52 protein-coding genes, 14 tRNA genes and 1 rRNA gene (1 of these 67 running past the window's edge) are annotated in these 57,671 nt (G+C 42.5%); 48 read left to right on the forward strand and 19 right to left on the reverse strand.

What is annotated here, in order from left to right:
- The first annotated feature begins 4 nt into the window (after window positions 1-4).
- The 15 genes from rrf to E2K98_RS08260 all read left to right on the forward strand — a co-directional run bounded on the left by rrf (window position 5) and on the right by E2K98_RS08260 (window position 1,794).
- A 5S ribosomal RNA gene (gene rrf / locus E2K98_RS08190) occupies window positions 5-121 on the forward strand.
- 44 nt (window positions 122-165) lie between these two features.
- Window positions 166-240 (forward strand) — tRNA-Glu (locus E2K98_RS08195).
- Window positions 241-279: 39 nt separating this feature from the next.
- Window positions 280-355: transfer RNA gene (locus E2K98_RS08200), tRNA-Val, on the forward strand.
- 20 nt (window positions 356-375) lie between these two features.
- Window positions 376-451, forward strand: a tRNA-Thr gene (locus tag E2K98_RS08205).
- Window positions 452-530: 79 nt separating this feature from the next.
- Window positions 531-606 (forward strand) — tRNA-Lys (locus E2K98_RS08210).
- Between the two features lie 11 nt (window positions 607-617).
- Window positions 618-694: transfer RNA gene (locus tag E2K98_RS08215), tRNA-Arg, on the forward strand.
- A 6-nt stretch (window positions 695-700) separates the two neighbouring features.
- A tRNA-Pro gene (locus E2K98_RS08220) sits at window positions 701-777 on the forward strand.
- Window positions 778-813: 36 nt separating this feature from the next.
- Window positions 814-906, forward strand: a tRNA-Ser gene (locus E2K98_RS08225).
- Between the two features lie 46 nt (window positions 907-952).
- Window positions 953-1,026 (forward strand) — tRNA-Met (locus E2K98_RS08230).
- A 3-nt stretch (window positions 1,027-1,029) separates the two neighbouring features.
- A tRNA-Asp gene (locus E2K98_RS08235) sits at window positions 1,030-1,106 on the forward strand.
- A gap of 154 nt (window positions 1,107-1,260) precedes the next feature.
- A tRNA-Phe gene (locus tag E2K98_RS08240) sits at window positions 1,261-1,336 on the forward strand.
- A gap of 30 nt (window positions 1,337-1,366) precedes the next feature.
- Window positions 1,367-1,451, forward strand: a tRNA-Tyr gene (locus E2K98_RS08245).
- 13 nt (window positions 1,452-1,464) lie between these two features.
- Window positions 1,465-1,541 (forward strand) — tRNA-Ile (locus E2K98_RS08250).
- A gap of 43 nt (window positions 1,542-1,584) precedes the next feature.
- Window positions 1,585-1,659 (forward strand) — tRNA-Asn (locus E2K98_RS08255).
- 61 nt (window positions 1,660-1,720) lie between these two features.
- Window positions 1,721-1,794, forward strand: a tRNA-Arg gene (locus E2K98_RS08260).
- A gap of 116 nt (window positions 1,795-1,910) precedes the next feature.
- Here the strand turns inward: E2K98_RS08260 and E2K98_RS08265 are convergent.
- Both E2K98_RS08265 and E2K98_RS08270 read right to left on the reverse strand, forming a co-directional pair.
- Window positions 1,911-2,870, reverse strand: a complete 960-nt coding sequence (locus E2K98_RS08265; RefSeq protein WP_133333786.1) for a S8 family peptidase — start codon at window positions 2,868-2,870, stop codon at window positions 1,911-1,913.
- A gap of 266 nt (window positions 2,871-3,136) precedes the next feature.
- Window positions 3,137-3,475 carry a hypothetical protein gene (locus tag E2K98_RS08270; RefSeq protein WP_133333787.1) on the reverse strand — a complete coding sequence of 113 codons (339 nt, stop codon included), beginning with the start codon at window positions 3,473-3,475 and terminating at the stop codon, window positions 3,137-3,139.
- Between the two features lie 284 nt (window positions 3,476-3,759).
- Between E2K98_RS08270 and E2K98_RS08275 the strand changes: the two genes are divergently transcribed.
- Window positions 3,760-4,179 carry a VanZ family protein gene (locus E2K98_RS08275; RefSeq protein WP_133333788.1) on the forward strand — a complete coding sequence of 140 codons (420 nt, stop codon included), beginning with the start codon at window positions 3,760-3,762 and terminating at the stop codon, window positions 4,177-4,179.
- 138 nt (window positions 4,180-4,317) lie between these two features.
- Window positions 4,318-5,373, forward strand: a complete 1,056-nt coding sequence (locus tag E2K98_RS08280; RefSeq protein ID WP_133333789.1) for a DUF5776 domain-containing protein — start codon at window positions 4,318-4,320, stop codon at window positions 5,371-5,373.
- A gap of 63 nt (window positions 5,374-5,436) precedes the next feature.
- Here E2K98_RS08280 and E2K98_RS08285 read toward each other — a convergent pair whose 3' ends face one another.
- Window positions 5,437-5,997, reverse strand: a complete 561-nt coding sequence (locus E2K98_RS08285; RefSeq protein WP_133333790.1) for a DUF6241 domain-containing protein — start codon at window positions 5,995-5,997, stop codon at window positions 5,437-5,439.
- A 471-nt stretch (window positions 5,998-6,468) separates the two neighbouring features.
- Between E2K98_RS08285 and E2K98_RS08290 the strand changes: the two genes are divergently transcribed.
- Entirely contained in the window at window positions 6,469-7,023 is a 555-nt protein-coding gene (locus E2K98_RS08290) for a general stress protein (protein WP_133333791.1), read from the forward strand.
- A gap of 488 nt (window positions 7,024-7,511) precedes the next feature.
- On the opposite strand, the gene E2K98_RS08295 is transcribed toward E2K98_RS08290, so the two are convergent.
- Window positions 7,512-7,910: a VOC family protein gene (locus E2K98_RS08295; protein ID WP_133333792.1), complete on the reverse strand. Its 399-nt coding sequence runs from the start codon at window positions 7,908-7,910 to the stop codon at window positions 7,512-7,514.
- 296 nt (window positions 7,911-8,206) lie between these two features.
- Here E2K98_RS08295 and E2K98_RS08300 point away from each other — a divergent pair, with 296 nt between their 5' ends.
- The 4 genes from E2K98_RS08300 (at window position 8,207) to tkt (ending at window position 12,535) form a co-directional block, all read left to right on the forward strand.
- Window positions 8,207-8,650, forward strand: a complete 444-nt coding sequence (locus tag E2K98_RS08300) for a PTS sugar transporter subunit IIA (RefSeq protein WP_133334196.1) — start codon at window positions 8,207-8,209, stop codon at window positions 8,648-8,650.
- An 18-nt stretch (window positions 8,651-8,668) separates the two neighbouring features.
- Window positions 8,669-8,938, forward strand: coding sequence for a PTS sugar transporter subunit IIB (locus E2K98_RS08305; RefSeq protein WP_133333793.1), 270 nt, complete (start codon window positions 8,669-8,671; stop codon window positions 8,936-8,938).
- A gap of 19 nt (window positions 8,939-8,957) precedes the next feature.
- Entirely contained in the window at window positions 8,958-10,313 is a 1,356-nt protein-coding gene (locus tag E2K98_RS08310; protein WP_208025352.1) for a PTS ascorbate transporter subunit IIC, read from the forward strand.
- 221 nt (window positions 10,314-10,534) lie between these two features.
- The gene (gene tkt, locus E2K98_RS08315) at window positions 10,535-12,535 is read left to right on the forward strand and encodes a transketolase (protein ID WP_133333795.1); all 2,001 of its coding nucleotides are present in this window, start codon (window positions 10,535-10,537) and stop codon (window positions 12,533-12,535) included.
- 83 nt (window positions 12,536-12,618) lie between these two features.
- On the opposite strand, the gene E2K98_RS08320 is transcribed toward tkt, so the two are convergent.
- A complete protein-coding gene (locus E2K98_RS08320; protein ID WP_133333796.1) occupies window positions 12,619-12,996 on the reverse strand; it encodes a VOC family protein in 378 nt (125 codons plus the stop codon).
- Between the two features lie 316 nt (window positions 12,997-13,312).
- Between E2K98_RS08320 and E2K98_RS08325 the strand changes: the two genes are divergently transcribed.
- Window positions 13,313-14,080, forward strand: coding sequence for a TSUP family transporter (locus E2K98_RS08325; RefSeq protein WP_133333797.1), 768 nt, complete (start codon window positions 13,313-13,315; stop codon window positions 14,078-14,080).
- A 48-nt stretch (window positions 14,081-14,128) separates the two neighbouring features.
- Here the strand turns inward: E2K98_RS08325 and E2K98_RS08330 are convergent, their stop codons facing one another.
- The 5 genes from E2K98_RS08330 to E2K98_RS08350 form a co-directional block, all read right to left on the reverse strand.
- Window positions 14,129-14,311 (reverse strand): hypothetical protein, encoded by a 183-nt coding sequence (locus E2K98_RS08330; protein WP_026575729.1) that lies wholly within the window; start codon window positions 14,309-14,311, stop codon window positions 14,129-14,131.
- A gap of 95 nt (window positions 14,312-14,406) precedes the next feature.
- Window positions 14,407-14,844 carry a universal stress protein gene (locus E2K98_RS08335; RefSeq protein WP_133333798.1) on the reverse strand — a complete coding sequence of 146 codons (438 nt, stop codon included), beginning with the start codon at window positions 14,842-14,844 and terminating at the stop codon, window positions 14,407-14,409.
- Between the two features lie 359 nt (window positions 14,845-15,203).
- A complete protein-coding gene (locus tag E2K98_RS08340; RefSeq protein ID WP_133333799.1) occupies window positions 15,204-15,527 on the reverse strand; it encodes a BC1872 family protein in 324 nt (107 codons plus the stop codon).
- Between the two features lie 207 nt (window positions 15,528-15,734).
- On the reverse strand, window positions 15,735-15,932 hold the full coding sequence (locus E2K98_RS08345; RefSeq protein ID WP_133333800.1) for a YwbE family protein: 198 nt from the start codon (window positions 15,930-15,932) through the stop codon (window positions 15,735-15,737).
- Between the two features lie 6 nt (window positions 15,933-15,938).
- Window positions 15,939-16,133, reverse strand: coding sequence for a hypothetical protein (locus E2K98_RS08350; protein WP_133333801.1), 195 nt, complete (start codon window positions 16,131-16,133; stop codon window positions 15,939-15,941).
- A gap of 188 nt (window positions 16,134-16,321) precedes the next feature.
- On the opposite strand from E2K98_RS08350, the gene E2K98_RS08355 reads away from it, so the two are divergent.
- Window positions 16,322-17,125, forward strand: a complete 804-nt coding sequence (locus tag E2K98_RS08355) for a prohibitin family protein (RefSeq protein ID WP_133333802.1) — start codon at window positions 16,322-16,324, stop codon at window positions 17,123-17,125.
- Window positions 17,126-17,967: 842 nt separating this feature from the next.
- Here E2K98_RS08355 and E2K98_RS08360 read toward each other — a convergent pair.
- The gene (locus tag E2K98_RS08360; RefSeq protein WP_133333803.1) at window positions 17,968-18,792 is read right to left on the reverse strand and encodes an aldo/keto reductase; all 825 of its coding nucleotides are present in this window, start codon (window positions 18,790-18,792) and stop codon (window positions 17,968-17,970) included.
- Window positions 18,793-19,080: 288 nt separating this feature from the next.
- Between E2K98_RS08360 and E2K98_RS08365 the strand changes: the two genes are divergently transcribed.
- Window positions 19,081-19,566 (forward strand): CBO0543 family protein, encoded by a 486-nt coding sequence (locus tag E2K98_RS08365; RefSeq protein WP_133333804.1) that lies wholly within the window; start codon window positions 19,081-19,083, stop codon window positions 19,564-19,566.
- 94 nt (window positions 19,567-19,660) lie between these two features.
- Here E2K98_RS08365 and E2K98_RS08370 read toward each other — a convergent pair whose 3' ends face one another.
- On the reverse strand, window positions 19,661-20,170 hold the full coding sequence (locus E2K98_RS08370; protein WP_133333805.1) for a DoxX family protein: 510 nt from the start codon (window positions 20,168-20,170) through the stop codon (window positions 19,661-19,663).
- Window positions 20,171-20,444: 274 nt separating this feature from the next.
- Between E2K98_RS08370 and E2K98_RS08375 the strand changes: the two genes are divergently transcribed.
- Complete coding sequence (locus tag E2K98_RS08375) at window positions 20,445-22,715, forward strand: TOTE conflict system archaeo-eukaryotic primase domain-containing protein (protein ID WP_133333806.1); 2,271 nt, start codon at window positions 20,445-20,447, stop codon at window positions 22,713-22,715.
- Between the two features lie 58 nt (window positions 22,716-22,773).
- Here E2K98_RS08375 and E2K98_RS08380 read toward each other — a convergent pair whose 3' ends face one another.
- Window positions 22,774-23,283 carry a DoxX family protein gene (locus tag E2K98_RS08380; RefSeq protein WP_133333807.1) on the reverse strand — a complete coding sequence of 170 codons (510 nt, stop codon included), beginning with the start codon at window positions 23,281-23,283 and terminating at the stop codon, window positions 22,774-22,776.
- 221 nt (window positions 23,284-23,504) lie between these two features.
- A complete protein-coding gene (locus E2K98_RS08385) occupies window positions 23,505-24,281 on the reverse strand; it encodes an IclR family transcriptional regulator (RefSeq protein ID WP_208025340.1) in 777 nt (258 codons plus the stop codon).
- A gap of 263 nt (window positions 24,282-24,544) precedes the next feature.
- Between E2K98_RS08385 and E2K98_RS08390 the strand changes: the two genes are divergently transcribed.
- Window positions 24,545-25,708, forward strand: coding sequence for a Gfo/Idh/MocA family protein (locus tag E2K98_RS08390; protein ID WP_133333808.1), 1,164 nt, complete (start codon window positions 24,545-24,547; stop codon window positions 25,706-25,708).
- Window positions 25,709-25,791: 83 nt separating this feature from the next.
- On the opposite strand, the gene E2K98_RS08395 is transcribed toward E2K98_RS08390, so the two are convergent.
- Complete coding sequence (locus tag E2K98_RS08395) at window positions 25,792-26,409, reverse strand: TetR/AcrR family transcriptional regulator (RefSeq protein WP_133333809.1); 618 nt, start codon at window positions 26,407-26,409, stop codon at window positions 25,792-25,794.
- A 157-nt stretch (window positions 26,410-26,566) separates the two neighbouring features.
- Between E2K98_RS08395 and kynU the strand changes: the two genes are divergently transcribed.
- The 4 genes from kynU to kynB all read left to right on the forward strand — a co-directional run bounded on the left by kynU (window position 26,567) and on the right by kynB (window position 30,974).
- Window positions 26,567-27,841 (forward strand): kynureninase, encoded by a 1,275-nt coding sequence (kynU, locus tag E2K98_RS08400; RefSeq protein WP_133333810.1) that lies wholly within the window; start codon window positions 26,567-26,569, stop codon window positions 27,839-27,841.
- A 142-nt stretch (window positions 27,842-27,983) separates the two neighbouring features.
- Complete coding sequence (locus tag E2K98_RS08405) at window positions 27,984-29,375, forward strand: amino acid permease (RefSeq protein WP_133333811.1); 1,392 nt, start codon at window positions 27,984-27,986, stop codon at window positions 29,373-29,375.
- Between the two features lie 16 nt (window positions 29,376-29,391).
- Window positions 29,392-30,231: a tryptophan 2,3-dioxygenase gene (kynA, locus tag E2K98_RS08410; RefSeq protein WP_133333812.1), complete on the forward strand. Its 840-nt coding sequence runs from the start codon at window positions 29,392-29,394 to the stop codon at window positions 30,229-30,231.
- A gap of 119 nt (window positions 30,232-30,350) precedes the next feature.
- Entirely contained in the window at window positions 30,351-30,974 is a 624-nt protein-coding gene (gene kynB / locus E2K98_RS08415) for an arylformamidase (protein WP_133333813.1), read from the forward strand.
- Between the two features lie 52 nt (window positions 30,975-31,026).
- On the opposite strand, the gene E2K98_RS08420 is transcribed toward kynB, so the two are convergent.
- A complete protein-coding gene (locus tag E2K98_RS08420) occupies window positions 31,027-31,455 on the reverse strand; it encodes a MarR family winged helix-turn-helix transcriptional regulator (protein WP_133333814.1) in 429 nt (142 codons plus the stop codon).
- A 120-nt stretch (window positions 31,456-31,575) separates the two neighbouring features.
- Between E2K98_RS08420 and E2K98_RS08425 the strand changes: the two genes are divergently transcribed.
- Entirely contained in the window at window positions 31,576-32,172 is a 597-nt protein-coding gene (locus tag E2K98_RS08425) for an NAD(P)H-dependent oxidoreductase (protein ID WP_133333815.1), read from the forward strand.
- Between the two features lie 35 nt (window positions 32,173-32,207).
- On the opposite strand, the gene E2K98_RS08430 is transcribed toward E2K98_RS08425, so the two are convergent.
- From E2K98_RS08430 to E2K98_RS08440, 3 genes are all read right to left on the reverse strand, one after another.
- The gene (locus E2K98_RS08430) at window positions 32,208-34,424 is read right to left on the reverse strand and encodes a glycerophosphodiester phosphodiesterase family protein (RefSeq protein WP_133333816.1); all 2,217 of its coding nucleotides are present in this window, start codon (window positions 34,422-34,424) and stop codon (window positions 32,208-32,210) included.
- A 212-nt stretch (window positions 34,425-34,636) separates the two neighbouring features.
- A complete protein-coding gene (locus E2K98_RS08435) occupies window positions 34,637-36,301 on the reverse strand; it encodes an MFS transporter (RefSeq protein ID WP_133333817.1) in 1,665 nt (554 codons plus the stop codon).
- Between the two features lie 168 nt (window positions 36,302-36,469).
- Entirely contained in the window at window positions 36,470-38,602 is a 2,133-nt protein-coding gene (locus E2K98_RS08440; protein WP_165976214.1) for a helix-turn-helix domain-containing protein, read from the reverse strand.
- A gap of 146 nt (window positions 38,603-38,748) precedes the next feature.
- Here E2K98_RS08440 and E2K98_RS08445 point away from each other — a divergent pair, with 146 nt between their 5' ends.
- From E2K98_RS08445 to E2K98_RS08515, 16 genes are all read left to right on the forward strand, one after another.
- Window positions 38,749-39,930: a M20 family metallopeptidase gene (locus E2K98_RS08445; protein WP_133333819.1), complete on the forward strand. Its 1,182-nt coding sequence runs from the start codon at window positions 38,749-38,751 to the stop codon at window positions 39,928-39,930.
- Window positions 39,931-40,001: 71 nt separating this feature from the next.
- Entirely contained in the window at window positions 40,002-41,198 is a 1,197-nt protein-coding gene (locus tag E2K98_RS08450) for a hypothetical protein (protein ID WP_133333820.1), read from the forward strand.
- 407 nt (window positions 41,199-41,605) lie between these two features.
- Window positions 41,606-41,743: a hypothetical protein gene (locus E2K98_RS30845; protein ID WP_165976215.1), complete on the forward strand. Its 138-nt coding sequence runs from the start codon at window positions 41,606-41,608 to the stop codon at window positions 41,741-41,743.
- A gap of 246 nt (window positions 41,744-41,989) precedes the next feature.
- Window positions 41,990-43,678 (forward strand): PucR family transcriptional regulator, encoded by a 1,689-nt coding sequence (locus E2K98_RS08455; RefSeq protein ID WP_133333821.1) that lies wholly within the window; start codon window positions 41,990-41,992, stop codon window positions 43,676-43,678.
- A 173-nt stretch (window positions 43,679-43,851) separates the two neighbouring features.
- Window positions 43,852-44,856, forward strand: coding sequence for a hydroxyectoine utilization dehydratase EutB (gene eutB / locus E2K98_RS08460; protein WP_133333822.1), 1,005 nt, complete (start codon window positions 43,852-43,854; stop codon window positions 44,854-44,856).
- 252 nt (window positions 44,857-45,108) lie between these two features.
- Window positions 45,109-46,293: a M24 family metallopeptidase gene (locus E2K98_RS08465; protein ID WP_133333823.1), complete on the forward strand. Its 1,185-nt coding sequence runs from the start codon at window positions 45,109-45,111 to the stop codon at window positions 46,291-46,293.
- A gap of 25 nt (window positions 46,294-46,318) precedes the next feature.
- The gene (locus tag E2K98_RS08470; RefSeq protein WP_133333824.1) at window positions 46,319-47,323 is read left to right on the forward strand and encodes a cyclodeaminase; all 1,005 of its coding nucleotides are present in this window, start codon (window positions 46,319-46,321) and stop codon (window positions 47,321-47,323) included.
- A gap of 15 nt (window positions 47,324-47,338) precedes the next feature.
- A complete protein-coding gene (locus E2K98_RS08475; protein WP_133333825.1) occupies window positions 47,339-48,544 on the forward strand; it encodes a cystathionine gamma-synthase family protein in 1,206 nt (401 codons plus the stop codon).
- 29 nt (window positions 48,545-48,573) lie between these two features.
- Window positions 48,574-49,809, forward strand: a complete 1,236-nt coding sequence (locus E2K98_RS08480) for a M20 metallopeptidase family protein (RefSeq protein WP_133333826.1) — start codon at window positions 48,574-48,576, stop codon at window positions 49,807-49,809.
- Window positions 49,799-50,854, forward strand: a complete 1,056-nt coding sequence (locus E2K98_RS08485; RefSeq protein WP_133333827.1) for a homoserine dehydrogenase — start codon at window positions 49,799-49,801, stop codon at window positions 50,852-50,854. Before E2K98_RS08480 ends, E2K98_RS08485 begins: the two co-directional genes overlap by 11 nt.
- Window positions 50,855-50,879: 25 nt before the next feature.
- Entirely contained in the window at window positions 50,880-52,322 is a 1,443-nt protein-coding gene (locus E2K98_RS08490) for an aldehyde dehydrogenase family protein (RefSeq protein WP_133333828.1), read from the forward strand.
- Between the two features lie 41 nt (window positions 52,323-52,363).
- Window positions 52,364-53,539, forward strand: coding sequence for a M24 family metallopeptidase (locus E2K98_RS08495; protein ID WP_133333829.1), 1,176 nt, complete (start codon window positions 52,364-52,366; stop codon window positions 53,537-53,539).
- A gap of 62 nt (window positions 53,540-53,601) precedes the next feature.
- Entirely contained in the window at window positions 53,602-54,888 is a 1,287-nt protein-coding gene (locus E2K98_RS08500; protein ID WP_133333830.1) for an MFS transporter, read from the forward strand.
- Window positions 54,889-55,075: 187 nt separating this feature from the next.
- On the forward strand, window positions 55,076-56,524 hold the full coding sequence (locus tag E2K98_RS08505) for a UDP-glucose dehydrogenase family protein (RefSeq protein ID WP_133333831.1): 1,449 nt from the start codon (window positions 55,076-55,078) through the stop codon (window positions 56,522-56,524).
- The gene (locus E2K98_RS08510; protein ID WP_133333832.1) at window positions 56,517-57,536 is read left to right on the forward strand and encodes an SDR family NAD(P)-dependent oxidoreductase; all 1,020 of its coding nucleotides are present in this window, start codon (window positions 56,517-56,519) and stop codon (window positions 57,534-57,536) included. Before E2K98_RS08505 ends, E2K98_RS08510 begins: the two co-directional genes overlap by 8 nt.
- 5 nt (window positions 57,537-57,541) lie before the next feature.
- Window positions 57,542-57,671, forward strand: the beginning of a protein-coding gene (locus E2K98_RS08515) for a glycosyltransferase family 2 protein (RefSeq protein ID WP_235824762.1). The gene runs 710 nt beyond the window's last position; 130 of the gene's 840 nt are visible here — the first part of the coding sequence; it begins with the start codon at window positions 57,542-57,544; its stop codon lies beyond the right edge, outside the window.

The raw sequence follows: 57,671 nt of genomic DNA on the forward strand, positions 1-57,671 counted from the left end.
ATAGTCTGGCAATAATGGCGAGAAGGTCACACCCGTTCCCATACCGAACACGGAAGTTAAGCTTCTCAGCGCCGATGGTAGTTGGGGGCTGTCCCCCTGTGAGAGTAGGACGTTGCCAGGCTAAGCCCTTTATGGGGCTATTATTTTTGCTGATTTTTTAAAAAAGGCCCCTTGGTCAAGCGGTTAAGACACCGCCCTTTCACGGCGGTAACACGGGTTCGAATCCCGTAGGGGTCACCAAAGTTTTTATTACGACAGTAAAAAAAATGTCATTATAATGGAGGATTAGCTCAGCTGGGAGAGCATCTGCCTTACAAGCAGAGGGTCGGCGGTTCGATCCCGTCATCCTCCACCATAATATTTTTCTTTAAACCTGCCGGTTTAGCTCAATTGGTAGAGCAACTGACTTGTAATCAGTAGGTTGGGGGTTCAAGTCCTCTAGCCGGCACCATGCTTCTTACTTTCCTGAAAGACATCAGCGGAAGCATGCGAGAAATTCCGAAGGGATTTTAAGCAAAAGAATATTTTTAGAGCCATTAGCTCAGTTGGTAGAGCATCTGACTTTTAATCAGAGGGTCGAAGGTTCGAGTCCTTCATGGCTCACCATTTAGAACAATGCGCCCGTAGCTCAATTGGATAGAGCGTTTGACTACGGATCAAAAGGTTATGGGTTCGACTCCTTTCGGGCGCGCCATACTATCGGGAAGTAGCTCAGCTTGGTAGAGCACTTGGTTTGGGACCAAGGGGTCGCAGGTTCGAATCCTGTCTTCCCGACCAGTCCAATGCTTTAAACTATATACTTTTTATTTTTACGGAGGAATACCCAAGTCCGGCTGAAGGGATCGGTCTTGAAAACCGACAGGCGGGTTAAACCGCGCGGGGGTTCGAATCCCTCTTCCTCCGCCATATGTTTTTATCTTCAGCATTGATTTTTAGCTTTAATTTCTATTATCGCGGGGTGGAGCAGTCTGGTAGCTCGTCGGGCTCATAACCCGAAGGTCGCAGGTTCAAATCCTGCCTCCGCAATTTGGTCTGGTAGTTCAGTTGGTTAGAATGCCTGCCTGTCACGCAGGAGGTCGCGGGTTCGAGTCCCGTCCAGACCGCCATTTGTTGGTTCAGTAGCTCAGTCGGTAGAGCACGCCCGAATAAGCTACAATGAATAAGCATCAGCGCACCCATCGAGCTGCTGCTAGAATAAGCTTTCTGAGATGGGGGCGAAGGACTTACAGCTTTATGGTTGTAGGGGATATAAACTAACATGGCTCAGTAGCTCAGTCGGTAGAGCAAAGGACTGAAAATCCTTGTGTCGGCGGTTCGATTCCGTCCTGAGCCACCATTTAATTTCGTGCTTTTTTTATTTTTATATGGAGGGGTAGCGAAGTGGCTAAACGCGGCGGACTGTAAATCCGCTCCCTCAGGGTTCGGCGGTTCGAATCCGTCCCCCTCCACCATGTTTTTTAATAAGGGCCTATAGCTCAGCTGGTTAGAGCGCACGCCTGATAAGCGTGAGGTCGATGGTTCGAGTCCATTTAGGCCCACCAAAGTTTTTTGCGATAGCAAAAAATTAACCATATTATTAATTGTTCCGCAGTAGCTCAGTGGTAGAGCAATCGGCTGTTAACCGATCGGTCGTAGGTTCGAGTCCTACCTGCGGAGCCATTTTATTTTTTTGAGGGAATAACTAATCCCAGATAATCTTTAACACACCTACATATACCATGCGCCTTTAGCTCAGCTGGATAGAGCATACGCCTTCTAAGCGTACGGTCAGAGGTTCGAATCCTCTAAGGCGCGTAAACATGATGAAAAACGCTTGGACAATTGTCCAAGCGTTTTTTTATAACTTGGAGATTTTTGTATAAATAATAAAAACCCCTCTGAAAAAGAAGAATCAGAGGGGAACGTATTTTTTATATTAAAACATTTGTATTCTGTTGTTCATAAACCTTTTTAATGAAATCTAATAGGGTTAAATAGATCAACCCGTTTCCTTCGACCTTTGGTGAATTTCCTAATGGCACCGTTCTTTTTATTAATTGGGCATACAATTCGGGCTCCGTGAGTACTCTTTCAAATTGCTTTGAAGAAAGATCTTTTAATAAGGCAAGTGCCCCTGAAACATGTGGTGTAGCCATCGATGTGCCACTCAGTGTTGCATACGTTCCATTTAGATAAGTAGAAGTAATTTTTTCACCTGGTGCTACGAGGTCTACTTCATTGTTTGAGTTCGTAAAATAAGAGGATTGCCGGTTCAGGTCAACCGCCCCTACACTAATCACTTCATTATAGCTGCCAGGGAAGGCAAACTCATCGGTTGAGGAATCTCCATCCCCTTCATTACCCGCGGCACAGACGACAAGAATTTGATGGTTCAGCACCGCTTCCTTGATCGCATCATGTAATTCTTTTACATCGGTAGGACCGCCTAATGACATTGAAATGATATCGACTTTTTGTTCGATGGCATAGTGAATGGCGTTAATGATCCAGTCATACTGCCCAGAGCCATCTTTTCCTAAAACCTTTAAGATTAAAAGATTTGCTTCCGGAGCAACGCCTGCTACGCCTGTGTGGTTGATTGTCGCTGCAATCGTACCTGCCACATGAGTGCCGTGGCCATTGTAATCCTCGAAGATAGCCGGATTTCCGCCATCGTCTTGTGTAAAATTTCGTCCGCCAATGATTCGATTTTGCAGGTCCGGATGATCGGTATCACAGCCTGTATCCAGTATAGCTACTGTTATACCTTTGCCAGTTGATTGCGCCCATATTTCGGGGGCTTGAATTAGTTCAACACCTTTGGGAATCTCGTTCACGTTTTCTAACTGCTCAATCATTTTGTAGGGAATCAGATAGATAGCATCTTTCATAAAAATCCCTCCTATTTTTTAATTGAAGTCAGAACTTGGTGATAGAGAAATCATATCATTTTGATAGAGGGATAAATAGGTTAAATAGAATTATTTTCCATACAGGCAGGATGTCCTATTATTTTGTGCGCAGAAAAGGGACTTCATTGGAGGGGATTTTTTTCATAGATGAGAGGGAGAAGAAGTTTATTTGTTGTAATTCAGCAAACGGAGTTCATTTTTCAAAAAAGGGGAATGAGCTCCGTTTGTTATCGTTTGGAGAGTGATTATTTAGGATTATAGAGAAATAAGAGTGTTTTACGTTTGCTAGAATGTTTGGACCAGTAATCATGGAATGCATCCAATACTTCTTTCGCAAATGCATCTCCTTTTTCTTCCTGTCTGATCACGCCATAGTTCAGCTGGCCTTGATGTGTTTTGCCAGTCACTTGTTTATAATTACCTGAGTCCAACTCAATAAAAAATTCCACTTCGATTCCTTCGCTATTTTTGATAGAAGCGAGATGATTTCCGAATTCTTCAATCAGAACCTTGGACACCCACCCCTTTTGCTCACTTTCCTTTAAAAATTCTTGATATAGCCTGATAAAAGAATTTAAATCCATTTATCCACACATCCTTTACTAAGAATTGATCCACACATATAGCAGCAATTGGAATGAAAACGGGAAGGTTCAAGGTGATTTAGATTGTATCTATAGACTATATGCAACAAAATAGAAAGTAAGAATAGAATTTGGTCTGACTCCACTCTATTAAAGTTTAAAGCGGTGAAATGTGAATATGTAAATATCTATATGAATCACAATCAGGTGCCTTTTCTGTTTTTTACAATGTTGATAAAATAAGGTGTTATTGGATGTCATCAATGAAGCAGGAGTGAAGATAAATGAGCGGTAATAAAAAATGGTGGATGCTGGCTGCAATGTTCTGGATGTTGATCATCTTTTTGGTAACACAGCTACCTTATTTTACGGGAGAACGTACGGCGTCGGCGATAAATGAAGTGTCCGGCGCGGGAAAGGGTTTGATAGATGAACTGAATTTTATGATAAGGAAAGCTAGCCATTTTTCTGCGTTTGGAATCCTGGCATTCTTGTTTTATAAGGTAATGAGTAACTATCGATTCGCATATTTCTTTGCCTGGGTTACTGCCTTCCTCTATGCCATGTCAGATGAATGGCATCAATCCTTTATGCCGGATCGAATGGCTTCGTTTAAAGATGTATTGATTGATGGGGGCGGGGCGTTTCTAGCGTTAGTGTTGACTTTTTTGGTTAGCAGGTGGAGAAAGGCGGTTGGATCGTAAAATGAATGACAAGGCCGCCTGCTTTATCAAGGGCTGGCCCTATTTTTAAAAGAATTGTAAGAGCATTAATCGTATGATAAGATAATTTGTGAATTTTCCGATAATAAACATATAGAGTACAAGTGGGGAGGTTGAGGTATGAAATTTAAGTGGTTTAAGAGTTTAGTAGTAACCGCTGCTATCTTGGGATTTGGCATGACTGTATCCGAATCCAGTGTGCATGCGGAGGAAGTTTCGTTTTACACAAGCAATCCTGTCATTATAAAAGTGAAGATGCCAACCTATACATATCAGGACATTGAATTAACGAAAAAGATTGCTTTACAAAAGAAGGATACCTTTTTACATGTAAAACGTTTGGTAAAAACAGAAACAGGGAAACCACGGTTACAGTTAACCAACGGAAAATATGTAACGGCCAATAAATTAAAGGTCGTAAAAACAAAAGGGTATCAAAATCCGAAGCGTTATTATCAAGTGCAATACAAACAAATTCAGCCGACTGGGAAGGTGGGCTATAATCTATCACGCGGCTATGAAGGTGTAAAAACGTGGAAAGTCATGCGCAAACTGGGGATTATCGGTACGCATGGGTATGCGAAATATAACAATAAAACATGGTATGCGGTTCGAAGCTTTCAGGCAAAGCATAAATTACCTGTCACCGGGGATGTAGATCTGAGAACTTGGCAGAAGCTAGGGTTTAGTGAAAGCTCATGGTATAGCATCGATAGCTATATCGCACCGTTAAAGGCGCATGCATGGGATGGCCGTTCTGCTCATATTGAGGCAATGATCAAGCAAGCCTATCAATATATGGGGAATCCTTATATTGTGGGGGCATCTTCGTCTCCAAAGTATGGACTTGACTGCAGTGGATTGGTAACGCAGGCCTTGTATGCTGCCGGGATTAATCCGGTGCCTGTGTCGAGTATTCAGCATGCGCATCCTGGGAACGAATGGAACAGCCGAAAACTGTTTGCTTCGAAGAATTTTAAACACGTGCCCTATAGCCAGCGACAACGCGGCGATTTAATCTTCTACTATCAACCAGGCACCCATACCATTTGGCATGTAGCTATTTATCTAGGAAACAACAAAGTAATCGAATCCTGGCCGCCGCGTGTCATGATACAACCAATCAAGAATTCGCATCGGAACGTGATTGCAGGGGTGGCACGGCCGTTTCTTTAATAGTTCGACAAAATTCGGGTGGTGCCTGGCACCACCCGAATTTTGTCGGAAATGTATTATATATTATGGCTGAGGGCTATCTTGTTTTGCTATTTCTTCGCCAAAGTTGTTTGCGATGAAGGTTTTTTCTTCTGCCTTTGTCATGGTTCCGTATGCTTTGCCGACGGTGCCGCCTTGTTGCTGCCAGAAATAGTTATGGTCTTCGGCTATTTCTTCAAAATTCCCCTCTTTCCATTTCTCTAGTATGGCTAGTAGGTCGCTTTTCAGCTCGAAATTGCTGTTTTTCACTATGTTGTAAACTTGGTTAATAGTATCCGGAATCATCGGGACGGCGCCCCATTTTTCTTTGGCCTTCACTTTTTGGTGGGTCATCTTGTGCATAACCTCAATCACAGCCTCTTGCGAACTACTTTTATCCAATTTAATGTCGTATTGAACTCCGCCAATATAGCCAGTCTGTTCTTTCTTCTCCTTTGCAGTATCCTTTTTCGCAACAGCAGTGGTTTCCACTGTATGTTTTCTTTCAAATTCTGATGCATTGTTCATGACTTTATATACTGCAATTCCCCCGATGAAAAGAAAGGCCAATATCATGGTCGTCGTTAAGCTTAAACCTTTTTTCAATAGAATCCCTCCTAAAAACAGTTGGATAATTCTAACTTAACAAAAAAATAGAAGGTGTACTAGCTATAAGTTTGATAGAAAAATAGTAGAGCTGCGTCTGTCCTAATTTCTGACATACCATCCTTCGACAATCGTTTTAAAGCTTTGAAGGGGAAATTTCTTATTTCATAACGGTTTGCTGTGAATCTAATCAAACGTTTGATTGGATAGCGGATTTAAGGGGAACTAGTCAAAGTATGTAGAAGGATTCTATTTTTCGTCAGGATTGGAGCTTGTAAGGAAATAAAAGCTTTTTTATCGACAAAAAATTTCCCCGGAAACTACAAGAAGTTCGTTTTTCAAAAGGGGTTGTCGGGATTTTTATCAAACGTTTAATTGAATGAATTTCTGTGGAGGGGTGTCGAATGAGTCGTCGGATGTTTCATTCTTCCTCAAGGCGGGTAATGTAAATGAACAAGAGGAGGGATTTCAATGTTTAAACATGACAAGCATTTGGTAGGAGTGTACGATACGGAGAACGAGGCGATTCGGGCGGTTGAAGATCTTAAACGTCAAGGGTATACGGCAGAGGAAATTTCAGTCATCGGTAAGAATAGAGAGGATGTAACGGCAATCAATGATGCGACGGGTACGAAAACGGAAGACGGTCTTGCAGCCGGGGCGGCAACCGGTGGTGCACTTGGCGGCATGGTTGGATTGTTGGCGGGAATGGGTGCTCTAGCGATACCGGGGATTGGACCGCTTATTGCTGCAGGTCCGATTGCGGCAACACTGACCGGGGCTGTTTTCGGTGCAGGAGTGGGCGGTCTAACGGGGGCATTGATTGGAATGGGTATCCCTGAGGAGGAGGCAGGGCGCTATGAAGACTATGTGAAAGACGGTAAATTTCTTGTGGTGGTGGAGCGTCGGGAAAATCGTGCAGGTTTAGGGGCAGACGTCCACCAAGATGTTACAGGAAGGAATATGATTGGAAATGATTCACCCAATGCTCCGCTGACTCGGGTGGACCCAGCAAATCGATACTAGAATTCTTATTTAAAGGAAATTGCTATCTTCGGCAATTTCCTTTTTTTGTCTCATTTCCTTGAAGGAACATTTTGGAAGGGGCATTTTATATTGTGAAATGGGGTTTGTTTTTTATTGTGGGTGAAGTGGTACTGTATCGGTTAGGGCATGTTCGCATGACCATGCCTGGAATTTAGACTGGTCTGTATTGTTTGATTTCACTATGTTCATCAAGCTGAGATTACATTTTAAAAAGCCGATATGGGCAGTCATTCGCTCATTATTCTTTACTTTACTTTATTTGTATGTGTTTGGATATTTTCGGTAGGCGCTGGTGCCGGCATCGGAAACCTCAGTTGACCAATGGACACTTCCTGCCGGAAAGCGGCCATTGGTGTGTTTGTGAAAGATAGACTAGGGGTTAGTTAATTCCCATAAGTTATTCCTTCAAAAATCTTTTGTCCTCTCCTTAGTGTAGTCCACTTGAAGAAAGAACTGTCCCCAAGTCTCTATGCTTTCTCTATATCTTTTTGGTCCACATTGAGTTCAATTAAGTTACCATCGGGATCCGCGCAGAATATTTGTGCAAATCCACTTTTGCTGTTTGGCTTTTCTAGAATTTCCACGCCATTTTTCTTCAACCAGTTTAGCGTATTCTGGTAGTTTTCCACTCTCAAAGCAAAGTGGCCTTCTCGGCTGCTCACGTATTTATCTTGGCGAATCGTTTGGGATTTGGGGAGAACAATGAGATGGAGTTGCTGCAGCCCGATTCCATACCATGCCCCTGGAAAGTCAAAGTCCGGGCGTTGGATCTCCTCTAAACATAAAATCCTGCTATAAAAATCCTTAGCCCTCTCTAAATCCGAAACCGTTAAACTCACATGGTGAAGCTCCCTATATTGAATCAAGCCATTCATCTCCTTACTAGATTTAAAGGGGAAACCCACTTGTTCTATCTTAATAGATTATATCATTTTACCAGAAATATGGTTTCGACAAAATTCGGGTGGTGACAGGCACCGCCCGAATTTTGTCGAATGGGTTGGGTAGTACTATTCCCATTCTTTCCACAATAAATTGAGATTAGCAGATGTCTGTTTTTATTAGGTTGTAAAGGGGGTAGGGTGCTGGTGGTATGTAGGGGAGGCAGGTGTCTGTCAGGTTGTGTTGTGGTTTTTAAATTGGTTGAGGAGTTAAGATGCGGATGTTGGATGTATTGTTGACGGAGAAGACGGTACAGGTTAGGTCAAGGGTTGGGGATTGGGTTGAAGCAATTCGTATAGCTTCGAACCCTTTGGTGGCAGACGGATCCGTCACTGGAGGGTACGTGCAGTCGATGATTGACAATGTCAAGTCGCTTGGCCCCTATATTGTCATCGTCCCGCAGATTGCGATTCCGCATGCCCGCCCTGAACAAGGGGTCAAAAAATTATCGATGAGTATGCTTTGTTTGGAAAATCCAGTGAGCTTTTCGGAAAAGGAAGAGCATCAAGTTCGGCTCGTCATTGTGCTGGCTGCCATCGACCATGAGCAGCATTTGCAAGCTTTGTCTGAATTGGTCACACTCCTTGCAGACGAGGATAAGGTTGTTCAAATCATGTCGGCCTCAACTTCAGAAGAGGTGTTATCTGTTGTACATGGAGCATAAAGGAATGGAGGGATGAACATGAGAATTTTAGCCGTATGCGGCATGGGTTTTGGCAGCAGCATGGTGTTAAGGATGACGATTGAAGCGGTGCTCAGGGAAGCGGGGATTTCTGCAAGTGTTTCTACGTCGGATATCAGTTCGGCCAAAGCCGAGCCGGCGGATGTCATTGTGACCTCAGCCGAATTTTCGGAGCTCTTATCTGGGATGAACATCCCGATTGTGACGGTAAAAAATTACGTGGACAAAAATGAAATGAAACAAAAGCTGATCCCAATTTTATCAAAATAAGGGGGACTAACAAATGGCTGTGTTACATTTTATTGTGGATGAGATTTTGAGCAATGCCGCGATTCTTGTTGGTTTTATGGCTCTTATCGGTTTAATTGCCTTGAAAAAGTCTTTAAGTGATACGATAACCGGAACACTGAAAACGATTATCGGGTTTTTGATCCTTGGCGGAGGCGCCGGAATCATTATCGGGGCGCTGAATCCTCTCGGTGCCATGGTTCAAGCAGGGTTCAATCTGCACGGGGTGGTACCGACGAACGAAGCGATTGTGGCGATTGCGCAAAAAAGTTTCGGGGCGCAGACCGCGATTATTATGGCCCTCGGTTTTGTCGTCAACCTGCTGCTAGCTCGCTTTACACCTGCTAAGTTTATTTTCTTAACTGGTCATCATTTATTTTTTATGGCAACCGTTTTAGCAGTTGTGCTTGGCAGTGCAGGGATTACCGGAGTAAACCAGGCTATCCTCGGAGCGATTTTCCTTGGTACGGTCAGCACGATTATGCCAGCGCTGGTTCATCCTTTTATGAAAAAAGTAACCGGAAATGCGCCATTTGCGCTTGGTCATTTTAATACATTAGGTTATATCATTTCGGCATTGGTTGGGAAAGGCACCGGAAAAAATAGCCGGACGACAGAAGAGATCAAGGTTCCGAAAAATCTAGGCTTTTTACGCGATTCGCTGGTTATGACAACGTTAACGATGATTGTGATGTACTTGATTCTTGCGCTTGTTGCGGGTCCGGATGCACTGAAGGATTTTACGGGTGGTAAAAATTATATTGTGTACGTAGTGGTGCAAGCGCTTACTTTTGGCGCCGGAATTGCTGTTGTCCTCATGGGCGTACGGATGATTCTAGCAGAGCTTGTTCCTGCGTTCCAAGGGATTGCCAATAAAATTGTACCAAATGCGCTTCCTGCGCTTGATTGTCCGACGACGTTTACGTTTGCTCCGACTGCTGTAATAGTTGGATTTATTTCGAGTTTGATTGGCGGGATTATCGGGATGTTTTTGATGGGGCCGCTTGGTCTGGCGTTGATTATTCCGGGGATGGTGCCGCATTTCTTTGACGGGGGGACTGCCGGGGTTTTCGGAAATGCAACTGGCGGCCGTCGTGGTGCGGTGATTGGCGCGTTGATTAATGGCTTTTTAATCACGTTGATTCCAGCTTTGCTTTTATCTTTCTTAGGGTCGCTCGGGTTGTCGAATACGACGTTCGGTGATGCCGATTTCGGCTGGGTCGGAATTCTTGCCGGAGCTATGGCGAAGGTGGGTGTCGGCGGGTTTTATGCTTTAACGGTAGTTGTCTGCGGCGTCTTGATTGCTTTTGCAAGTTTTGTTTCGGTTAAAACGAATAAAGGTGATGCAGAGGCTTAATGGTTGGAGGCTGAGCGGGTGCGATGGGGATTGAATCGTGCCCGTGATGGTGAGAAAAAAGTTTGTGCGGGCACTATGAAAGTGTAATAGTGCCCGTAACTATTTAAAAAGAGGTCCAGTTGGCACTAATGAGTTTGATAGCGCTACAACACTCTTAAGGCAGAGAAATAGGTTGCTTTTTCAAAAAAAATAAGAAACTTTTAGTAGAAAGGATGTAAGCATTGAATTCACCGATTCAGCAGCTTGCCATCAATACGATTCGAACGCTTGCCATTGATAGTGTGGAGCGCGCACAATCCGGTCATCCGGGGATGCCGATGGGCGCTGCCCCGATGGCTTTTACCCTGTGGACAAAATTTTTAAAGCAAAACCCTGAACATCCAAAATGGTTCAATCGCGACCGCTTCATTTTATCATCGGGGCATGGATCGATGCTGTTATACAGTCTTTTGCATTTATCAGGATTTGATTTGACCCTTGAGGATTTGAAAAATTTCCGCCAGTTTGGCAGCCGCACACCCGGTCATCCTGAATACAACCATACCGCGGGAGTAGAAGCCACAACAGGCCCGCTTGGGCAAGGGGTGGCGATGGCCGTCGGGATGGCAATGGCAGAGCGGCACTTGTCGGCCATATACAACCGAGCCGGCTATCCGATTGTTGATCATTTTAGCTACTGTATTTGCGGCGATGGTGACTTGATGGAAGGGGTTTCGGCTGAAGCCGCATCCTTGGCCGGCCACCTAAAGCTTGGACGCCTCATCGTGATGTATGATTCCAATGGGACGTCTCTGGATGGCGAGACAGACCTTTCGTTTACGGAAAATGTTGGCGAGCGATTTGAAGCCTATGGATGGCAGGTTCTCCATGTTGAAAACGGGAATAACGTGGGGGCAATCGAAAGTGCTCTGGAAGCGGCTAGACTGGAAACCGAGCGTCCGACGCTCATTCAAGTGAGGACGATTATTGGATACGGGGCTCCCAATAAGGCGGGAAAAAGTGTTGCTCATGGTGCGCCGCTAGGCAGGGATGAAGCTTCTGCCGCTAAAGCTTTTTACCATTTGGTTTCTACTGAGGAATTTCACGTCCCTGACAAAGTCTATGAATTTTTTCAGACCATAAAGGAGCAGGGGAAGCAAAGAGAAAGGGAATGGATTCAACTTTTTCAAAACTATAAAGAGGTGTATCCGACGCTTGCGGATCAATTTGAACGAATTAGCAATGGAGATTTACCAGAAGAATGGGACTCGGCACTTCCTTTTTATGATGCAGGAGGAAAAATGGCGACGCGGGTTGCCTCCAATCAGGTTCTTGAAGCTCTCGGGCAGCGCTTACCGGAGTTTTTTGGAGGCTCGGCAGACTTGGCGTCTTCTACAAAGGGCAGGATTAATGGCGGCGGCGATTTCCGAGCGGGACACTATGAAGGCCGTAATGTTCACTTTGGTGTCCGCGAATTTGCGATGGCCGCAACGGCAAACGGGATGGCGCTTCACTTTGGTGTACGGCCTTTTGTAAGCACGTACTTTGTTTTTTCCGATTACCTGCGTCCTGCCCTCAGGCTATCCGCCTTAATGGGCGTCCCGGTCACGTATATTTTTACCCATGATAGCCTTGCCGTTGGAGAGGACGGTCCGACACATCAGCCGGTGGAGCAGCTATTATCCCTTCGTGCGATCCCTAGAGTATCGGTAATTCGGCCTGCGGATGCGAACGAAACCGCGTTTGCATGGAAGGCAGCAGTGGTGGAACGAGAGCGGCCGACGGTTCTTGTGCTGTCACGCCAGGATTTACCGATTCTCGAAGGCACAGCCCGTTTTGGGAAAAATGGTGTGGAAAAAGGGGCTTATGTTTTGTCGGAGGCAAAGGGTGAGGCGAAAGCATTGTTGATGGGCTCCGGGTCAGAGGTGCAGCTTCTGTTAGATGCGCAAAAGGTTTTGGCTGAAAAAGGGATTGGCGTATCTGTGATCAGTTTCCCATCGTGGGAGCTTTTTGAAAAACAGTCACAGGACTATAAAAACCAAGTGCTTCCCGACTCGATTGATGTACGGTTGGCAGTGGAGATGGGGTCTTCGCTTGGCTGGCATAAATATGTTGGCAGGAATGGGAAAGTGATTGGGGTCGATGATTTTGGGGCATCGGGTAAGGGGGCGCAGTTGGTAGAAATGCGCGGGTTTACCGTTGAACATATTGTTTCGCAGGTATTGGAACTGTTGGGGGACTGACCAAAGATTGGTTAACCCCAAGAAACCACCACGATAATGCAAAAAAAGGAGAAGTGTTCGCCGCACTTCTCCTTTTTGACATCCTATTTATCTTCTCTCAACAAATAATCATATCCATCTTGGTCCTTAAAGGAGAACATCGTTCCAAACGGCATGCGCATCATTTCGTCTACCTGAACTCCGTTTTGTTTCATTTTTTCATAAGCGGATTCGATATCGGTTGTGCTGAATAGAATCGATGGGTGGGCGACCTTCGATGGATTATGCTGCTCCATTGCTTCCTTCGCATAAAGTACCAAAGTAGTAAATTCGTCTTCACTTGGGCCGACCTCAATCCAAGAAAAATCCGGTCCCATCGGCTGCTCCATTTTTAACACAAAACCAACCTTATTTATCCAAAAATCCTTTGCCTCTTCTTGATCTTTTACATACACCGTTATTTTACCAATTTTATTAATCATGAACGAAAATCTCCTTTATATATATTTGCGTGAATTTAGTTTATCAACGCAAAAGGGCAAAAGCAATTTTGACGTCGGATTTTTGGAGGTAATTTCTCTTAATAAATAGCCCCCATTTACAAGCATTTCTTTAATTCTCCTTAGAGGATGTAAGTTGAATGAATCCATATAAATAGAAAGGGAAAGATGGATTGGCCTATCGATAAACTGTTATAATAAAGCAGTGATTTTATTGTTCGACAAAACCCGGGTGGTGACAGGCACCGCCCGAATTTTGTCGAATACTTTACTAGTTGTGATTTGAAAGGTTGATTGGATGTTTTTGCATTTTGATCCGACGTTGTTGGTTATTTTGGTTGTGTTTGGGTTTTTGGCGGCTTTTATTGATTCGGTTGTTGGCGGGGGTGGGTTGATTGCGTTGCCTGCGTTATTGTTTACGGGTTTATCGCCGGCGGCAGCGGTTGCGACGAATAAATTGGCAGGGACGATTGGCTCGTTGACGAGTACAATTATGTTTTATCGTTCCGGCAAGCTTGATATAAAATCCGTATATAAGCTATTTCCGCTCACGTTTATTGGCTCGATGATCGGCGCTTGGACGGTTCATTTGATGAATCCGGAATTGCTGAAGCCGCTGATGCTGGTCATGCTTGCGGCAGTTGCGATTTATACCATTTTCAAAAAGGATTGGGGCAGTATTTCCAGCGTTAGAAAATTATCCTTCCAGCACATGGCCCTTTTTATCTTTGCCATTTTTGCGATTGGTTTTTATGATGGATTTCTTGGACCGGGGACTGGTTCCTTTTTAATGTTTGCCTTTTTAATGATCGGTTTTGATTTTTTGAAGGCGGCTGGAAATGCGAAGTTTTTAAACTTTGGCAGTAATATTGCAGCCCTGATTATGTTCATGTTTTTGGGGCAAGTCAATTATGCTTATGGTATTCCGATGGGAATTGCTCAAATTGCGGGTTCGATTGTTGGCTCAAGATTCGCGATTAAAAGGGGAAGCGGCTACGTCCGCGCTCTGTTCATTACCGTCACTTTTTTATTGCTGGCGAAAAATGCGTATGATTACTTTCTTTAAATGTTTTTGCGAAAAAGAGGACCTCATCAAAAGGTCCTCTTTCTTAACTTATCTACTATTCAAATAATGGTCATACATTTCCAGACATTCCAGTAGCTCTGTTTTATAGACCATTAATGCCTTTTTTACGGTTTCAGTATGGCTTTTCTGAAGCTCTCGGTTACATTCCTCTAAATCTATTGTTTTCATAACCGTAAGTTCATGATAAATACTGGTCAAATCTCTGCTCATTTCTCCGTTCCCCACTTCTATTTTTGTATTCTGCTCTCTGCTATCAGCATCGCCAAAATACTCACTTTTTAAACAGAAGCAGACCATCTATCCACTTATTTAATGATAAATACCGGGCACGGAGATTTTTGGACGACGTAATGGCTGACGCTTCCGAGGAATAGCTCTTTTAATCCACTCAATCCACGGCTTCCCATTACAACAAGATCGGCGTTTTCTTCTACGATGAAATTGACAATCGACATGGCCGGGCTTCCTTCAATGATGAAGGTTCTTACCTTGTTTGGCAGTTCTGCAAGCTTTTCTTTTACCTCATTGAGCATTTCTTTGGCTTCAGCCAGCTGAGCCTGCCGTACTGGATCACTGTCAAAATTAACATAGTTATAAATAGTTGTTTGTGTATTAATAACGGTAACCACATTCACTTCAATTTTTTCATCCTGTTTGGCCATTGTTATCGCTGTTTCCAACGCCCTTTTACTTAATTCAGATTGATCATACGGAACCACAATTCTTGAGCAAATCGTTAACATCTTCATCATCCTCCTAGAAAAATCAATTTCCTCTTCCTTGCCTTCATTGTATCAGCATCTACCAATCTATAACCCACTAAGATTTGACAATATTAAGGCAATGTAAAAGTGGTTATGGTGCCTGTCACCACCCCAAAATTGTCGAAAACAGTTTGGATATTCATGATTAAAAAGAGGAAGTGGAAAATAATAGGTTTTTGAGGTTTATAGCGCCCGAAAAAGCAAGGTCGGATAGAATTCGGTAGGCATTAAAGGGGAGGGCAAAATAGCTGGCAAGAAAGAAAAAGTGTCCTTCGATGCTCAGTGAAGGACACAATTACTTAGGGGAATCCGATAAATTTCCTTCCAAAAACCAAGACTTAGCATAATTTCTGCCATACTCTTGAGCTGTTAACCACTGAGTTATTTTCAATAATGGCATAGGCTGCATTCGTAATCGCCTGTGCCAACGTTACCCCAGTCCCGCGCACTTCATTGAAGCAAGCCTCGGAATTGTCATTTGTTGTAAATGTATACCCAAACTGCTCTAATCTTTCCACAATACGCATCGCATGATCAAGGTTATCCTCAGGCTGAAAATCGGAATCATGAATAAAAGTACGGTTCTCATAATCATACCAACGATCCCAGCGATTTAACTTCCACCCCAAAATTCTCCGTGCAATTGAATCCGTTTTGTTCATACCCATTACCCTCTTTTCATTTTTTTGATTGGTCTATTATATAACAGTTTTAATTGATTGATAATATTATATAACACAATCACGAAAAACGACCACCATTTTTGGTGATATTTTCAATATTTCATTCGACAAAGTTAGGGTGGTGCCTGTCACCACCCGAATTTTGTCGAAAATAAAAAGCATTCAAGGTGTTGGCCCTGAATGCTTTTATGTGTTGTGGATAACTTGGACTCGTCCAATTTTTCCGTCTGTCAGCCTTACTTTGATTCCGTGGGGATGGGTGGCTGATTTGGTGAGTATGTCTTTTACAATGCCTCTGGTTAGTTTTCCTGTTCGTTGGTCTGCTTTTAAAACGATATCAACCGTCAATCCCGGTAATACGTCTTTTCGATTTTGTCCATTCATTCCACACTAAACGCCCATTTTTCTGCGAGTATTGCTAGGTTTCTTTGTTTGCTGGCTTTTCATTTTTTTCGTGGAAAGATCGCCAGTGGCCTTACCATTCCCAGCAGAGTTCTGGTTCTTTTTGTTTTCAAGCTGCTGTCTCATTGCTTCCTGCAGGCTGATCTTCTTTTTTGGTGCTTCGGTTTGATTGTTTTCTGTCATCGTTAAATCCTCCTTTTTCAAATAGGGTAGTTAGTCCAGTATAATCTATTTTCGGCCGTTTAGGAAATTGATAGAGGGATGAAGTTTGAAAATTATTGGGACAATCCCGAAAAAATTAAAAACCTTCATAAACAGGGATCAACACTCATAGATTATTTTAATGACCAATAAAAGAGGGGGCCGAAGGAATGAAATACAGAAAGTCGATAGTAGGCGGTCTTGTGGCGATTGTGGTCTTGATTCTAGTGTTTTCTTCCCTCACGACAGTGTCATCAGGTAATCGAGGAGTTCTTTTGCAATTCGGTGCGGTTAAGCCGACGATTTTGTCGGAAGGGCTACATTTTAGGATTCCATTTATGCAAACCGTTCAACAGATTGAAGTTCGCGTGCAAAAAGAAGAAAGCTCGCAGTCAGCTGCTTCTAAAGATCTTCAGATCGTCACGACCAAGGTGGCGGTCAATTATTCAGTCGATCCCGAAGCAGTCAATAAACTTTACCAAGAAATCGGCTTGGATTATCGTTCCCGGATTGTAGATCCTGCCATTGCTGAGTCGCTTAAAGCTATTACGGCACAGTACACGGCAGAAGAGCTTATTTCCAAACGGCCCGAGGTTTCAGCCGAAGTGAAAGATATGCTTGGCAAAAAATTAACGAAGTACTATATGAAACTAGAGGACATCAATATTAAAGAATTCGCTTTTAGCGAGGAATTCAATAAAGCAATTGAAGCTAAACAGACGGCGGAACAAAACGCACTAAAGGCCAAACGAGATTTAGAACGCGTCAAAATCGAAGCCCAGCAGCAAGTCACCCAAGCTCAAGCAGAAGCACAAGCCTTAAAACTGAAAAAACTCGAAGTGACCCCAGAACTCATCCAACTCAAACAAATCGAAGTCCAAGAAAAAGCCCTTGAAAAATGGGACGGCAAACTGCCAAGCGTCACAGGCGGCGCCACCCCTTTCATCGATGTAAGTGGGATTACGAAGAAATAATGTTTCGACAAAATTCGGGTGGTGCCTGTCACCACCCGAATTTTGTCGAAAAGAGCAGTCTTATCTAAAGCAGGTTAAGCGTCTATTCCTCTCTCTTATTGGACACATACACTATGTTGGAATTGATCTAAAGAGGAGAGAGTAATATGGAAAATAAGCCCTATCAAGGTTCGAATGTTATGCCAAATTTACCGATGGCGCCGGCGAATGTGATGCCTTCAAACATTGCGCCAAACGTAATGCCGAATATGGTGCCTTCAAATATGCCTTATGTAGCTCCGCAAGTGCAGCCGCAGCCATGTGTGGTGCCGTATTATCAAAATTGCTGTTATCCGATGCAAAATCCGTGTTGTTATCCGATGTATAACCCTTGCTGCTATCCTGCTTACAATCCTTGTTGTTACCCAAGTTACTATCCTTGTTGTTAAAAGATCTTTATAGCAAATAATTATAAAACCCCATTTCCGTGGATTACCGGGAACGGGGCTTTTCTATGTTTGCCTCAGTAATATTTCGGTTATTTCTTTTATCAGTAATTAATTGTGAATTTTGGAAAAATTCATTAAGTAACTGAATAGAAAGTGCCATTCTTGTTGATATTGAGAGTAGAGATGCAAATTAAAAAAGGGAGAGTTGTCTTATGCAAAAATTTGATCAGGAATTTTGGGAAGAAAAATATGCTCACTTTGGTGCGGTTGCAGCCATTACGGAAATTCTTTATTTTGCGGTACATGAGGAATAGAGGAATCCAAAATTCGACAAGTGCCTGTCACCGCCCGAATTTTGTCGAAAAAAAGCCCGTTTCAGCAATTAAGCTGGAACGGGCTTTTTGTGTGGAAATCTTATCGCACATGCATATCGTTGGGATGTGAACCCCTGCGGCGATCTCGATTAAGCTGATGAATTTGCTGCATTTCATCTGCATTTAGCTCGAAATCAAATACATTAAAGTTCTCCTCGATTCTCGCTGGAGTAACAGATTTCGGAATGACAATCGTGTTGTTTTGTAAATGCCAGCGCAATACGACTTGTGCAGGTGATTTACTATGTGCTTCGGCAATTTTTAGAATTACTTCATCCTTCAGCACTTCTCCACCCTGTTCAAGCGGGCTCCACGCTTCCACAAAAATATCATGTTTTGCACAGAAATCTTTTAATTCTTTTTGAGAAAGGTATGGATGGCACTCTACTTGGTTTAAAACAGGTTTTACTTCACATTCGTTTAAGAGGCGCTCGAGGTGTTCGATTTCAAAATTACAAACACCGATCGCTTTCACACGGTCATCATGATAGAGCTTTTCTAAAGCTTTGTATGTATCAACGTATTGATCGAATTTAGGGGTCGGCCAGTGAATTAAGTATAAATCCACATACTCAAGACCTAATCTTGCCAGGCTTTCGTCAAAGGCTTTTAGTGCATTATCATAGCCTTGGTCGCTATTCCACACTTTTGTTGTAATAAAGAGGTTTTCACGGGGAACTGTGGATTCCTGAATTGCTTTACCCACACCTTCCTCATTTTTGTAAATCATCGCTGTATCGATAGATGTATATCCGACTTCAAGTGCTTTCGCTACGGCAGTGGTCGCTTGATTATTTTCGACCTGCCAAACACCAAAACCAAGCTGCGGCATTTTAACACCATTATTTAAAGTAACAAAATTCATTTGAACTTTCTCCTTTACCATTTATTTGTTTCTCAACAACAAAAGTAGTCTTCCCACTGCGATTGGAAAAACACCCCAAATCACATGTTTATTATACTGCAGCGGAAGTGGGAAAGTATAGAATTTAGGATTGCGAAATATAATTAGGTTCGACAAAATCCTGGTGGTGCCTGTCACCACCAGGATTTTGTCGGAATTTATTGATGGATGGAACCCCTAGTCTCGGTGGAATACTTAGGATAATATTCTTCCTTTTGGATATACTTCTGCGAAAAGGGGGGTCGAATTATGTCGAAGGAAAAGAGAATAATTATTTCCTCTTTGATCGTATCTTTTTTGTTGCTTTTGTTTTTAACGCCTAAAAGAAAGATCCGTCAGGCTGCCCTCATCCTTTTATTTCAGCAAACTTATGCCTGGATTACGGGTTTATTTGTGGTTGAAAAGGGATGGATTGCTTATCCGAAACGGATATTTTTCAAGAAATCCTATAAAGGAAGCTTTACTTTTGAACATTTTGTCTTCCCCATTGTTTCTGTTCTTTTTAACCTTTATTACCCTGTTCAAAAGAATTCAGTCTTTAAAGTACTTTATTATCTATTTTACTGTTCCGTTATATGTACGTTAGAAGTTATTGGCGTTAAATATACTCGAGTTGTTACCTATAAAAAATGGCATTGGTATTTTAGTTTTATCAGTATGTGGTTTTCGTTTTATGTTTCTAGAGTTTTCTATAGGTGGTTTTTTAAATATGGACTTGTCAAAGATGAAAAATAGTTCTACAAAAATTTGTTGGTCACCACCTAATTTTTTATCGAATCTAAAAAGCACCTCATTCCCAATAAAATTCAGGTTTGAGGTGCTTTTTGCGTTATGCAGTGTGGTTCACTGCTTTATTTCCTTTTGCAGTTGTTCTACGGATGAACGGTATCACCCAGCGGTCTAAACCGTATCGGCCTGCGTTGTAGCCGGCTGCAATGATGATTGCTCCCATGATAATATCAGTTGGGCTGTGAGAAACGGTTCCTGCCATTATGAATGAGAGGTTCATAACTACTCCAAAGAACGCAGCAGCAGCGGTTAAGCATCCAAGAATTAATCCTAAGCCGACAAGGAATTCACCTAAAGGAATAATGGTATTGAAAAGATCCACATTTGGTAATGCAAAATGTTGTAAGAAACTTACATACCCCGCATAGACGGCGCTGCCATCCGGACCTTTGACCGGGTTGGCGATTGCGCCTTTTAGGAATCCAGCTGCGTCAAACCCGCCTGTTAGCTTGTGAAATCCAGCTGTTAACCAAGAATATCCAAGATATAACCGAACGACGGTAAGAAGGGCTGCAGCGACTTTGTTCTCTCTTAAAAATTTGTTAAACATATAAAAGACCCCTTTAGAAAAAGTATTATTAATAACTTGATTACACTTATATTATAATCCGTTTATCTTGAAATGAGAGTTATTTGTTCACTGTTTCACAAATTTGTAATAAAGGTTTGAACAAATTATTACAAGGGTGTTTGATTCGACAAAAAACGGGTGGTGCCTGTAACCACTCGTTTTTTGTCGAATACCTCAGCACCTTCTTCTGATATTCTCTTAAACTTATTGGCTATAATAGTACTATGAAAATCTTAATTACTGAGGGATTGCTATGTTAGAACAATTAGAACAGTTGCGAAAGGAAAACTATTATTTAAAGCAATTGTTGGTTAAGATGATGCACAATCATAGTGGGATTCATCCTGGTATAATTGTGACGAAGAAGTCTTCCTTAGAAGATAAAATAGCTATTTTTAAAGGTCTATTTAGAGGTAGGACAGATTTTTATGCACAGCGTTGGGAATCTAAAAAAGGCGGTAAGGGCTATGCTCCCGCGTGCGCACTAGAATGGCAGAAACCGATTTGTCAAAAACCAGACCTGCCATGTAATCAATGTCAGCATCGAAAACTCCTGCCGCTAACAGACCAGGTCTTTATTGATCACATGAATGGCAAGCAAACCATTGGAATTTATCCCTTATTACAAGACAACACCAGTACGTTTCTAGCGGTTGATTTTGATAAAAAGCAATGGCAGCAGGATGTTATAGCATTCTCAGAAACCTGTAAGAACCTAAAAATTCCATACCATATTGAAAGGTCGAGGTCGGGAAACGGTGCCCATGTATGGATTTTCTTTTCTACAGAGGTTTATGCCGTTACCGCTAGAAAATTAGGCAGGTTTCTTTTGAAAAAAACAAAAGAGCAAAATACTGGATTTACCCTTGAATCATTTGATCGGTTATTCCCCAGCCAAGATTCTTTGGAAGAAGGCGGATTCGGTAATCTTATTGCTTTGCCGCTTCAGAAAGGGCCGGGGCAGAACGGAAACAGTCTATTTATTGATGAACATTTCATACCCTATCCGGATCAATGGCTGTATTTATCCACCGTACGTAAGATAACGGAGGAGGAAATTCGGACTGCTATTCGTGAAGAGATGGATGAAACAGTGACACCACCGGAGGAAATTCAAATTGAACTCAAAAAGGGAATTCATTTAAAGCAGAGCGGAATTCCTTCCTCATTGTTAACGCAAATTAGCGCTATCGCTTCCTTTACTAACCCAGAGTATTACAAAGCACAGGCAAAAAGATTTTCAACTCAGGGGATTCCAAGAACGATTCAGTGCGCTTACCATGAACAAGACGATTTAGTGCTGCCGAGGGGCTGTTTTGAAGAATTACTCCATTTATTAAAAAAACAATCAATTAAGGTGAATATTTTTGAAGAAACCTATGAGGGTGAAAATATTACTGTAGACTTTCATGGAAAATTAACTTCACAGCAAGCCGAAGTTGTGGACACTTTGGTTAAAGATAATTGCGGTACTCTTTCGGCCACAACCGGTTTTGGTAAAACCGTTGTAGCCACAGCCGTCATTGCGAATAGAAAAGCGAGCACACTCATTATTGTCCATCGCACGCAATTAATGAAGCAATGGGTGGAAAGACTCGCAACCTTTTTAAATGTTTCTCCAAAAGAAATTGGCCAAATTGGCGGCGGGAAAAATCATGTTACGGGAAAAGTTGATATTGCAACAATTCAAAGTTTGAATTACGGAGGACAGTTGAAATCGTTCATTACCCAATATGGGCAAATTATTGTGGATGAATGCCATATTATTTCAGCGGTCACATTTGAAAATGTTTTAAAACAAATCCGGCCCAAATACGTATTAGGATTAACCGCTACGCCCAAACGAAAGGATGGAATGCATCCGATTATTACGATGCAGTGCGGCCCCATCCGTTGTAAAATCGATGCGAAATCTCAGGCAAAAGTTCGGCCGTTCGGTCATCGATTGATTCCAAGGAAGACTCAGTTTACTACGAAAAAAACAGAATTTCACGAAATCTATGAGGAGTTGGCTTCAGATGACGCGAGGAATCTTTTAATTTTTGATGATGTGCTGAAGGCTTTAGAGGAAAGACGTTGCCCCATTATTTTAACAGAGCGGCTTGAACACTTGGAATCTTTGAAAAAACAATTTAATCGGTTTGCAAAGAATATTATTGTGCTAGCCGGAAATATGAAGAAAAAGGATCAAAAAAGGGAGCTTGAGCGATTAGCGAAAATCCCGGACAACGAGGAAAGACTGATTATCGCGACTGGAAAATATATTGGAGAAGGCTTTGACGATTCCAGGCTCGATACCCTATTTTTAACGATGCCCATTTCCTGGAAAGGCACCCTACAGCAATACGTCGGCCGCCTTCACCGCGAGCACGAGGGCAAGCAGGAAGTTCGAGTCTATGATTACGTAGACGAAAAAGTCCCAATATTAAAATCCATGTACGAAAAAAGGATGATTGGATACAACTCTATGGGGTATGTGTTAGGAGATGAAAAGAATGTATCGGAGCAGATGAAATTGTTTTAATTCATTCGACAAAAAGCACCTCATTCCTGGGAAAGTTCAGGTTTGAGGTGCTTTTGCGTTATGCAGTGTGGTTCACTGCTTTATTTCCTTTCACAGTTGTTCTACGAATAAACGGTACCACCCAACGGTCCAGCCCGAAGCGGCCTGCGTTGTAACCCGCAGCGATAATCATGACACCTAGTAAAATATCTAATGGGTTGCTAGAAACGGTTCCGGCCATTACATAAGCGAAATTCATGACAAGTGCAAAGAATACAGCGGCAGTTGTTAAGCAACCAAGAATCAAGCCTAAACCAACAAGGAACTCACCTAATGGAATCATCGTATTGAAAAGATCTGCATTTGGAAGGGCAAAGTGTTTTAAGAACCCAACGTAAGTGGCATAGACAATGCTTCCATCTGGACCTTTGACCGGGTTTGCGATTGCGCCTTTCAAAAATCCTGTAGCATCAAATCCACCTGTGAGTTTGTGAAGACCGGCCATCATCCATTCATACCCAAGATATAAGCGAATGACTGTAAGAAGAGCAGCAGCGACTTTGTTCTCTCTTAAAAATTTGCTAAACATATAAAAGACCCCTTTTAGAAAAAGTATTATTAATAACTTGATTACACTTATATTATAATCCGTTTATCTTGAAATGAGAGTTCTTTGTTTACTGTTTCACAAATCTGTAATAAAGGTTTGAACAAATTATTACAAGGGTGTGGGAATCGACAAAAATCGGGTGGTGCCTGTCACCACCCGACTTTTGTCGAATACCAACTACTTTTTCACAGGGCTTAAGATTACACTTTTTTGATATCAAAATGCTGGTTTATAGCTTGGCATGTATTGCGGAGGGCTGCAGCGAGCTTCTGCTCGTTACCATAAAAACGGGTTGATGGGAGCGGAATCGAGACAGCGCTTAAATTCCCAATTGAATCCAAAATAGCTGCGCCGACTGCACAAATTCCCGGAATGTGCTCTTCCCTAACAAAAGAAACTCCCTCTTTACGAACCACTTCCAATTCCTTTAACAATTCATCCCTGCTTGTAATCGTATGATCTGTGTATGGTTGCAGCTGCATTGGCAACACTTTTTCAACGTCAGCAATAGACATTGATGCCAGAATGGCCTTTCCGTTTGCGGTGCAATGTAATGGAAAAGATGCCCCGGGTTGTGAAGTTGCTTGTAATGGATGCGGAGCAATAATCTGATCCACAAAAAGCACCTTTCCGTTATCTAATACGGAGAGATCGACTGTTTCATTGACTTGATGGGAAAGTTGTATTAAAAATGGCCTAATTTCTTCTCTTATATCACTATGGACTGCATTCGCAAGCATCGCAATCTCGGGTCCAAGACGGAAACCGCCGTTAGCAGAGGCTGCTGCAACATAACTTTCCTCCTCCAGGGCAGTCACAATTCTTTGAACCGTTGACCTAGCCAGCCCCACCTCTTTGGCAATTTGCGATAGACTTAATCCTTTTGGATGTTCCCGAAGCGCCCTCAAGATTTTTGCCGCACGAGAAATGACTTGAACACTAGATGTTTTGGTTTGTTCCTGTTTATCGATGTTCAAAAGTATGAACTCCTTCCTGTATCCATCGTTCTATTATAACGAAAATTTATTATATAACAGTGAAAAAATGGGGCCATTAATTTGCGCCTTATAATAATAAAAGCTGGACAGTAAGAGTAATAAATTGTTATGGACATGTGGATTAATGATATTTTATACTAAGGTTAACCACTTTATGATACAAGTGTACCACAATGTGGTTAAATATAAAAACCTCATTAAAAATGATAATAAAATTAATCCCAAAAAGGACGGTGATTGATATGGATGTAGTTAAAATTGGTGTGATCGGCATTGGAAATATGGGCAGTTCACATGTTCAAATGCTTACCAAAGGCCAAATTAACGGAGCGGTATTAACGGCTGTTTACAGCAGGAATGAAAACCGAATTGAATGGGTGAAGGTCCATGCAAAGGGAGATGTGAAAATTTTCAAGGACGAAGAGGCCTTTTTCAATGATTCAGAAATCGATGCCGTCCTGATTGCAACACCACATTACAGTCATCCAGAACTAGCCAAAAAGGCCTTTGCAAAAGGGAAACATGTCCTTATCGAAAAACCAGCCGGTGTCTATACGAAAAACGTACTGGAAATGAATGAAGCAGCGAAATCTTGTGGGAAAGTGTTTAGCATCATGTATAACCAAAGGGCAAATCCCCTTTATCAAAAAATTCGAGACCTTATTCAATCCGGCCAGCTGGGTGAATTAAAACGAACAAATTGGATTATTACGGATTCATACCGTCCGCAAAGCTATTACGATTCAAGCCATTGGAGAGCAACCTGGAAAGGGGAAGGCGGCGGTGTTCTTTTAAATCAAGCACTTCACCAATTAGATCTTTTGCAGTGGACGACGGGGTGTTTGCCAAAAAGCGTTCGTGCCGTTTGTAGTGTAGGGAAGTATCATGATGTTGAAGTGGAAGATGATGTAACGGCATTTGTGGAATATGATAATGGTGCAACTGGTGTGATCATTGCTTCAACGGGAGAAGCACCAGGGACAAATCGTTATGAGATCGTTGGGGACCGGGGAAAAATCATAGTCGAAAATGAGGAACTTCTTTTTTATCAATTATCACAATCAGAACGCGAATTTAATGCTATGTATGCAGGAGGATTCGGCAAGCCTGATTATGAAAAAATAAAAATTCCCGTAATCAGTGAAAATGCGAATCATGCGACCATTGTTCAAAACTGGGTGAATGCCATCAGGAATGGAACACCGCTACTTTCACCTGGTGAGGAGGGCGTCAATGCGCTGGAAATTTCAAATGCCATCTACTTATCTTCCTGGTTAAACGAAACGGTAGAATTGCCAGTTAACCCAGATCTGTATTATGAAAAATTACAAGAAAAAATCAACACATCCAACTTTGAGAAAAAGCATGTAACGAACACTACGTTGGATGTCAGCGGGACTCATTAGTAATTAAACAACAGAAGATTTGAAGATTGAGAGTTCAACAAAATTCGGGTGGTGCCTGTCACCACCCGAATTTTGTAGAATCCCTAAATATAAAGTCCGTTCGCATAAACGGCGGTCATGGTTCCGGCGATTTCTTCGACGGTGCCAAGGTGTTCGTTGCGGACGATTTCCCATAAGTACATTTCGTTGGTGAAGAACCAGCCTCGGGCGACGAGTCCATGGTTTAGTTCCGTTCGAGCTAGACCTCTTTCTTGAGCGAAGGCAATATCTTTTGAGATTCGTTGGATAAATTTTTCGCGGATTTCTTTCCATTTGGTTGATATCGAAGGGGAAATCCCAATGGCCTGCTCGAACAATTGCATCATGCTTCGTTCGGTTTCGGCCATTTTTAAAAAGGCAGTTGCCTGCGAAAGGATGATCTGCCTGGCTTCCTCCTTTGTTTTTGGTAAAAAGGAAACCTCGGCAATGTCATAAAATTTTTCCATGACATCATCCATCAAAATCATTAAAATTTCCTCTTTTCCCTCAAAATGAACATATGCGGTGCCATAGCCAATCCCCGCTTTTTTAATCATTTGCGAAATCGTTGCTTTTTGAAAGCCCTCCTCAAGAAAAACCTCCTTTGCTGCTTCTAGCAGCTTTTGCTTTGTCTTTATCGAGCGCAAATGGCGTTTGTCAATCACATCATGTTTCTCATTCATATCCGTATCCCCCCGTACTCTCTACCATTAAGCATATAAGGATTTTTCCAAAAATAAAAGTGATTACAACATTAGCAATTTTCAAAATTATAATATTGACATGATGTCATATTTATTGGTATAGTTTCTTCAAGTAATAAAAAGGGGGAAAATCATAATGATGCAACCAACTTTAGAATACGCCAAACAGTTGGACAAGGGGGACTCGTTAAGGCAGTTTCGCGAGGAATTTTATCTAAAGCCAGGGACGATTTATATGGACGGAAATTCATTGGGGCTGCTTTCGAAGCGGGCGGAACGAACCCTTCTAGAATCAGTCGAGGATTGGAAAGAACATGGAATTGACGGCTGGACGATGGGAAATCATCCATGGTTTGCACTTTCTGAGAGATTAGCAGAAAGGTTGGCACCACTAGTTGGCGCATCTGCTGATGAAGTAATTGTAACCGGTTCCACGACCGTCAATCTTCACCAGCTGGTGGCAACCTTTTTTCAGCCGCAAGGAAAACGGACGAAAATTTTAGCCGATGAGTTGAATTTTCCGACCGATATTTATGCGCTAAAAAGCCAGCTGCGTATCCACGGATTTGATCCGGAACAGCATTTGATTCGTGTAAAAAGCCGCGATGGCCGCCTGATTGAAGAAGAGGATATCATTGAAGCAATGACTGATGAGGTTACGTTAGTGATTCTTCCAACGGTACAGTATCGCAGCGGGCAAATCCTTGATATGAAGCGGTTAACCAAAGAAGCCCATAAACGCGGGATTTTAATTGGCTTTGACGGCTGCCATTCTGTCGGCGCGATTCCACATTCTTTCAGTGAATGGGATGTCGATTTTGGCTATTGGTGTAATTACAAATATTTGAATGGCGGACCGGGAAGTGTTGGCGGGCTGTACGTCAACCGCAAACATTTTGGCGCGAACCCGGGATTAGCCGGATGGTTTGGTTCCCGTAAGGATAAGCAGTTTGACCTTGAGCATACTTTCACACCTGCGGAAACAGCGGGGGCTTATCAAATTGGCACACCGCATGTATTAAGTATGGCACCGCTGCTTGGCTCCCTGGAAATTTATGCTGAAGCAGGAATTGAAAATATTCGAAAAAAATCGCTTGAGATTAATCAATATTTCATGGATTTAATTGAGGCGGAATTGGAGGGTATTGGGTTTGAAATTGGCAATCCGCGTGATGATGTACGCCGAGGCGGCCATGTTTGCCTGGAACATCCGGAAGCGGCACGTATCTGTAAATCATTGAAGGAAAATGGGATTATTCCAGATTTCCGCGCACCGAACGTGATCCGTCTTGCCCCGATTGCGCTATATACTTCCTATGAAGATGTTTGGAACGTGGTTCAAATTTTGAAAAAGATTATGGTTGAAAAGCAATATGAGAAGTTTGCGAATGAGCGGGAAATTGTAGCATAGATTGATTCGCGGATAAACGCTATCAATCCGCGGATAAATCACTCCGATTCGCGGATAAAACCCAAAAATTCGCGGATAAAATTCAATTATATACTCTAGGATCTTTCAAAAATCGATTTCTACAAAGGAAAGGCGGGGACGTATGGAGAATAAGATGGAAAAGGGATTAAAGCGGGAGTTAAAAACAAAGCAGTTGACGATGATTGCGATGGGGTGTGCCATCGGGACCGGGCTTTTCCTCGGCAGCGGTCTTGCGATTAGTACGGCAGGACCGGGCGTGCTGATTAGTTATGCGGTCGGGGCATTTATTGTTCTGCTGCTCATGGGGTGTTTAGCGGAAATGACCGTTGCACACCCATCCTCAGGATCATTTGGACTGATTGCCGAAAAATACATTCACCCGATGGCCGGATATCTTGTCCGCTACTCGTATTGGGTTGCCAATGTACTCGCGGTCGGCGTCGAAGTAAGCGCGATTGCCGTTTATATGAAATACTGGTTCCCAACCGTTCCGGGGATTGTCTGGATTTTGCTGTTTGGAGCCGTACTTATTTATGTAAATGCCACCAGTGTAAACACCTTTGCCACCTTTGAATACTGGTTTTCAATGATTAAAATCAGTGCAATTATCGGTTTTATTTTACTAGGAGCCTATGTTTTATTTGGATCCACCTCTGGCGCTGCCAAAATTGGACCTGAAAATTTCACAAACGACGGGGGATTTCTTCCGTTCGGCTTTAAAGGCGTCTGGATCGCCATCTTCATTTCATTGTTCAGCTTTTTAGGAACGGAATTGATTGCCGTGACCGCTGGTGAAGCGAAGGATCCCGATGTTGCAGTGCCAAAAGCCTTGAAGGCAACCGTTTTCCGTCTTTCTACTTTTTACGTCTTAACGCTCGCTATCATGTTGATGATTGTTCCTTGGAAAAATGCAGGCATCGATAAAAGCCCATTTGTAAAAGTAATGGAAATTTTGAATATCCCTGGTGCATCCGGAATTATGAATTTTATTATTTTAACCGCGGCATTATCGGCGATGAACAGTCAATTGTATGCATCGACGAGAATGGTGTTTTCCTTATCGCAGTCAAAATTTGCTCCGGCCGTTTTTGGAAGGGTCAATAAAAGAGGAGTGCCATCATCTGCTCTTGCAATATCCGCAGTTGGGATTATAGTGGCAGCAGTTGTTAGTGCCTTGTTCCCGGAAACTTCGTACGCCTTTATGATGGGAATTTCGATGTTTGGCGCAATTTTCACCTGGTTTATGGTATTTATCTCGCATTTATTTTTTCGAAAAATGTGGGAAAAATCAGGCGGCCGTAAGCTGCCAGTGAGAATGATCGGATTTCCTTATTTGACCATTCTTGGGGCGGTTCTGTTAGTGAGTTTAATGATTACGACGTGGTTTACGCCTTTTAAAATTTTGCTTCAGTTCGGTATCCCATGGCTGGTGTTTTTAACGGTTGTGTATTTCTTTTTTCATAAAAAAAGGGTGGAGGCAGCTGCCCAACAAGATATTGTGATAGAGGATTAATTAGGAGGTCTTGAAAATGGAAAACTCAGAGAATAAAAACTTAGAAAAAGGCATTCAATTAGACTTTAAAAAGGATATGTCTTATGGCGATTATCTCCACCTTGATAAAATTTTATCGAGCCAGCACCGGCTTTCGGATCACCATGATGAAATGCTGTTTATTGTTATTCATCAGACAAGTGAGCTGTGGATGAAGCTGATTTTGCATGAAATGAATGCAGCGATTGCGTGTATTCGTCAAAATGATTTGGAGCCATCGTTTAAAATGTTGTCGCGGGTATCGCGGATTCAACAGCAGTTGATTCAGTCGTGGAGCGTTCTTTCGACACTCACACCTTCTGAGTATATGCAATTCCGCGATAAATTGGGTCATTCTTCTGGATTCCAATCCTATCAGAATCGCTTGATTGAGTTTGCGCTTGGAAACAAGAATGCTCGTACTCTTGCCGTCTATCAGCATCAGCCGGAGCTGTATCCGGTGATGGTGGAGGCTCTTAACGAGCCGAGTATTTATGATGCCGCGATTTCGGCGCTTGTGGCGCACGGGTTATCGGTTGATGAGGAAGCCCTGAATCGGGATTGGTCACAAAATTATGAGCCAAATGCGAGTGTCGAGGCAGCGTGGCTGACTGTGTACCGCAATCCGGATCAATATTGGGATTTATATGAGCTGGCGGAGAAGTTGGTGGATATCGGTAACCAGCAGCAGCTATGGCGATTTAATCATATGACGACGGTGGAAAGAATTATCGGGAACAAAATGGGAACGGGCGGTTCGTCTGGGGTAACGTATTTAAAAAGAGTACTCGATCAGCAGTTTTTCCCTGAGTTGTTGAGTTTACGGACGAAGCTGTAGAATGTAAGAGGCGGTCTTCCTGGTGATGGGAGGACCGCTTTGCGTGATATTTGCGTTTCGGGGCTATACAAGAATTTTTCAAAAACAAATATAAAAAGTAAAGTAGGAGGACATTTTACATGAATCCTTGGATTGATATTTCACAGCCGCTCGACAACAAAATTGCGGTCTGGCCGGGAGATACCCCATTTACATACAAAGTCAATTGGAGCAAGGAAGAAAGCGGCTCGGTTAATGTCGGACAAATCAAGATGAGCACCCATACCGGTACCCATATTGATGCACCGTTCCATTTTGATAATGAGGGCAAGAAGGTCATCGATCTCGATGTGAATCTTTATATTGGCCCTGCAAAGGTGATTCATCTGCCAAAACCAACATCAATCGGAATAAAGGAATTATCTGATTACGAACTAGACGGAGTTACCCGTCTGCTAATCAGAACCGATTCCTTGGTGGACCGACAGGAGTTCCCAAGCGCGATTCCAGAGATTGAACCCGAACTAGCCTCCTATTTAGCTGGATACGGGGTCCGTCTCATTGGGCTCGACCTGCCATCCGTCGACCCCATTGACAGCAAAGAACTCACCGCTCACCACGAACTAACCAGGCACGGAATCCATATCCTCGAAGGCCTGGTCTTGGAACAAATCGAACCGGGTGAATACGAATTAGCCGCACTCCCACTCCCATTAATAGAAGCCGATGGAAGTCCAGTACGTGCTGTTGTAAGGAAAATTTAAATTCGACAAAAATCGGGTGGTGCCTGTCGCCACCCGATTTTTGTCGAATGGATTAATAAAATAATTTTTCTTTTAGAATATCCAGAGCTCGGTTTATGTCTTCTAGGTCTTTTTCCGAAGTATTTTGGATGCGATGAAGGAAACGAGTTTCTATTGATGCAAAGGTCTTGTCCATTATTTTTTCTCCTTCTTTAGAGAGGCAAATATATTGTTTGCGCCGATCTTCTGGGGAACTGAATTTTTTAATTAAATTTTTTTCTGTTAATTTTTTTAACTCACGGCTTGTATTTGGCAAAGACATATGCTGACAATCGCTAATCTCGCTTGGAGAAACAGGCTGATTTACTGTTATATATTCAAGAATGCTATATTGAACGGGCGTAATCGAATCTGATTTTGCATTTTTTGTTAATTCATGTGTTGCTCGATGAACAGCGGTTGTAAAGGCCACACATTTTAAAAAAAGAGCTTTTTTGTCCATAACTCTCACCTCTTACAGACAAGATAACAAAATTGTTATCAAATAACAATTATCATTTGACAACTAAATAAAAAGAGAGTTATTATTTAGTTATCAAATGATAAGTATAAGGGGTGCGCAATGAAAACACTGGTTATTTATTCTCATCCTAATCACCAAAGTTTGTGCTATGCTTTTTTACAAAAAGTTATCAAAGGATGTAACGAAAATCCTCACGTTAAGGAGTTACAGGTCCTTGATTTATATGAAGAGAATTTTAATCCACTTCTTGTGTTTAATGAACATAAACGAAGACGTGATATGTATCGAGATCCTCATATTGAAAAATATCAAAAACAAATTATGTGGGCTGAACAGATGGTCTTTGTCTATCCAATCTGGTGGGGAAGACCTCCGGCCATGTTGCTGGGATATATTGATCAATTATTTGCCGCAAATTTCGCCTATCGGGATAAAAGAGGACTATTTCCAGAAGGGCTTTTAAAGGGAAAGTCCGTTGTATGTATATCCACCATGAAAGGACCAACCCACTATCCGCTTATTTGGTTAAATAATGCCCATAAGATGTTAATGAAGAAAGCCTTATTTCATTTTGTAGGCATCAAAAATATAAAGTTTTTTGAATTTGGTAACATGGAAAGCCCAAACGGGAAACAAGAGAAAAAACTAGAAAAAATTTATCGTTATTTCAAAGGGATGGTGCACGAATATCATTAAAAAATTCCCTCCCGGGCTGGGAGGGAACGAAATGGTTAATCTTCCAATTGGAAGTCATGGTTGAAATGGATTTTTCCATTTTCATCTCGTATTTCTACTGTGGCCTTGTTCGTTGTCGGATCGACTTTGAAGACGCCAAAGTTGAAGAAATTGCCTTCTGCGTACATGCTTTCGGGGCTAAAGGTTGGGTCCAGTGTGCCGGGATTTATTTTTACCGCGCCGATTGGACCGCTGATGAGCTCGTGATAATCGGTTTTGCCGTCATGATTGGCATCATATTTAATCACTTGAGCAAAGTGGACATCCGTCGTAACAAAGAATACATTCTTAATTCCCTTTTCCACAATAAAATCAGAGATTTTTTTGAACTCATTCTCATATCCGGTCGGATCATTTGGGTTTACTTGATTGCCATTTGCCCAACCATCCCTGGCATTTGCCTTTCCAGTTGGAACAGAGATTGGCACAGAAGTAGCAACCAGTTTAATTTTGGCATCCGATTCAAGGAGCTGCTTCTTCAGCCACTCTAACTGTTCCCCGCCAAGCATCGTTTTATCCGCACCGTCTGCCTGGGTATTTGGAGCACGATAACCGCGGTTATTCAAAATCATCATATCGAGGGTATTGCCCCAAGAATAGGTGTGATAAAGCTTGTCTGCAGAACTGCGTTCATTCGAAATCGGCCAATAATCTTCAAATGCCCGAAGGCCAGTCGGTGTCAATGGCTGTGATGGTCCCGAAAAATCGTTGGTCACTTCATGGTCATCCCAAATCGAGAAGGTAGCCGTTTTTTGCAGCAAGCTTCGTAATCCAGCGTCCGTACGGTTCTCCTTATATTTTGCCCAGAAATCCTGTACCGATTGAGATGGAGGATTTGGCACAGCCGGTGTCTTATTATCGGCATAAATCGTGTCACCGCTGAACAGGAAGAAGTCTGGATTTAAAGCCGACATCGCCTTAAATGAGTTATATGGCGGGATTTCACCCTGTCCGCCCGTATCGCCGCCCCAGACCATGGTCAATGGTTTTAAGCTGTTTTCAGCCGGTGCCGTTTTGAATGATCCGTTCACGTTATAGCTGCTGGAAACAGCATGAGCACGGTAAAAATACGTCGTATCCGGCTTCAAGCCATCCATTTTAGCCTTTACTGCAAAATCATTTTCGGCCTCAGCATGAACGGTTTTTACGATAAACGGCTCTTTAAAGCTTCTGTCCGTAGAAATTTCAAATTGGACATTCGCTGCGTCATTTGTCCGTGCCCATAGAATCGCTGATGTATCAGTGACATCACCACTCGCAACGCCATGGGAAATAAATGGCTTGTCCGTTAGTTCAACCATCTTATCAGGATTATTGGTAAACTCGCCATCGACCCCAAGGGAAAGAAGGGACGCTATATCATCCTGGGAATTCACCGTCCATGGATGCACAAGCAGTTGATTTTGGTGTGCTGCCTCCATGAATTTTGGAACAACGAGTTCCTTGCTTGGACCAACACCAGAAGCGTAATTCGCAACACGTTTAAATTCCTGATAAACATCTTTACCCTTCAGCATCGCCCCCGTATATAGCTGAATCAGCTTTACATTTGGCGCCAATGTTTTCAACTTGCGCAGGCTGTCTTCACTGAATGATTCCAGAAAAAGATTCTTGCTATCTAGCACCTTGTTTTTTTGCAAGATTTCAATCAATTTTTCTTCCATTCCCGGATAAACATCTGGTGCTTTTGTTTCCATATAGAGGCCGACTTTTCCGTTCCCATGTTTTTTCACAAATTGAATCGCTTCATCAAGAGTAGGAACATGCTGCCCGATGTATTCTTTCTTCGCCAGCTCCGGATAAGCCGCATTGAACCATGAACCGGCATCAAGACGTTTAATCTCATCCATTGTAAAATCCTTCACACGCCAAGGTGCACGGTCCGGGTACAATTCCTTTGCATTGGTCGTTCTCGCCAATGTTTCATCATGCATAGCGATCAACTGACCGTCCTTTGTCATTTGTAAATCAAATTCCACGTAATCAGCTTTCATTTTAATGGCCTCTTTGTATGCAGCCAGTGTGTGTTCCGGCCCGTATGCAGAGGCTCCCCGATGTGCAATAACCGCTACATCAGAGGTGATTGGCTGTAAGGTAGATTGTCCATTGTCAGTTGCAACGGTTTGGTGAGGTGCTGCTAGAACTGCCCATGGAGCAGCTGAGGATAATGATAAAGAAAGACAAGCAATTCCCGCTACTAAACTCTTTTTCATTTTTCATTCATCTCCTATAGGTTATGTACTCGTACTTAACTTATAGGAGAATTGTAAAGTGGCCTTTAATAGAATATAAATGTTTGGTAAATTTGACAAAAATAGTAAATTTTGCTTATAAAAATAGATGTAAAAGATGCATATTTAATGAAAAATACCTATTTGACAAAAAACGGGTGGTGCCTGTCACCACTCGTTTTTTGTCGAATGTACTATTGAAGTCCTTCAATCTTAATTTCCTTCACCGGAAGGAATTGTTCCTCAGTATTTAAGTAGGTTAGTCTTACTTTATCTCCTTCTTTTAGGTAGATGATGAGTGGTTCCTTTTCAGATGAGAGAATAAAGTTTTGGCGATTGTTGAGCAGAAAGGAGACGACCGTGAAGTCACCTGATTTTTCTTTGTACACTCTAAGGACGGTTCCGCTGACCTGTTTTTCATCGGCTTTTGAACTGCCGTCAACCGTTCCTTTGCCACGTTGTAAGGCTGTTTTATACTGTTTTAAGGCATCGTTCGGCGTAGAACCATAGGCGGAAATTTCCGGATTTGCCGCTGAAACGATAAAGTAGTTTTGTAAAAATCCATTGGAATCAAGGACGGGGGTCAACCAGCTTGCCTCTCCATAAAAGTTATAAAGGATTGGCATTTTTCCTTCCCATTTTTTCTCAATGAATTTTTTTTCAATAATTTGCAGAGCTCCTTGGGAATCCATATACGATTCTTCCGGGTTTCCCGTATAATAGGTTGCCTTGCCCGACCTTGCATTTGTCAACGAATAACCGAGCATTGAGTCGACACTTTTCTTCGGGCTGGTGAAGTCTGTGAAATAATACATGATTCCATTTTCATCAAAAATCGGACTGACATTGGCCTCCGTACCCTCATCAGAAGGCAATTTCACATCTGATTTTCCAAATTTACTATTCCAGTAGCCATGAATAAAGTTGCCAAAATAACTGTTTTGCAGGCTGACAGCTTCCGGTGAGACAGCGCCATCAATAAAATCTGGAGCTTCATCTAATGAATATTCCTTTGTTTCCCCGGTTTTCGCGTCAACTAAAACAACCCCTTCTACGTTAAAACCATTTCGAGCAGAGATGAAATCACCGTAGGAACGAATATAGTATGGTGTCCCATCCTCATCCACTTCTAACTGGACATCACCGAAGAAAATCTTTTTAGGAAATTCCATGCGAATATGTCGTTCAATATTTTTATTGAAAAAAGAAGAGGGGGTATATATCATTTCTTTCTTTATGAACTTAGGATTTGCTGATGAATCAGTTGCGCTTAAAGAAAAATAACCTGGCGTTTCTGACCCCTTCCACCATTTGAAAAACCCCGAGAATTCAACGGGAGCAATATAAACATAGTCTCCGTTCACTTTTTGGATTTGCAGGTTGCCCAGTTCATAATAACTTGTGTTCGGGACCTGTCCAAATGCCTTTTTCATTTTGTTACGGGCAAATTGCGGCGGGACGCTTGCCGGTTTTTCATGCTCATCAAATGCTTTGATTTCAACCTTTTCCGTCATTTTGGCCATCGTATATTTTTCGTTGGCATTAAATAGAAAGGCCGTAAGAAAGTAAATGCCCAGGGCCAGGCTCCCCAAAAACAGGCTTGCTTTAATCTTTTGTTCCAATCCAGTGGAAAGAACTGTCCCGGCCGCCGTTAAGATGATTGCCAGCGGCCATATGACGGATAAATTTCGATCTAGGTTTGAAAAATAAAAGAATGCGAAAATAGCAAGTATAAAAACAATCAAACCCACCACCAAACCTCGAGCTTTTGGAGCATTTCCTTTCGGACTCCTAATAGGGACCAAAATAACCACCGAAACAACACCGATAATAAACGTAAACAAAATCATATTTCCCATAAACCCAATCCCTTCCAACTTCTATATGAATATTCCTACGAACGATGTGCTAGAAAAGTTTCATCGACAAAATTCGGGTGGTGCCTGTCACCACCCGAATTTTGTCGATAACATGTTTATTAAGATAATAGGCTTTAAAAAGGAATTGGGGCGGCATTAACCAAAATCTTACTCTATCAGAGCTCCATTATTCCTTCGTGAAAGCAAAAGATCTTCCTGAAAATGGCAGGCTAATAGAATTTGCAGGTAGTCCTCCGGGTTGTGAAACTCTAGCCCGAGCAGTTCTTCAATTTTTTTAATACGGTTATAAAGTGTGTTTTTATGAATATGAAGTGTTTCAGCCGTTTCGATCATCGATTTATTGCATTTTACATAGGTCATCAGTGTTTTCTCCAGATCATTATTCCTGGCTTTTTCCGTCCGAAGCGGCGTTAAAATTTCTTCGGCAAAGCGCTCAATTTCCGGAGAGGATCCTGTCGGAAATAACCGATTGATTCCCATTTTCTTATAATCCATCATCCCTGTTTGCTTTCGACTGATTAAATAAGCCAAGGATTTATTTGCTTCCTCATGGCATTTCACAATCGATTGGATTCCTTCGTGCGGCGTACTCAGGCCGGCGTGGAGCGGCATTTCCTCGCGATCACTCCACTTGACTAAAAGAGAATGAAGCGAATGGACCCATTCGTTTATCTCGTGTGTATGCTGTGTCGAGAAAAGAATGGTTACTTTATTATGGAATCCAAAAATCAAGGTTCCCTGGCTTGCAATCCGCCGCTTTAATTGGGAAATTAAGCGATGGATCACCGCTTCTAATGTTTGCAAATCTTGATATGCGACTACTTCAACTAATATGACAGAAAAATGTGATTGCGAATTCAACCCTAATAATTCGCCTATTTCCTCTAGGGCTGATGGGTCCTTATATTGCAGCAAGTCATTAAATAATTCCTGCGTTTTTTTGTAATATACCTCTGCCTGGGTTTTTCGTTTTGTTAATTCTAATGCCAGAACAGAACTGGCCTGCTCAATCGTCATTTTATCCTGCTGCGAAATCGGCTCCCGCAGCGGGACGAAAAAACAGCCAAGTGTGACACGATCCGACTGAATCGGATACACATAGTATTCGATTTCGCTCCCATCCACAATCATCATTGAGAAAGGCCTTTTTCTTGTTCTCAGAATTTTTGAGAATTCATCATTACTTAAATAGGAGGAGGGAATGTTCTTTTTTGGGAAAAGCTCCATATCGAGATGATCGAAAAAGAAGATTTCGCTGTTCATCATGCGGTTCAATTCCAGAATGATGAATTCGACACTCTTATTTTGCAAGGAAAGCTGTGTTAATGTTTCATGAATTTCCGCCCGCCTTAAAAACAGTTTATTTTTTTTCTCTAATTCTCGTGTTAAGTTAGTGATTTCCGCTAACCGGGCATTCTTTTCTTGAAAAAGCTTGGCATTTTGAATTGCAATTGCTGCTTGGGCGGCAAATCCTTGTAATAAGCTGAAATCGCGCTCTCTCAATTTTCCCTCTGTGTTAAATTGTTGAACCGCCATAACTCCAATTGCTTTATTTTCCAAGATTAGTGGAATGGCAATCATTGATTTTATTTGCAAAAGATCAATGGAATTTTCAAAAATCGTTAAATTCCCCTTTGTGATGGTTTTCATCTCTTCGAAAACCTCAGAAGGTGATTCATACATCACAGGTGTTCTGTCCTGAAAGACCTTTCCGGTTATCGATTCCCCGCTTTTTATTTTTACCGCCTGAAGTTTTTCATTGTATCCGACAGCTGCACGTGGAATTAATTCATTTGTTTTTTCATCATAGAGCTGCAGGTATCCTTTATCTGCAGCAGGAATGACACTTAGGGCCTGCGTAATGATTTTATTTAACACCTCTTCAAGCTCTAGTGAGGATGTAATCGTAAGACTGCTTTCGATCATGCTGGCAATTTCGGCTTCTTTCTCCCGTAAAGTAATTTCCGTCTCAAGAAAAGAAAACATCACATACAGTTGTTCAAGTTCTTTCTCTGAAAGGTTCACTTTAGGGCTGGAAAGAGTGAGAAGGACCTGATTGTTCTCTGAGTAGTAAAAAGAAACCGCCGTTTGGTTTCCATCAAATTGAATCGTGATGTTGTCTGTTGCTGAAGCAGGCAGAATCGTAAAGTGATTAGGCGCTGTTTTATTATTCGTATATAGCAAATGAGATGATTGCTTTCTGTTTTCAAAAAAGTAAATTTGAAAAGGAATTGGATTGAATTTTTTACAAAGAAAGGTGTAAAGATGCAGATTTTTCATGTAGAAGACCTCCCTATGGACTAGTATACAGTAAATGAGTGATTTTATTGTGCAATTGTACATTGATATAATTTTCAGATATTTTATACTTTTTAGTATAGTAGAAAAACATACACAGTAATTTTTTTATATAGGAGGTCAATGAAATGAACAAGCTTTATGAATTATTGGATCAGGCATACGAAGAAATGGTAGAAATTCGTCGTTATTTACATCAACATCCTGAGCTTTCCTTTCAGGAAGAGAATACAGCCAAATATATTGCCGAGTATCATCGGAATTTGGGACATGAAGTCCGGACAGGTGTAGGCGGCAATGGTGTTGTTGCTACATTGCATGGTGGTAAACCTGGACAGACCGTAGCCTTACGTGCTGATTTTGATGCATTGCCAATTCAGGAGGAGACCGATGTTCCGTACAAGTCGCAAGTGCCAGGTGCCATGCATGCATGTGGACATGACAGTCATACAGCAACCCTTCTCGGACTCGCTAAAGTGCTAAACTGCATGAAGGATGAAATCGAAGGGAATGTCGTCTTTATCCATCAGCACGCAGAGGAGCTTCTCCCAGGCGGCGCGATTGCAATGATTGAAGATGGCTGTTTAGAGGGTGTCGATGTCATTTTTGGCCAGCATATTTGGTCCCCAACACCTGTTGGAACGATTGAATACCGGACCGGCCCAATGATGGCAGCAGCAGACTTTTTTAAGGTGAAAATTCAAGGCCGCGGCGGACATGGATCCCAGCCGCATTTAACAAAGGACAGTGTTGTGATTGGAGCGCAACTTGTCGGAACTATTCAGCAGATTGTCTCACGCCGAGTCGATCCGCTCGATTCAGCCGTTATTTCCATTGGTTCGTTTGAAGCGAAAAATGCATCGAATGTGATTGCCGATACGGCTTTCCTTCAGGGTACCGTTAGAACCTTTAAAGAAAGTACAAGGGAATTTATTGAAGCGGAAATTGAAAGGGTTATAAAAGGAACTTGTATTACTGCTGATTGCACATACACTTATGAATATCAAAAAGGCTATCCAGCCCTTGTCAATCATAAGGAAGAAATGGAGTTCGTTGCGAATCTTGCTGAAACCGTTCCTGGTGTTACCGCTGTGAGGGAAATCGAGCCGCTAATGGGTGGCGAAGACTTTGCTTACTATTTAGAACATGTGAAAGGGGCGTTTTTCAACACAGGCGGCCAAAGCCCAGAGTGGATCGAAACCTATCCACACCATCATCCGAAATTTAACATTGACGAAAAGGGTATGTTAATTGCTGCTAAAGTTTTAGGAGCAGCTACATTAACATATTTGGAGAATAATAAAAAATAAATTGGGGTTAGGCACTTGATCTTTGAAGGGTCTAGTGCCTACGAAAATAAAAAAAGAAAGAAGGGATTCTTATGTCTCAAATGCTTGCACTAGTAATTGTTGTTCTTATTTTATTTATTGGAGACGTTGTGGCGGTTAAGACCAAAGCTTGGATTCCTTCTGTATTTATCAGTGCGGTTTTATTCTTGATTGGCTATTGGACATTTTTCCCGAAGAATATTGTTGAGTTAGCGGGTGTGCCGCCGGTTGTAGCGACAATGATGATCTACTTATTGATTACCAATATGGGCACGTTACTTTCTTTAAAGGAATTAAAGAAACAATGGAAGACGATTATCATTTCGCTTGCAGGGATTGCCGGAATCATTGCGTTATTATTTGGAATTGGAACCTTTATTTTTGGCTTTAAAACCATTGTTGTTGCGATTCCGCCGTTAGTCGGCGGCTTAGTATCTGCCTTGATTATGTCGGAAGGGGCAAAGGAAGCAGGGCTTACAACGTTATCCGTCTTTGCCATCGTCATTTATGTCATGCAAGGATTTGCCGGTTATCCACTTACTTCGATTGTATTGAAAAAAGAAGGAAGAAATCTTCTTCAGAAGTATCGCAGCGGTCAATTGGGTATGGCTCAAGCAAATGAGGAGGTTGCCGCTACAGCTGTCGCGGAACCAAAGGAACTTAAATTATTTAAAAATTTGCCTGATAAATATAATACTGATTATTTCAAATTCTTACGACTTGCATTTGTCGGATTCTTAGCCTTCATCGTTTCCACTTTATTGAAGCCAGTCGTCGACATTAGTCCATTTGTTTTATGTTTATTATTTGGTGTTATTGCACGAAGTGTCGGCTTCCTTGAAAGGCATGTACTGCAAAAAGCGAATGGTTTTGGAATTGCGATCATGGTTCTCATGTTGTTTGTTTTCGATCCGCTGCAAAGAGCAACGCCAGGGATGATTATGGAAATTTTATATCCGTTGATCGGCTGTATTGTGTTAGGTGTCATCGGAATGTACATTTTCTCATTTATCATTGGAAAGGTCCTTGGGGTCAGCAAACACATGTCCTTTGCCGTATCGTTAACAGCACTATACGGATTCCCATCCGACTACATCATCACAAACGAAGTCATCAAATCCCTAACCAAAGACGAAAAAGAACAAGAAGTGTTGACCAGCCACATGCTGCCACCCATGCTCGTCGGCGGATTCATCTCCGTCACAATCGTTTCCGTCATATTAGCAGGAATATTTGTAGGATTTTTATAGGGTGGTTTCGACAAAAATCGGGCTGTGCCTGTCACCACCCGATTTTTGTCGAATTCTTTTTTTGTTTTAAAAGCCATTGTTTCGTTGTATATTAAAGAGGATAATTGGATTTTTATACATTGCTTTTTTAGGTGGCAATGCTTTAGCGCTTGTCCAAGTAGGCAGTTTTTCTATACTCCGGTCACTTTGTCAAAACTTGTAATATAATATTCTTTGAATATGTAAACGTTTTCAATTATAATGTGGATAGGTGGATGGCGCGCGTGGCCATCATGGTATTGAGCGTAGGGTGGGGCCGATACTATCATGATTGATTACTAGGTATGTAGTGACTGCAGAACGAACAATCTATTAGTAAAATTTTATAAAGAAAATCCAGCGAAGGAAAAAGAAAGGGGTAAAAAAACGTGGAGAAACATAAAAACTTGTTTGATCTTTTTGTACAGGAAGACCGATTTGAACTTCATTCCTATTTAACTTATTTGTTCAACCAGCTCTGTGATCATCTTCCAGACCATGTCGAAGAAAAATTGGCGAACCAATAAAATATGAAAAAAAATATGAAAAATACCAAACCATAAAGGCGGCCATTTTATTTTACTGAAAATAAAATGACCGTTTTTTTGTGCTGTTTGGGGACTAGCACACTCGGATGCTTTTGAAAAAGAGCGGTGCCTGTCACCACCCGAAATTTGTCGAATAAATTTACATAATTTACTGAGTAGTCAGAGTTTGTTAGAATAATATTATACGTGGATAATAAAAGAGTTAGCAGCAGGACAGGAGGTTCCATGGGATTACTTGTAAATGACATCTTACAGTTAGAGATTATGAAGGACGCTATGGTGGTTGCCGGGGAAGATTTGGTACAGGAAAAAGAGGTTCAATGGGTTTCTGCTATGGAAATGCCGGTAGAAAGTTTTGTACGAAAGAATGAATTTGTGTTAACTACAGCAATCGGCTGCGGTCAAAACGTGAAGGAATTTGAAAAATTTGTACAAGATGTGATCGATTCTGAGGCTTCCGCACTGGCAGTAGCTTTAGGACGTCATATTTTTGAGATTCCAAATGAAGTGATTGAAAAAGCGCATCAGAATCATTTAATCCTGATTGAGCTGCCGTGGGAATTGCGCTTTTCTGATATCATTGAGGAAGTCATGCTTCAATTAAATGATGTCAATTATAAGGAAAGCAGAAGATCTGAAAAAGTTCAGCAGGAGCTTTTGAATCTAATATTAACCGAGACCGGTCTAACTTGTATTTCGAATTATTTATACGGGTGTATAGAGTACCCAATTGTAATAACCGACCAAATTGGGACCATCCAGGCCCAAAGTAAAGATGCCCCCAATTTTCTCGAATATTGGCGAGGTTATGCTGTAAAAGGGGTCCTTCCCCAGCGGAAGCCAACGCTAAGGTCGTCACATGATCCAATGATTCAAAAAATCCAATCCATTTATATTGACGAATATTGCATCTTACAGCTCCCCGTCATTCAGGTCTCAGGAAATACCCTGGGCTATTTATTCGTCATCTTGCCGTCTGAGGTATTGCTAGATCAGTTTTTAACTCAGTATATTGTCAATGTATTAGAGCATGCTGTCACAACCATCGCTTTGTGGTTTTCAAGAAAAAATGCTGTTGAAGAGGCAAAATCCATTCTTCACGATTCTTTTGTCAAAGAATTAACGAGTGGAGAATTTACGTCTTGGGATTCAGCAAATTCCAGAGCTGAAATTGTCGGCTATAACTTGAATCTTCCCTATATTTGTTTGATTGGCGTGCCGGAAAATTTAAAAAAGCTTTTTCAGAAAAACAATTGGGATGAAATGGCTTATCAGCAGTGGGTTGACAGCATGATTCATTATATAAAAGAAGAAATTTATTATGCTGCCCAGTCCTTGAATAAAGAAGTGATGATTACCTATCAACAAGAAAAGCTGATCGTTATGATTGAAATTTCTTTAGAAAACAAAAAAGAAAGCGTAACCAATTTTTTAGATCTTGTCGATCGCCGCCTGCGCAGTTTACTTCCAAAGGTGGTGATTTCTTGGGGGATTGGCAATTATAATGAAGGGGTTTTAGGTTTTAAGGAAAGCTATCAAAATGCGCTGACCGCCCTAAATATCAGCAGGAATAAAAAAGGAATCGGAAACCGGGTGATGTATGAAAACACAAGGATCGACCGAATCCTTCTCACCCTCTTTCAAAACCAAGAAATGAAAGAAATCATTACAGCCACCGTTGAACCGCTCGTTGAATATAACAAACAGCGAAATCTTGATTTAATTGATACCATCAGTACCTATAATCATTATCAGGGGAATGTAAGTAAGACTGCGAAAGCATTATTTTTGCATCGGCAATCCTTACTTTACCGTTTACGAAAAATTGAAGAGTTAACCGGGCTGTCACTTGTTGACCCAGATGATTTGTTTTTATTAGATTTGAGCATAAAAACTTGGAAAATGGGGCAATAAATTTCGCAGATCATTTTATAAAAAGCTGGCAAATGAAATGGAAGTCACTTCATTGCCTGCTTTTTTTCATTCAAAGTGTATGAAAAATCCGCCTTAGTTATCGACAGTTTTGACAATTGATATCCCAGTACCAAAAACTTAGGATTAGAGTAAAATGCACGGAGGTTGGTTCCATGACAGCTATACAAAGGAAAAAAGAATTAATGAAAATTCGGGACGTATGGGAAGCAAGACAACGAATTAGTCCGCTCATCAAACGAACACCAGTCATCCAGTCGTCCATACTATCAGAAAAAATTGGCCGCAATGTGTATTTAAAGCTCGAAAACGTTCATGAAGTTGGGGCCTTTAAAGTAAGGGGAGCAGCCAATAAAATCCTAAGCTTAAGTGAGGAAGAAAGAAAACGAGGAGTTGCAACGTACTCAACCGGAAATCATGGCATGGCGGTAGCTTATGTAGCAAAAAAGCTTGGCATTAATGCGGTTGTTTGTATTTCCAATCGGGTGCCAAAGGCAAAAGTCGACTCCTTAAAAAGGCTTGATGCACATATTGAAATCGTCGGTGACAGCCAGGATGCTGCAGGTGTGCGCTGTTATGAGCTCGAGAGGGAGAGGGGATTAACGGTTATTGAGCCATTTGATGACCCGTATGTGATTGCAGGTCAAGGAACGATTGGGCTGGAATTATTGGAGGACATCCCCAATCTAAGCGATGTAATTGTTCCGCTTTCGGGCGGCGGACTGCTGTCTGGAATTGGCTTGGCAGTGAAATCCAATGATCCAGGAATCCGCGTAACGGGGGTTTCGATGGAAAAATCAGCTGTGATGTATGAGAGTTTAAAAGCGGGTAAGCCAGTCGTGCTTCCGGAAAGCGAGACACTCGCTGATAGTTTACTAGGTGGAATCGGCCTCGATAATCAATATACCTTTCCAATGGTCCGAAAATATATGGATGAGGTCGTTCTAATTCCAGAAGAGGAAATTGCTTTTGGCATGGCTTTTATGATGGACAAACACCGAATGATGATGGAAGGTGCTGCAGCAACAGGAATTGCAGCTATTTTAGGCAATAAAATCCTACACCAAGAAGGGGATGTTGCTGTTATTATCAGCGGTCAAAATGTCGATCTGTCCATTGTCCATTCGGTCATCGAAAAATATCTTTCAATACACAAGTGATTTTGTCACTTGTGTTTTTTTGGAAGAAAGCGTTTTTTTCGTTTCGCTGATAAATTGGTCAGAAATGCTGATAAATCTCGAAAATTCGCTGATAAAATTAATCTTCACTTACTTTTTGCTAATTTTGACTAGAAACTAGCAAAATCTTTCATACAGAATGTCAGATGAAAAAGCTTTTAACAGTTTTATATAATACAAACAAATAGAAATATTCTAAAAATAAATATAACAAAACAGGAGTGAACAAGATTTATGTCATTCTCAATAACAGAATATAAAGAACGTATCCGCAAAACAAAAGAACGAATGGCTGAAAAAGGAATTGAGGTTCTCCTACTTACAGACCCAGCAAATCTAAACTATCTTTCCGGTTATGACGGATGGTCGTTTTACGTTCATCAGATGCTTGTTGTCATGCTTGATGAGGAACAGCCAAAATGGATTGGACGCGGCCAGGATGCTAACGGAGCAAAAGTAACGACTTGGCTAACGGATGATAATATCATTCCTTATCCTGATGAATATGTTCAATCCGATCTTAAACACCCAATGGATTTTGTTGCCGATCGATTAAAAGAATTTGGCAAAGATAACTGTTCAATCGGTGTGGAAATGGAAAACTACTATTTCACGGCAAAGTGCTATCAGCAGTTAACAAAGGGGCTGCCAAATGCCACTTTCCAAGACGCAACCCTACTCGTCAACTGGGTCCGTTTAATCAAGTCGGATGCAGAAATTGAATATATGAAACGCGCAGCCAAAATTGTTGAAAAAGCAATGCAGGCAGGAATTGATCTAATTGAAGAAGGCGTAAGGGAATGCGATGTTGCTGCGAAGATTTTTTACAACCAGATTACCGGTACCGAAGAATTTGGCGGCGATTATCCATCGATTGTTCCATTATTGCCATCCGGAGAAAAAACTTCGACACCGCATTTAACCTGGACAGATGATCGCTATAAAGACGGGGACGCTGTTATTGTCGAAATAGCCGGCTGCTATAAACGATATCACTCACCGCTCGCGAGAACCGTTCAGATTGGCCGCCCTACAGATGAAATGAAAACTCTTTCGAGTGTTGCAGTTGAAGGCATTAATGCCTGCTTGGATATGATTCGTCCTGGTATCGCGGCTGAAGAAATTGAAGAAACCTGGAGAAAAACAATTGAGAAAAGCGGATTTGTGAAGGAATCACGCCTTGGCTATTCAATGGGCTTGAATTACCCGCCAGATTGGGGCGAGCACACCATGAGCATCAGAAAAGGCGATAAGACGATTTTACAGCCTAATATGACCTTCCATCTCATTCCAGGATTGTGGCTTGACAAATATGGCTTTGAAGCGAGCGAGTCCGTTCGGATTACGGAAACTGGATGTGAAACCTTTGCGAAGCTTCCTAGAGACTTGACGTTAAAGGGGCATCAGCTTTTAAAGTAAACCTTAAATGGAGGTGAATCACACGATGCGAATCTTCACAGAGCAGGAACTAAAGCAATTTGTTTCATTAAATTCTGAGGCTGTAAAAGTGGTTGAAGATGCTTTTACTAGCTTATCACAAGATCAAGTTTCCATGCCGCCGATTATGAGAGTGGATATTGACGATCAAAACGGTGAAGTCGATGTAAAAACGGCTTATATCAAGGAAAAAGAAATGTTTGCAATCAAAATCTCTTCTGGCTTTTTCAATAATCATCTTCTTGGGCTGCCAAGTGGTAATGGGATGATGATCCTGATTAACACAAAAACCGGGGTTCCGGAAGCCGTCTTACTCGACAATGGATACTTAACCGATGTCCGCACGGCGGCAGCTGGAGCGGTTGCAGCATCCTATCTTGCCAAAAATACGATTGAAACCGCCGGGATCATTGGAGCGGGCAGCCAGGCAAAATATCAGCTGCGGGCACTGAATATTGTAAGGAAGTTTCAAAAGGTCCTCGTGTACGCCCGGTCATCTGAACGCGCAAAGAAATACGCGGAAGAAATGACTGCTGAATTAGGAATTAAAGTTGTGGCCGTTGACAGCGCTGAAGCGGTAGTCCGGAATAGTGACATTGTGATTACCACCACCCCGGCAAAAGAGCCAATCATCAAAGCCGAATGGCTGCACCCTGGTCTACATATTACTGCGATGGGATCGGATGCTGAGCATAAGCAGGAATTAGAAGCCGAAGTTTTAGCAAAAGCAGACATTCTTGTCTGTGATACAAAAGCTCAATGTGCCCGGTTAGGGGAACTGCATCATGCTCTTACAGCTGGTGTCCTCTCGGAGGAGTCGGAGGTTGTCGAATTAGGTGACCTAACTTCCTTGTGGGTGGCCGGACGTAAAAACGATGAACAAATTACCGTATGTGATCTAACAGGAACGGGTGTACAGGATACAGCCATTGCCCTGTTTGCTTATAAAGAAATGGTGAAAAGAAACAAAGGCATAACCATCGAAAACAATAAAATTTTACAAAAAAACTAATGAGGAGTGGTTTTAATGACGAACACAAACGCGAAAATGGGAACGAAAGCAGTATGGGCTGGAGAAAAGGATTATTTAGTACATGGAGCAACTCAAGTACCAGTGGTATTGAGTGTTGCTTATGGCTATGACGATATGGACGAATGGTATGATGTCGCAATCGGTAAAAAGAAAGGTCATATCTACGGACGTAACACGAATCCAACAGTACAGGCGTTTGAAGATAAAATCAAAATCCTTGAAGGCGCAGAAGCAGCAACAAGCTTTTCAACAGGAATGGCTGCCATCAGCAACACACTTTCCACTTTTTTAGTACCTGGAGACAAGATTATTTCCATTAAAGATACGTACGGCGGCACAAATAAAATTTTTACAGAGTTCCTTCCGCGTCAGAACGTAGAAGTCGTGTTATGTGAAACAGGAAACCATGAGCAAATCGAGCGTGAAGTAGCGAAAGGCGACGCTAAAATTCTATACCTAGAAACACCAACAAACCCAACTGTAAAAATTACTGATATTGAACGGATGGCAAAAGCAGGTAAAGCGGCTGGAGCATTAGTGATTGTTGATAATACGTTCGCAACTCCAATGAACCAAAATCCACTTTCCTTAGGTGCTGATTTGGTTATTCATAGTGCAACTAAGTTCCTAGGCGGACACGCAGATGCATTAGGCGGCGTTGTATGTGGTTCTGAAGAATTAGTGGAAAAAATTTATCACTTCCGTGAAATTAACGGCGCGACAATGGACCCAATGGCAGCGTACCTGATCCTTCGCGGAATGAAAACGCTTCACTTGCGTGTACGCACACAATGTGAGAATGCTATGAAACTAGCGAAATACCTACAAACGAAGGATCTTGTGGAAGGGGTTTATTATCCAGGTCTTGAAACACATCCACATCATGATGTGGCGAAAAAACAAATGAGAGACTTCGGCGGTATGCTTAGCTTTGCAGTAAAAGGCGGTGTTGATACGGTTCGTGATCTTCTTCCCAAATTACAGTATGCCAACTGTGCTGCGAACTTAGGTGCAGTTGAAACAACTGTTGGACCTGCTCGTACAACTAGCCACGTTGAGTGTACACCAGAAGAGCGTGCTGCAATGGGAATACCTGAAGGATTGATTCGTATTTCTTGCGGTATTGAAGATATTGAGGATATCATTGCAGACTTTGAACAAGCATTTACTCACGTTGAAAATCTTTTAAAAGTGAAATAGACTTCCAAATCAGTAGGAGGAATGAACGGATGGAAAATCATCCTACAGCAGTTCAAGCAAAAGCATTGAGCGAGCAGCTGATTGAATGGAGGCGCCATTTTCATCAACATCCCGAACTCAGTTTTCAAGAGTTCGGGACCTCCCAATTTGTTGCCGAAACACTAAAAAAGATAAAGGGTTTACGGGTGGAAACCGGGATTGGCGTCGAGACGAGTGTTGTTGCAACGCTAACATCAGGGGAAGGACCCGTGATAGCTATTCGTGCGGATATGGACGCTCTTCCGATTAAGGAAGAAAATACGATTGACTATCAATCGAAAAATGAAGGTGTCATGCATGCATGTGGTCATGATGCCCACACCACCATCTTGCTAGGTGCCGCCCATCTTCTAGCAGAGAAATTTGAAAAAGAAGGGCTTCAAGGCACCGTTAAATTTATTTTTCAACCAGCAGAAGAAGCCACTGATGAACATGGACTTTCCGGTTCACCGTACATGGCTCAAGCGGGCGCTTATGATGATGTAGACGCAGCGATTGCCCTGCATATGTGCCCATGGCTTCCGGTTGGAGCGGCCCAGGTGAATAATGGGTATAGTATGGCCAATGTCGACGTGTTTACGGCGAAAATTTTTGCAAGCGGCGGACATGGTGCCTATCCTGAACTAGGAACAGACCCGGTTTGGATGTTGGGACTTGTGATGCAGGCGTTACATGGTGTTGTGGCCCGCAGAATTCCTGCATTGGAAGCGGGTGTCATCAGTATTGGTCAGATCCATGCCGGAACGGCAAGCAATATCATTCCAAGTGAGGTTTTCATCTCTGGGACAATCCGCAGCTATACGCCTGAAGTACGGGACTTATTAAGTCTAGAACTGAAGAAGGCGCTGTCGATTGTGGAACCAATGGGCGGAAGCTACACACTTGAAGTGGAAAGAGGCGAACCTGCCTTAAACAATGACCCTCATGTGAACGAGTTATTTTTAAAGGCAATGGATGAAATGTATCCGGATTTTCAAATTGTTAAGCGTCCCTTTGGGATGGGCGGAGAAGATTTTGGCTATGTGACGCAAAAACTGCCAGGAGCCTTATTTTTCCTAGGAAGCGGGACAGAGGATGGGCTGAAGCGGGATTTACATACACCAATCTTTGATTTGGACGAAAGCAGCTTATCCATTGGTGCCGCGATTCTAACGCAAACGGCTGTGAATTTTTTAAAAGAAAAATCCCAATCTTTAAAAACGGAGGTGCAGGTACATGGCGCATAAATTAGCCTTTATCGGCTTTGGCGTTGTTGGTCAGGGCTTAGCAGAAATATTACTCGAGAAAAAAGAACAATTAAAGGAAAAAGAAGGATTCGAAGCAACGGTTGTGGCGATTTCTGATTTTATCAAAGGGTCGATCTATCACCCGAATGGCCTAGATTTAGATCTTGTTTTAAAAACCCTAAGAGAGACAGGAAGTCTAGAAAATTATCCTCAGACATCAGGTTTAATCATAGGCTGGGATAGTTTTCAAACGATCAAGGCCACAAACGCAGATACGGTTATTGAAGTTTCCTATACGGATGTCAAAACCGGCCAGCCGGCGATTGACCACTGCAAAGCAGCATTTGAAAGTGGAAAAAATGTCGTGATGACCAATAAAGGTCCCGTTGCCCTTGCTTATAAAGAATTATCGGAAATTGCTGAAAAGAATGGGGTTCATTGGGGCTTTGAAGGGACAGTAATGAGCGGCACTCCATCTTTAAGAATGCCAATTGAAACGCTGGCAGGAAATGAGATCAAGGAAATCCGCGGAATTTTGAATGGTACAACCAACTATATTTTAACGAAGATGGAACAAGAAGGCGTTTCCTATGAATCAGCCTTGAAAGAGGCACAGGAGCTTGGGTATGCGGAAGCAGATCCAACAAGTGATGTCGAAGGCTATGATGCAAGATATAAAGTTGTCATTCTAGCAAACTATATCATGGATATTCCATTAAAGGTAGAAGACGTTTCTTGTAAAGGAATCACCGAGATTTCATTAAAGGATATTGAAGAAGCGAAGGCTGAAGGAAAACGCTGGAAGCTGCTTGGGAAAGTGAAAAAGGAAAACGGCGAAGTGACTGCTTCGGTTGCACCGGAAAAGGTTGAGATTACCGATTCATTAGCATCGATTGGCGGCGCTGTCAATGCGATTACGTATGAATGTGATCTGCTGGGGCCTGTTACCTTAAGCGGGGCTGGAGCTGGTAAAACAGAAACAGGATTCTCTCTGTTAATCGACTTGATTCATATTAACCGTGAGCGTAAACCGGTAGTCGTTTAATAAAAAATAGAAAGGCGTGAAAGGGATGACAGTTCAAATCAGAGGACAGAAGATGTTGATTGGCGGCCAATGGGTGGAGCGTGATCAAGTGATTGAAGTGCGCGACCCCCAGGATAATCGTTTGATTGATACCGTTCCAGCAGCTACTAAAGAAGATATGCTTGAATGTATTGAGGCGGCAAAAGAAGGGGCCAAAATCGCGGCCGGCATGCCTGTGCACGAAAGAATCAGAGTCATCCATGCGGCTGCTGATTATATTGAAGAACATAAAGAGCGTTATGCTTCAATCATCAGTCAAGAAGGAAGCAAAACGATTCGCGAAGCGCAAAAAGAAGCCGCCCGCTGTATTCAAACATTAAGAATTAGTGCCGAAGAGGCAAGGAGATTAAATGGGGAAACGCTCTCCTTTGATCAAATGGCTGGCAGTGAGAATCGCGTTGGGTATTACTATCGCTTTCCAATTGGAATTATTGCCGCGATTACTCCTTTTAATGATCCGTTAAATCTTGTTGCACACAAGGTTGGGCCGGCGATTGCGGCCGGCAATGCGATTATCGTAAAACCTGCAAGCGTGACACCGCTAAGTGCCCTATTGCTTGCAGAAGCCTTCTCCTCTGCAGGACTTCCGCCAAATGTGCTGTCTGTCATCACCGGACATGGCCGTGAGATCGGTGACATCCTTGTCACACATCCTGCGATTCGGATGATTAGTTTTACAGGAGGATTGGAAGCGGGAGAAGAAATCGTTCGGAAAGCCGGTTTGAAAAAGATTGGGATGGAGCTTGGTTCCAATTCTCCTGTCATCGTGCTGGAGGATGCGGACCTTGGAGATGCAGTTGAATCGTCCGTATCTGGTGCCTTTTGGGCTGCTGGTCAGAATTGTCTTGGTGTGCAGCGTATTTATATCCAAGCGGGGATCATGGCAGAATTTCAAAAAGCATTTGTTACGAGAACAGAGCAATATCATGTTGGCGATAAACAATCTGTACTTACCGACATGGGACCGCTGATTACCGAAAAAGAAGCGATCCGTGTTGAAAAAATGGTTGAGGAAGCCATCGAAAAAGGTGCCATTTTACTAACAGGCGGAAAACGGAACGGAGCCTTTTACGCCCCTACTGTTTTGACGAATGTTCCTGAAAACTGCAGCATCGCAAAAGAAGAAATTTTTGGACCGGTTGTTCTTCTTTGCCCGGTAGCGGATCTAGATGAGGCCATTCAAAAGTCAAACAGCGTGGAGTATGGCTTGCAGGCGGGAATTTTTACAAAAAATATCGAAAAAGCTCATAAGGCCATTTCCAAATTGGATGTGGGCGGGATTATGATCAATGACAGCAGTGATTATCGAATTGATGCGATGCCGTTCGGCGGTGTGAAAAATTCTGGATTAGGCAGGGAAGGCATCAAGTTTGCCCTCCAAGAAATGACGGAACCAAAGGTCGTGTGCTTTAAGTTATCAGATCAGTAATTTTTAAAAAAAGTTGATTCCACCAGGGAGGAAATTCGCTTATGTCATTTACAACAAGTGAGTATAAAGAGAGAATACGGAAAACGAAAGAACGAATGATGCAAAAAGGAATTGATGTCCTGCTCATCACCGATCCGGCCAATATCAATTATTTATCTGGCTATGATGGTTGGTCATTTTATGTGCATCAGATGCTTGTTGTCATCATTGACGAAGAACAGCCGATGTGGATTGGAAGAGGAATGGATGCGAATGCTGCTAAGGTAACGACCTGGCTCTATCGCGACCATATCATTCCTTACCCGGATGATTATATTCATTCAGACACCAAGCATCCGATGGATTTCGTAGCTGGCTTTTTAAAGCAAATTGGCCAAGAAAATCGCTCCATAGGGGTCGAAATGGAAAACTATTATTTCACAGCCAAAAGCTACGAGCAACTAAAAAAAGGTCTGCCAAATGCTAATCTACAAGATGCAACTTTGCTGGTGAATTGGGTGCGCCTCATCAAATCCGATGCGGAAATTGAATATATGAAACGCGCAGCTGTGATCGCCGAAAAAGCGATGCAGGCAGGAATTGAGCTAATTCAAGAGGGTGTCAGGGAATGTGATGTAGCTGCGAAGATTTTTTACACCCAAATTACGGGAACGGAGGAATTTGGCGGAGATTATCCAGCGATTGTACCGCTATTGCCATCCGGTGAAAAAACCTCGACTCCGCATTTGACTTGGACAGATGAACGGTATAAAGACGGGGATGCGGTTATTTTAGAATTGGCAGGATGCTATAAAAGATATCATTCCCCACTAGCCCGAACCGTTCAAATTGGTAAGCCAAAAGAAGAAATGGAAACCCTTTCAAAGGTGGCGGTCGAAGGCATTAATGCTTGCCTTGAGATGATTCGCCCTGGTATCGCGGCGGAGGAAATTGAAGAAACCTGGAGAAAGACAATTGAGAAAAGCGGCTTTGTAAAGGAATCACGGCTTGGTTATTCAATGGGCTGTAATTACCCGCCAGATTGGGGCGAGCACACGGTAAGTATTCGTAAAGGGGACAAAACAATCTTACAGCCGAATATGACATTCCACCTGATTCCAGGATTATGGCTCGACAAATATGGTTTTGAAGTGAGTGAGTCCATCCGGATCACCGAATCAGGCTGCGAAACCTTTGCCAAAATGCCAAGAGACCTGACCTTGAAGGAATTCGTTTAGTTAAGGAAAATTTAAGTTAAAAGGATAAAATTTATTCGATTAAATAAGGGGATGATGCATGGATGAAGAAAGCTACGATGGCTACTGCAATAGGGAATCTAGTTGAATGGTATGAATACGGTATCTATAGTTATACTGCGGCTCTTATTGGTGCTCAGTTTTTTCCGGAAAAAAGTAGTTCAGTAGCTTTGTTATACGGATTTGCGATATTTGCAATTTCGTTCTTCTTTAGACCGCTCGGTGGAATAATCTTTGGTTCGATTGGTGACCGTTTGGGGCGTAAGAAAGTAATGGTGGTAACGATTATGGTAATGTCCTCTTCAACCGCTATTATCGGGTTAATTCCCAGTTACGGGTCCATTGGTATTTTCGCACCGCTATTATTAATTTTGATGCGGATGACACAAGGGTTAGCCGCAGGCGGGGAGTATACAGGAGCATCTGTCTTTATGAATGAATCAGCTCCTGGTCGGAGACGCGGGCTATTCACTAGTTTACTAGAATCGGGATCTTTACTCGGCTACATTATCGGTTCCATATTTGTCGCGTTGCTCACGTCCGGGCTAAGCCATGACGATATGGCAGCATGGGGATGGCGGATTCCATTTATTTGTTCCTTGCCTTTAGCATTAGTGGGAATGTATGTTAGAACGAAAGTGGATGATACACCAACTTTTATTCAGATGAAGAAAGAGAATACTTTATCTAAGAACCCTCTAAAAGAAATGTTTTCAACTGCTCGCAAGCCGCTTGCGATTGCCTTCTTAAATGTGGCGTTCGCCAATGGTGCTTATTATACCTTGCTAACTTATCTTCCTTCTTATTTTGAGACACAGGTGGGGCTTTCGACAATGCAATCCCTTGTGGTTACGACGAGCGGGATGTTGTTCATGATGATTCTCTTTCCGATTTTTGGTATCCTGGCTGATCGCTATGGCAGGAAAAGGTTTCTGCTCTTATCATCCTTACTAGCTATTTTTACAGCGGTTCCGATTATTGCTTTCGTTTCAGGCGGATCTTCAGCTGGTCCGATAGTAGGTTACTTTGCCTTAGGAATCATTGTTGCGATGTTTATTGGGGTATTTCCTTCGACCATTCCATTGTTGTTTCCGGATCGAGTAAGAAACAGTGCCTATGGGATTTCCTATAATGTTTCGACTGCCATCTTTGGAGGTGGTGCACCATTCATTATCACCTCCTTACAAACAGCTACAGGAAACAACCTCATGCCGGCTTTCTATTTAATTGGGACAGGACTAATGGCCATAGTTTCCATCATGCTCATACCTAAAACCATCAAAAAAGCAACAACCAACGGTGCAATCGAATCAGACACCCACTCTGCCTAAACAGAAGAGCTAAGACCACTGGTCCCTATGGACGGTGGTCTTTTTGAATTCGGCAAAATCCGGGCCGTGCCTGTCACCACCTGGATTTTGTCGAAGCCCTTCAGCCCGATGCAATTGAATTCATTTTTTATCGATTACTTATGTTAAGATAGGTTCTAGTAAGGTTTTTGGAAGGAAGTTGTCATTTATGAATGATTATATAGATGAAAGCAGGCGCGATGATCAGGGTTATAAGCTGGCGGTGGCGGGGACTGGCTATGTCGGACTGGTAGCCGGTGTGTGTTTTGCTGAGGTAGGCCACATGGTGACGTGTGTAGATGTCGATGAAGACAAGATCGCCAGGATGAAACAGGGGATTTCTCCTATCTTTGAGGCGGGCCTTGAAGAGCTTATGAAGAAGAATTATGCGGCTGGCAGATTGCGGTTTACCACAGACTATTCACAGGCCTACAAGGATGCAGACGCGATTTTCATCGGAGTTGGAACCCCGGAGCAGCCGGACGGTTCAGCAGATCTTTCGTCAATTGCTACTGTTGCGCGGCAAATTGCTGAAACCATTGAGAAGGACTGCTTAGTGGTGGTGAAATCAACGGTTCCTGTGGGGACCAACGATAAAGTAGAACAGTTTATCCATGATTTTCTACCTCATCATGGCGGACAGGTAATGGGAAATGGGTCCGCCTCAGAAAAGCCAATCCGAGTCGAGGTAGCTTCAAATCCCGAATTCCTGGCACAGGGTACAGCTGTCCACGACACACTAAATGCGCCGAGAATCATCATTGGGACGGAAAGCAAGTGGGCAGAACAGATGCTGCAGAAGATTTATGAACCGTTTCAGCTGCCGATTGTTTCCGTCAGCCGGCGATCGGCGGAGATGATTAAATATGCCGCAAATGATTTTCTTGCGCTAAAAATTTCCTATATGAATGATATCGCGAATCTATGTGAGCTAGTTGGTGCCGATATTCAGGATGTAGCGGTCGGGATGAGTTTCGATGAGCGAATCGGCGCGAAATTTTTACATGCTGGAATTGGCTATGGCGGCAGCTGTTTTCCGAAGGATACGAAGGCGCTCAACTATTTGGCCGAGCAGCACGGATATGAGCTGCGGACCGTCAAGGCGGCCATTGACGTGAACATCGATCAAAAGACGGTACTATATAAGAAGGCCAGCAAACGGTTGATCACCTTCAATGGCTTGAAGGTGGCTGTGCTCGGTTTGACATTTAAGCCGGGAACGGATGACACACGGGAGGCACCGTCCCTTGATAATGTTCCCCTGCTATTGGAGCAGGGGGCCGAGGTTTTTGCCTATGACCCGGTTGGCGCCGAGCAATTTAAGCGGCGGTTTCCTGAGGGGTCCATTGGAAAAGGAAGTATCACATATGTGGAAAAGGCCGCAGAAGCGTTAGAGGGTGCCCATGTCTGTTTTATTTTTACCGAGTGGGGCGAAATCAAAGCGGTGAAGCCTGAAGATTATAAAAAGTGGATGCGAACACCGCTGGTATATGATGGCCGCAATATTTACCTGGTGGAAGAAATGAAGGGAGCTGGGGTTGAATATTATTCGGTTGGAAGACAAGCGGGAACGCGGAGAAGCGCTGCTGTGCTAGAGAGGGAAATAAATCATGTTTGAAAAAAATAAGACCTATCTGATCACTGGGGCGGCAGGGTTTATCGGCTATTTTTTAGCGCGGAGGTTATTAGAACAAGGCTGCCGGGTCATTGGGCTTGATAATTTAAACGATTATTATGATGTAAACCTGAAGAAAGATCGTCTGGAAAAACTTCGAAACTATGAGCAGTTTATTTTTATGAAAGGGGATATTTCCGACAAGGAAGCGGTCTTCGGAGCATTTGAGACGCATGAACCTCATATTGTGGTGAACTTGGCCGCGCAAGCAGGGGTTCGTTATTCAATTGAGAACCCGGATGTTTATATTCAAAGCAATCTGATTGGTTTTTATAATATTTTAGAGGCGTGCCGGCATCATCCGGTTGATCATCTTGTTTATGCATCTTCGAGCTCAGTTTATGGGGCAAATGAAAAAGTCCCTTTTACAGAGACGGATTTTGTCGATCACCCAGTTTCGCTTTATGCGGCAACGAAAAAGTCAAATGAGCTGATGGCCTATACGTATAGCCATCTTTATAAAATTCCCGTCACAGGGTTGCGCTTTTTTACTGTTTACGGACCGATGGGACGGCCGGATATGGCCTATTTCGGGTTTACTCAGAAGTATTTTGCGGGTGAGCCGATTCGGATTTTTAATAATGGTGATGTGGAAAACGATCTCTATCGCGATTTTACGTATATTGACGATATTGTTGAAGGACTGGTACGTCTACTAGAAGTGCCTCCTATGGCAGATGGAGGTGTACCGCATACAGTCTTCAATATTGGCAACCATCGGCCGGAGAAATTGATGGACTTCATTGAGACATTGGAAAAAGCTTTAGGGCGGACGCTGGGCAGAGAGGTTCTTTTTAAAAAAGTCTTTGAACCAATCAAGCCGGGGGACGTTCCGGCCACCTTTGCTTCGACAGACAGGCTTGAAAAAGCAGTAGGCTTTAAACCTTCAACTTCAATTGAAGAAGGGCTGCAAAAATTCACGGATTGGTATTGTGAATATTATCAGGTGAAATAAAAGGGATGAGTAACATAATGACAGGGGAAAGAGTAATAAGTCAGCCATTTGTTTCAATTGTGATCCCTACCTACAATCGGCTTTATCAATTAGCCGAGTTAGTGGAGGCACTCAGCAGGCAGACGTACAAAAATT

The organism is Bacillus salipaludis (assembly GCF_004358205.1).

What these genes read in the sequence shown, in the direction of transcription:
- E2K98_RS08395 (WP_133333809.1), bottom strand. Translation starts at nt 26,409, where the DNA reads ATGAATGAGAAACATGATGTGATTGACAAACGCCATTTGCGCTCGATA.
- E2K98_RS08360 (WP_133333803.1), bottom strand. Translation starts at nt 18,792, where the DNA reads ATGAATTTTGTTACTTTAAATAATGGTGTTAAAATGCCGCAGCTTGGT.
- E2K98_RS08355 (WP_133333802.1), top strand. Translation starts at nt 16,322, where the DNA reads ATGAAATACAGAAAGTCGATAGTAGGCGGTCTTGTGGCGATTGTGGTC.
- eutB (WP_133333822.1), top strand. Translation starts at nt 43,852, where the DNA reads ATGACAGCTATACAAAGGAAAAAAGAATTAATGAAAATTCGGGACGTA.
- E2K98_RS08340 (WP_133333799.1), bottom strand. Translation starts at nt 15,527, where the DNA reads ATGAACAAAACGGATTCAATTGCACGGAGAATTTTGGGGTGGAAGTTA.
- E2K98_RS08405 (WP_133333811.1), top strand. Translation starts at nt 27,984, where the DNA reads ATGGAGAATAAGATGGAAAAGGGATTAAAGCGGGAGTTAAAAACAAAG.
- E2K98_RS08470 (WP_133333824.1), top strand. Translation starts at nt 46,319, where the DNA reads ATGCGAATCTTCACAGAGCAGGAACTAAAGCAATTTGTTTCATTAAAT.
- E2K98_RS08480 (WP_133333826.1), top strand. Translation starts at nt 48,574, where the DNA reads ATGGAAAATCATCCTACAGCAGTTCAAGCAAAAGCATTGAGCGAGCAG.
- kynA (WP_133333812.1), top strand. Translation starts at nt 29,392, where the DNA reads ATGGAAAACTCAGAGAATAAAAACTTAGAAAAAGGCATTCAATTAGAC.
- E2K98_RS08345 (WP_133333800.1), bottom strand. Translation starts at nt 15,932, where the DNA reads ATGAATGGACAAAATCGAAAAGACGTATTACCGGGATTGACGGTTGAT.
- E2K98_RS08320 (WP_133333796.1), bottom strand. Translation starts at nt 12,996, where the DNA reads ATGATTAATAAAATTGGTAAAATAACGGTGTATGTAAAAGATCAAGAA.
- E2K98_RS08475 (WP_133333825.1), top strand. Translation starts at nt 47,339, where the DNA reads ATGACGAACACAAACGCGAAAATGGGAACGAAAGCAGTATGGGCTGGA.
- E2K98_RS08420 (WP_133333814.1), bottom strand. Translation starts at nt 31,455, where the DNA reads ATGGACAAAAAAGCTCTTTTTTTAAAATGTGTGGCCTTTACAACCGCT.
- E2K98_RS08510 (WP_133333832.1), top strand. Translation starts at nt 56,517, where the DNA reads ATGTTTGAAAAAAATAAGACCTATCTGATCACTGGGGCGGCAGGGTTT.
- E2K98_RS08380 (WP_133333807.1), bottom strand. Translation starts at nt 23,283, where the DNA reads ATGTTTAGCAAATTTTTAAGAGAGAACAAAGTCGCTGCTGCTCTTCTT.
- E2K98_RS08390 (WP_133333808.1), top strand. Translation starts at nt 24,545, where the DNA reads ATGGATGTAGTTAAAATTGGTGTGATCGGCATTGGAAATATGGGCAGT.
- E2K98_RS08455 (WP_133333821.1), top strand. Translation starts at nt 41,990, where the DNA reads ATGGGATTACTTGTAAATGACATCTTACAGTTAGAGATTATGAAGGAC.
- E2K98_RS08290 (WP_133333791.1), top strand. Translation starts at nt 6,469, where the DNA reads ATGTTTAAACATGACAAGCATTTGGTAGGAGTGTACGATACGGAGAAC.
- E2K98_RS08425 (WP_133333815.1), top strand. Translation starts at nt 31,576, where the DNA reads ATGAAAACACTGGTTATTTATTCTCATCCTAATCACCAAAGTTTGTGC.
- E2K98_RS08375 (WP_133333806.1), top strand. Translation starts at nt 20,445, where the DNA reads ATGTTAGAACAATTAGAACAGTTGCGAAAGGAAAACTATTATTTAAAG.
- E2K98_RS08435 (WP_133333817.1), bottom strand. Translation starts at nt 36,301, where the DNA reads ATGGGAAATATGATTTTGTTTACGTTTATTATCGGTGTTGTTTCGGTG.
- E2K98_RS08450 (WP_133333820.1), top strand. Translation starts at nt 40,002, where the DNA reads ATGTCTCAAATGCTTGCACTAGTAATTGTTGTTCTTATTTTATTTATT.
- kynB (WP_133333813.1), top strand. Translation starts at nt 30,351, where the DNA reads ATGAATCCTTGGATTGATATTTCACAGCCGCTCGACAACAAAATTGCG.
- E2K98_RS08465 (WP_133333823.1), top strand. Translation starts at nt 45,109, where the DNA reads ATGTCATTCTCAATAACAGAATATAAAGAACGTATCCGCAAAACAAAA.
- E2K98_RS08305 (WP_133333793.1), top strand. Translation starts at nt 8,669, where the DNA reads ATGAGAATTTTAGCCGTATGCGGCATGGGTTTTGGCAGCAGCATGGTG.
- E2K98_RS08505 (WP_133333831.1), top strand. Translation starts at nt 55,076, where the DNA reads ATGAATGATTATATAGATGAAAGCAGGCGCGATGATCAGGGTTATAAG.
- kynU (WP_133333810.1), top strand. Translation starts at nt 26,567, where the DNA reads ATGATGCAACCAACTTTAGAATACGCCAAACAGTTGGACAAGGGGGAC.
- E2K98_RS08365 (WP_133333804.1), top strand. Translation starts at nt 19,081, where the DNA reads ATGTCGAAGGAAAAGAGAATAATTATTTCCTCTTTGATCGTATCTTTT.
- E2K98_RS08300 (WP_133334196.1), top strand. Translation starts at nt 8,207, where the DNA reads ATGTTGGATGTATTGTTGACGGAGAAGACGGTACAGGTTAGGTCAAGG.
- E2K98_RS08335 (WP_133333798.1), bottom strand. Translation starts at nt 14,844, where the DNA reads ATGTTAACGATTTGCTCAAGAATTGTGGTTCCGTATGATCAATCTGAA.
- E2K98_RS08430 (WP_133333816.1), bottom strand. Translation starts at nt 34,424, where the DNA reads ATGAAAAAGAGTTTAGTAGCGGGAATTGCTTGTCTTTCTTTATCATTA.
- E2K98_RS08500 (WP_133333830.1), top strand. Translation starts at nt 53,602, where the DNA reads ATGAAGAAAGCTACGATGGCTACTGCAATAGGGAATCTAGTTGAATGG.
- E2K98_RS08370 (WP_133333805.1), bottom strand. Translation starts at nt 20,170, where the DNA reads ATGTTTAACAAATTTTTAAGAGAGAACAAAGTCGCTGCAGCCCTTCTT.
- E2K98_RS08445 (WP_133333819.1), top strand. Translation starts at nt 38,749, where the DNA reads ATGAACAAGCTTTATGAATTATTGGATCAGGCATACGAAGAAATGGTA.
- E2K98_RS08270 (WP_133333787.1), bottom strand. Translation starts at nt 3,475, where the DNA reads ATGGATTTAAATTCTTTTATCAGGCTATATCAAGAATTTTTAAAGGAA.
- E2K98_RS08485 (WP_133333827.1), top strand. Translation starts at nt 49,799, where the DNA reads ATGGCGCATAAATTAGCCTTTATCGGCTTTGGCGTTGTTGGTCAGGGC.
- E2K98_RS08330 (WP_026575729.1), bottom strand. Translation starts at nt 14,311, where the DNA reads ATGAGCAGAGATTTGACCAGTATTTATCATGAACTTACGGTTATGAAA.
- E2K98_RS08325 (WP_133333797.1), top strand. Translation starts at nt 13,313, where the DNA reads ATGTTTTTGCATTTTGATCCGACGTTGTTGGTTATTTTGGTTGTGTTT.
- E2K98_RS08275 (WP_133333788.1), top strand. Translation starts at nt 3,760, where the DNA reads ATGAGCGGTAATAAAAAATGGTGGATGCTGGCTGCAATGTTCTGGATG.
- E2K98_RS08440 (WP_165976214.1), bottom strand. Translation starts at nt 38,602, where the DNA reads ATGAAAAATCTGCATCTTTACACCTTTCTTTGTAAAAAATTCAATCCA.
- E2K98_RS08495 (WP_133333829.1), top strand. Translation starts at nt 52,364, where the DNA reads ATGTCATTTACAACAAGTGAGTATAAAGAGAGAATACGGAAAACGAAA.
- E2K98_RS08350 (WP_133333801.1), bottom strand. Translation starts at nt 16,133, where the DNA reads ATGACAGAAAACAATCAAACCGAAGCACCAAAAAAGAAGATCAGCCTG.
- E2K98_RS08265 (WP_133333786.1), bottom strand. Translation starts at nt 2,870, where the DNA reads ATGAAAGATGCTATCTATCTGATTCCCTACAAAATGATTGAGCAGTTA.
- E2K98_RS08280 (WP_133333789.1), top strand. Translation starts at nt 4,318, where the DNA reads ATGAAATTTAAGTGGTTTAAGAGTTTAGTAGTAACCGCTGCTATCTTG.
- E2K98_RS08490 (WP_133333828.1), top strand. Translation starts at nt 50,880, where the DNA reads ATGACAGTTCAAATCAGAGGACAGAAGATGTTGATTGGCGGCCAATGG.